The sequence below is a fragment of the Propioniciclava soli genome (genome assembly GCF_038502305.1).
GTDB lineage: Bacteria > Actinomycetota > Actinomycetes > Propionibacteriales > Propionibacteriaceae > Propioniciclava > Propioniciclava soli.
On sequence record NZ_CP115965.1, the window covers coordinates 1717251 to 1774921 of the forward strand.

General features: G+C 69.8%; 48 protein-coding genes (1 of these 48 only partly in view). 21 read left to right on the forward strand and 27 right to left on the reverse strand.

The genetic code is table 11. The features are described 5' to 3' along the window. Positions 1 to 10: 10 nt before the first annotated feature. Complete coding sequence (locus PCC79_RS07885; RefSeq protein ID WP_342373479.1) at positions 11 to 1138, reverse strand: MalY/PatB family protein; 1128 nt, start codon at positions 1136 to 1138, stop codon at positions 11 to 13. Positions 1139 to 1232: 94 nt separating this feature from the next. On the opposite strand from PCC79_RS07885, the gene PCC79_RS07890 reads away from it, so the two are divergent. Then, positions 1233 to 1856 (forward strand): L-threonylcarbamoyladenylate synthase, encoded by a 624-nt coding sequence (locus PCC79_RS07890; protein ID WP_342373480.1) that lies wholly within the window; start codon positions 1233 to 1235, stop codon positions 1854 to 1856. Positions 1857 to 1865: 9 nt separating this feature from the next. Here the strand turns inward: PCC79_RS07890 and PCC79_RS07895 are convergent, their stop codons facing one another. Both PCC79_RS07895 and ppk2 read right to left on the reverse strand, forming a co-directional pair. Next, complete coding sequence (locus PCC79_RS07895) at positions 1866 to 3227, reverse strand: hypothetical protein (RefSeq protein WP_342373481.1); 1362 nt, start codon at positions 3225 to 3227, stop codon at positions 1866 to 1868. A 114-nt stretch (positions 3228 to 3341) separates the two neighbouring features. Next, positions 3342 to 4184: a polyphosphate kinase 2 gene (gene ppk2, locus PCC79_RS07900; RefSeq protein WP_232547998.1), complete on the reverse strand. Its 843-nt coding sequence runs from the start codon at positions 4182 to 4184 to the stop codon at positions 3342 to 3344. 83 nt (positions 4185 to 4267) lie between these two features. On the opposite strand from ppk2, the gene PCC79_RS07905 reads away from it, so the two are divergent. After that, positions 4268 to 5029, forward strand: a complete 762-nt coding sequence (locus PCC79_RS07905; protein WP_342373482.1) for a type II CAAX endopeptidase family protein — start codon at positions 4268 to 4270, stop codon at positions 5027 to 5029. 4 nt (positions 5030 to 5033) lie between these two features. Here the strand turns inward: PCC79_RS07905 and PCC79_RS07910 are convergent, their stop codons facing one another. From PCC79_RS07910 to PCC79_RS07940, 7 genes are all read right to left on the reverse strand, one after another. Further along, positions 5034 to 5987, reverse strand: coding sequence for a PAC2 family protein (locus tag PCC79_RS07910; protein WP_232547996.1), 954 nt, complete (start codon positions 5985 to 5987; stop codon positions 5034 to 5036). Between the two features lie 102 nt (positions 5988 to 6089). Next, a complete protein-coding gene (locus PCC79_RS07915) occupies positions 6090 to 6998 on the reverse strand; it encodes a DoxX family protein (RefSeq protein WP_232547995.1) in 909 nt (302 codons plus the stop codon). Positions 6999 to 7082: 84 nt separating this feature from the next. Beyond that, positions 7083 to 8018, reverse strand: coding sequence for a transglutaminase family protein (locus PCC79_RS07920; RefSeq protein ID WP_232547994.1), 936 nt, complete (start codon positions 8016 to 8018; stop codon positions 7083 to 7085). Further along, the gene (locus tag PCC79_RS07925; RefSeq protein WP_232547993.1) at positions 8015 to 10603 is read right to left on the reverse strand and encodes a circularly permuted type 2 ATP-grasp protein; all 2589 of its coding nucleotides are present in this window, start codon (positions 10601 to 10603) and stop codon (positions 8015 to 8017) included. Before PCC79_RS07925 ends, PCC79_RS07920 begins: the two co-directional genes overlap by 4 nt. A gap of 44 nt (positions 10604 to 10647) precedes the next feature. Beyond that, the gene (locus PCC79_RS07930; protein ID WP_232547992.1) at positions 10648 to 14115 is read right to left on the reverse strand and encodes a DUF2126 domain-containing protein; all 3468 of its coding nucleotides are present in this window, start codon (positions 14113 to 14115) and stop codon (positions 10648 to 10650) included. A gap of 243 nt (positions 14116 to 14358) precedes the next feature. Continuing rightward, entirely contained in the window at positions 14359 to 17421 is a 3063-nt protein-coding gene (locus PCC79_RS07935) for a glycosyl hydrolase (RefSeq protein WP_342373483.1), read from the reverse strand. 296 nt (positions 17422 to 17717) lie between these two features. Continuing rightward, positions 17718 to 18539 (reverse strand): transglutaminase-like domain-containing protein, encoded by an 822-nt coding sequence (locus tag PCC79_RS07940; RefSeq protein WP_342373484.1) that lies wholly within the window; start codon positions 18537 to 18539, stop codon positions 17718 to 17720. 245 nt (positions 18540 to 18784) lie between these two features. Between PCC79_RS07940 and PCC79_RS07945 the strand changes: the two genes are divergently transcribed. Next, positions 18785 to 20080 carry an ABC transporter substrate-binding protein gene (locus PCC79_RS07945; RefSeq protein WP_232547989.1) on the forward strand — a complete coding sequence of 432 codons (1296 nt, stop codon included), beginning with the start codon at positions 18785 to 18787 and terminating at the stop codon, positions 20078 to 20080. Between the two features lie 293 nt (positions 20081 to 20373). Here PCC79_RS07945 and PCC79_RS07950 read toward each other — a convergent pair whose 3' ends face one another. Continuing rightward, the gene (locus tag PCC79_RS07950) at positions 20374 to 20526 is read right to left on the reverse strand and encodes a hypothetical protein (protein ID WP_342373485.1); all 153 of its coding nucleotides are present in this window, start codon (positions 20524 to 20526) and stop codon (positions 20374 to 20376) included. Positions 20527 to 20784: 258 nt separating this feature from the next. Here PCC79_RS07950 and PCC79_RS07955 point away from each other — a divergent pair, with 258 nt between their 5' ends. Both PCC79_RS07955 and PCC79_RS07960 read left to right on the forward strand, forming a co-directional pair. Next, positions 20785 to 21690, forward strand: a complete 906-nt coding sequence (locus PCC79_RS07955; protein WP_342373486.1) for an ABC transporter ATP-binding protein — start codon at positions 20785 to 20787, stop codon at positions 21688 to 21690. Beyond that, positions 21687 to 22502, forward strand: coding sequence for an ABC transporter permease (locus PCC79_RS07960; RefSeq protein WP_342373487.1), 816 nt, complete (start codon positions 21687 to 21689; stop codon positions 22500 to 22502). Before PCC79_RS07955 ends, PCC79_RS07960 begins: the two co-directional genes overlap by 4 nt. Positions 22503 to 22513: 11 nt before the next feature. On the opposite strand, the gene PCC79_RS07965 is transcribed toward PCC79_RS07960, so the two are convergent. Both PCC79_RS07965 and PCC79_RS07970 read right to left on the reverse strand, forming a co-directional pair. After that, positions 22514 to 23731 carry a glycosyltransferase gene (locus tag PCC79_RS07965; protein WP_342373488.1) on the reverse strand — a complete coding sequence of 406 codons (1218 nt, stop codon included), beginning with the start codon at positions 23729 to 23731 and terminating at the stop codon, positions 22514 to 22516. Further along, positions 23728 to 24957 (reverse strand): glycosyltransferase, encoded by a 1230-nt coding sequence (locus PCC79_RS07970; RefSeq protein WP_232547984.1) that lies wholly within the window; start codon positions 24955 to 24957, stop codon positions 23728 to 23730. The genes PCC79_RS07965 and PCC79_RS07970 overlap by 4 nt, the downstream gene beginning before the upstream one ends. Before the next feature lie 62 nt (positions 24958 to 25019). On the opposite strand from PCC79_RS07970, the gene PCC79_RS07975 reads away from it, so the two are divergent. The 4 genes from PCC79_RS07975 (at position 25020) to PCC79_RS07990 (ending at position 28275) form a co-directional block, all read left to right on the forward strand. Next, positions 25020 to 25664 (forward strand): hypothetical protein, encoded by a 645-nt coding sequence (locus PCC79_RS07975; RefSeq protein ID WP_342373489.1) that lies wholly within the window; start codon positions 25020 to 25022, stop codon positions 25662 to 25664. After that, complete coding sequence (locus PCC79_RS07980) at positions 25649 to 26263, forward strand: hypothetical protein (protein WP_342373490.1); 615 nt, start codon at positions 25649 to 25651, stop codon at positions 26261 to 26263. Before PCC79_RS07975 ends, PCC79_RS07980 begins: the two co-directional genes overlap by 16 nt. Positions 26264 to 26290: 27 nt before the next feature. Then, positions 26291 to 27892, forward strand: a complete 1602-nt coding sequence (locus PCC79_RS07985; protein ID WP_342373491.1) for an amidohydrolase — start codon at positions 26291 to 26293, stop codon at positions 27890 to 27892. 104 nt (positions 27893 to 27996) lie between these two features. Beyond that, positions 27997 to 28275, forward strand: coding sequence for a DUF6458 family protein (locus PCC79_RS07990; protein ID WP_342373492.1), 279 nt, complete (start codon positions 27997 to 27999; stop codon positions 28273 to 28275). A gap of 137 nt (positions 28276 to 28412) precedes the next feature. On the opposite strand, the gene PCC79_RS07995 is transcribed toward PCC79_RS07990, so the two are convergent. Together PCC79_RS07995 and PCC79_RS08000 are read right to left on the reverse strand one after the other, a co-directional pair. Beyond that, positions 28413 to 29753 (reverse strand): ferredoxin reductase family protein, encoded by a 1341-nt coding sequence (locus PCC79_RS07995; RefSeq protein WP_342373493.1) that lies wholly within the window; start codon positions 29751 to 29753, stop codon positions 28413 to 28415. Positions 29754 to 29900: 147 nt separating this feature from the next. Next, positions 29901 to 30470, reverse strand: coding sequence for an AAA family ATPase (locus PCC79_RS08000; protein ID WP_342373494.1), 570 nt, complete (start codon positions 30468 to 30470; stop codon positions 29901 to 29903). A 119-nt stretch (positions 30471 to 30589) separates the two neighbouring features. On the opposite strand from PCC79_RS08000, the gene PCC79_RS08005 reads away from it, so the two are divergent. Next, positions 30590 to 31537: a hypothetical protein gene (locus PCC79_RS08005; protein ID WP_342373495.1), complete on the forward strand. Its 948-nt coding sequence runs from the start codon at positions 30590 to 30592 to the stop codon at positions 31535 to 31537. A 181-nt stretch (positions 31538 to 31718) separates the two neighbouring features. On the opposite strand, the gene PCC79_RS08010 is transcribed toward PCC79_RS08005, so the two are convergent. From PCC79_RS08010 to PCC79_RS08045, 8 genes are all read right to left on the reverse strand, one after another. Further along, positions 31719 to 32813, reverse strand: coding sequence for a hypothetical protein (locus PCC79_RS08010; protein WP_342373496.1), 1095 nt, complete (start codon positions 32811 to 32813; stop codon positions 31719 to 31721). A gap of 13 nt (positions 32814 to 32826) precedes the next feature. Next, positions 32827 to 36042: a type I restriction endonuclease subunit R gene (locus tag PCC79_RS08015; RefSeq protein WP_342373497.1), complete on the reverse strand. Its 3216-nt coding sequence runs from the start codon at positions 36040 to 36042 to the stop codon at positions 32827 to 32829. Further along, positions 36039 to 37319 carry a restriction endonuclease subunit S gene (locus tag PCC79_RS08020; RefSeq protein ID WP_342373498.1) on the reverse strand — a complete coding sequence of 427 codons (1281 nt, stop codon included), beginning with the start codon at positions 37317 to 37319 and terminating at the stop codon, positions 36039 to 36041. The genes PCC79_RS08015 and PCC79_RS08020 overlap by 4 nt, the downstream gene beginning before the upstream one ends. After that, positions 37316 to 39271 carry a class I SAM-dependent DNA methyltransferase gene (locus PCC79_RS08025; RefSeq protein WP_342373499.1) on the reverse strand — a complete coding sequence of 652 codons (1956 nt, stop codon included), beginning with the start codon at positions 39269 to 39271 and terminating at the stop codon, positions 37316 to 37318. Before PCC79_RS08025 ends, PCC79_RS08020 begins: the two co-directional genes overlap by 4 nt. A 100-nt stretch (positions 39272 to 39371) precedes the next feature. Continuing rightward, a complete protein-coding gene (locus tag PCC79_RS08030) occupies positions 39372 to 40292 on the reverse strand; it encodes a helix-turn-helix domain-containing protein (protein WP_342373500.1) in 921 nt (306 codons plus the stop codon). 242 nt (positions 40293 to 40534) lie between these two features. Next, positions 40535 to 40714, reverse strand: a complete 180-nt coding sequence (locus PCC79_RS08035; RefSeq protein WP_342373501.1) for a hypothetical protein — start codon at positions 40712 to 40714, stop codon at positions 40535 to 40537. A gap of 883 nt (positions 40715 to 41597) precedes the next feature. Beyond that, positions 41598 to 42536, reverse strand: coding sequence for a hypothetical protein (locus tag PCC79_RS08040; RefSeq protein WP_342373502.1), 939 nt, complete (start codon positions 42534 to 42536; stop codon positions 41598 to 41600). A 74-nt stretch (positions 42537 to 42610) separates the two neighbouring features. After that, positions 42611 to 43165, reverse strand: coding sequence for a hypothetical protein (locus PCC79_RS08045; protein ID WP_342373606.1), 555 nt, complete (start codon positions 43163 to 43165; stop codon positions 42611 to 42613). Positions 43166 to 43184: 19 nt separating this feature from the next. Between PCC79_RS08045 and PCC79_RS08050 the strand changes: the two genes are divergently transcribed. The 8 genes from PCC79_RS08050 (at position 43185) to PCC79_RS08085 (ending at position 48816) form a co-directional block, all read left to right on the forward strand. Further along, complete coding sequence (locus PCC79_RS08050) at positions 43185 to 43865, forward strand: RNase H family protein (RefSeq protein ID WP_342373503.1); 681 nt, start codon at positions 43185 to 43187, stop codon at positions 43863 to 43865. A 27-nt stretch (positions 43866 to 43892) separates the two neighbouring features. Beyond that, entirely contained in the window at positions 43893 to 44042 is a 150-nt protein-coding gene (locus PCC79_RS08055) for a hypothetical protein (protein WP_342373504.1), read from the forward strand. 19 nt (positions 44043 to 44061) lie between these two features. Further along, positions 44062 to 44370 (forward strand): hypothetical protein, encoded by a 309-nt coding sequence (locus tag PCC79_RS08060; protein WP_342373505.1) that lies wholly within the window; start codon positions 44062 to 44064, stop codon positions 44368 to 44370. Positions 44371 to 44795: 425 nt separating this feature from the next. Continuing rightward, positions 44796 to 45494: a hypothetical protein gene (locus tag PCC79_RS08065; RefSeq protein ID WP_342373506.1), complete on the forward strand. Its 699-nt coding sequence runs from the start codon at positions 44796 to 44798 to the stop codon at positions 45492 to 45494. Between the two features lie 145 nt (positions 45495 to 45639). Beyond that, positions 45640 to 47064 (forward strand): ImmA/IrrE family metallo-endopeptidase, encoded by a 1425-nt coding sequence (locus PCC79_RS08070; protein ID WP_342373507.1) that lies wholly within the window; start codon positions 45640 to 45642, stop codon positions 47062 to 47064. Continuing rightward, positions 47061 to 47291 (forward strand): hypothetical protein, encoded by a 231-nt coding sequence (locus tag PCC79_RS08075; protein ID WP_342373508.1) that lies wholly within the window; start codon positions 47061 to 47063, stop codon positions 47289 to 47291. The genes PCC79_RS08070 and PCC79_RS08075 overlap by 4 nt, the downstream gene beginning before the upstream one ends. Then, complete coding sequence (locus tag PCC79_RS08080; RefSeq protein WP_342373509.1) at positions 47251 to 47814, forward strand: hypothetical protein; 564 nt, start codon at positions 47251 to 47253, stop codon at positions 47812 to 47814. The genes PCC79_RS08075 and PCC79_RS08080 overlap by 41 nt, the downstream gene beginning before the upstream one ends. A 243-nt stretch (positions 47815 to 48057) precedes the next feature. Further along, complete coding sequence (locus PCC79_RS08085) at positions 48058 to 48816, forward strand: DNA cytosine methyltransferase (RefSeq protein WP_342373510.1); 759 nt, start codon at positions 48058 to 48060, stop codon at positions 48814 to 48816. On the opposite strand, the gene PCC79_RS08090 is transcribed toward PCC79_RS08085, so the two are convergent. Beyond that, positions 48782 to 49679 (reverse strand): IS5 family transposase gene (locus PCC79_RS08090; protein ID WP_375539363.1). Its coding sequence is split into 2 segments (ribosomal slippage): positions 48782 to 49334 and positions 49333 to 49679, totalling 900 coding nucleotides; the frame shifts between segments, so codons are not numbered across the junction. The genes PCC79_RS08085 and PCC79_RS08090 overlap by 35 nt on opposite strands. A gap of 203 nt (positions 49680 to 49882) precedes the next feature. Next, a complete protein-coding gene (locus PCC79_RS08095) occupies positions 49883 to 50701 on the reverse strand; it encodes a hypothetical protein (protein WP_342373511.1) in 819 nt (272 codons plus the stop codon). Positions 50702 to 51295: 594 nt separating this feature from the next. Here PCC79_RS08095 and PCC79_RS08100 point away from each other — a divergent pair. Then, positions 51296 to 53143 carry a M48 family metallopeptidase gene (locus PCC79_RS08100; protein ID WP_342373512.1) on the forward strand — a complete coding sequence of 616 codons (1848 nt, stop codon included), beginning with the start codon at positions 51296 to 51298 and terminating at the stop codon, positions 53141 to 53143. Between the two features lie 425 nt (positions 53144 to 53568). On the opposite strand, the gene PCC79_RS08105 is transcribed toward PCC79_RS08100, so the two are convergent. Continuing rightward, positions 53569 to 54858: a Fic family protein gene (locus tag PCC79_RS08105; protein ID WP_342373513.1), complete on the reverse strand. Its 1290-nt coding sequence runs from the start codon at positions 54856 to 54858 to the stop codon at positions 53569 to 53571. A gap of 118 nt (positions 54859 to 54976) precedes the next feature. Next, complete coding sequence (locus tag PCC79_RS08110) at positions 54977 to 55900, reverse strand: DUF1206 domain-containing protein (protein ID WP_342373607.1); 924 nt, start codon at positions 55898 to 55900, stop codon at positions 54977 to 54979. Positions 55901 to 56199: 299 nt separating this feature from the next. Here PCC79_RS08110 and PCC79_RS08115 point away from each other — a divergent pair, with 299 nt between their 5' ends. Next, a complete protein-coding gene (locus PCC79_RS08115; RefSeq protein ID WP_342373514.1) occupies positions 56200 to 57396 on the forward strand; it encodes an Nramp family divalent metal transporter in 1197 nt (398 codons plus the stop codon). Next, positions 57396 to 57671, forward strand: partial view of a metal-dependent transcriptional regulator gene (locus PCC79_RS08120; RefSeq protein WP_342373515.1) — the 5' portion only. The gene runs 387 nt beyond the window's last position; only the first 276 of its 663 coding nucleotides appear in the window; it begins with the start codon at positions 57396 to 57398; its stop codon lies beyond the right edge, outside the window. Before PCC79_RS08115 ends, PCC79_RS08120 begins: the two co-directional genes overlap by 1 nt.

Consider the following 57671-nt stretch of genomic DNA (forward strand, 5'->3'; position numbering starts at 1 on the left):
CAGCGCGGAGTCAGGACAGGCTGGCCGCCATCCGCCGCACGCCTTCGGTGAGCATCTCCTCCGACGCCGCCAGGTTCATGCGCACGAACTGGCCGTAGGCCGGCCCGAAGTCCTCGCCGGCGTTCAGCGCGACCTTCCCGTGGGTCAGGAAGTGGTTGCGCGGGTGCGACAGGCCGAGTGCCGAGCAGTCGAGCCAGGCGAGATAGGTCGCCGGGCCGGGGACGTGGCGCACCTGCGGCAGGTGCTCGGCGAGGAGGTCGACCAGCAGCCGCTTGCGGGCGGCCACCTCGACCATCAGGTCGTCGACCCACCCCTGGGCGTGGGTGAGGGCCGCGGTGTGCGCGATCGTGGCCAGGTGCCCGGTGGACTGGTTGGCCAGGGGCGGCGCCTGAGCGAACACCTCCTCGGCCTGCGTGCCGCGGATCATGACGCCGCCCTTCAGCGCGGCGAGGTTCCAACCCTTGCCCGCCGAGAACGTCACCACGGCGTTCTGCGCCTGCGGCAGCGACAGGATCGGCACGAACGTCTGCCCGGGGTCGGTGAGCGGGGCGTGGATCTCGTCCACGATCAGCGTGACGCCGCGCTCGCCGCACAACTGCGCGAGCGCCGTCAGCTCCTCGGCGGTGTGGAGCGTGCCGGTCGGGTTGTGGGGGGAGCACAGCAGGTAGGCGGTCGGCCGGTCGGGCCCGTCGAGGGCGGCCTCGATGGCGGGCAGGTCGAGGCGGGCGTCCGCGGTCAGGGCCACCTCGGTGAGGTGACGCCGGTACCCGGTGACGACCTGCCAGAACGGGGGGTACACCGGGGGGTTGATGACGACGTGGTCGCCCTCGGCGGTCGAGCCCACGAGCAGCGCGAGCATGGTGTTCATCACGTCGCCGGAGCGCCGGATCTGCGCCGGCTCAGGACGCCAGCCCCACCGGTGCTCTGCCATGGCGGCGTAGGCCTCGGCGTACGCGGTGCCGTGCGGGTAGCCCGTGTCACCGCGGCGGATCGCCTCGGTCAGGGCGTCCACGACGGCCGGGTGCTGGTGGACGTCCATCTCCGCCACCCACATCGGCAACACGTCGGGCTCGAACGTGCGCCACTTCAGCGACGTCCGTTCGCGGAGTTCGGCCTCGGTCAGGGTGAGCAGCGCCATGCCCGGCATTCTTCCACGACCGGCGGGGTGCATCTTTGGCGCCCAGGCAGGCAGCGCCGCCGCGCCGTGGCCCGACCGTCGTAGGCTGACGGCCATGGCCCGCTACTTCGACGTGCACCCCGACAACCCGCAGCCGCGTGCGCTGACCCAGGTGGTCGCCATCCTGCGCGACGGAGGTCTCGTGGCCTACCCGACCGACTCGGGCTTCGCGCTCGGCTGCGTGCTCGGCAACCGGGACGGTCTCGACCGCATCCGCGCCATCCGTGACCTGGACCGGCACCACCACTTCACCCTGGTGTGCAGCACGTTCGCCCAGCTGGGCCAGTACGTCGAGATGGGCAACGACACGTTCCGCCTGCTGCGGGCGTACACGCCGGGGCCGTACACGTTCATTCTGAGGGCGACGCGGGAGGCTCCGAAGGCGATGCTGCAGGAGAAGCGGCGCACGGTGGGCGTCCGCATCCCCGAGCACGTCACCGCGCGGGCACTGCTGGACGCCCTGGGCGAGCCACTCATGTCGAGCAGCCTGATCCTGCCCGGGTCCGAGGACGCCGCCACCGACGGGTGGTCGGTCAACGACGAACTCGGCCACGCGCTCGACGCGGTGCTCGACTCCGGTGACGCCGGCCTGGGGCCGACGACGGTGGTGGACCTCACCGGGGACGCTGCCGAGGTGGTCCGGGTGGGGGTCGGCGACCCGGAACCCTTCGCGACCTGACCGGCGGGGTCAGAACCGCATCGGGTTGTAGCCCTGCTCGGCCATCGCGTACCAGGCCGTGGCGCCGACGTGCTGCACGCCGAAGTAGCCGAAGCCGAACCCGGAGTCGATCACGCTGGACGCCGCGACGACCCCGCCGCTGACCGGCTGCCCCCCGACGTGCTGGCCGAGGCCGAGGGATGTCTGGGCCACCCGCAGGTTGTCGAGCAGGGTGCGGGAGGTCTGCCGGTGTCGGTTGCCCGCCCGCGTGCGGGTGGCCAGGGCGAGCTGGGCGGACCCCTCGAACCACACGCCGTGCGGGTTGACCTGGATGCCGTTGTAGGACGCGGTGGAGCGCAGGCTGGCATCGGAGAAGGTCACGCCCGAGAGGCTGAGGCCATCCGGCAGCTGACTGTGTTCCTGCTCGGGGGAGTCGGTCGTCCCCAGCGCGTCGGTGGCCCAGCCGAGCGCATCGACGTAGCGGGGCTCGAGCAGGGTGAGCCAGCTCCACGTCTGCGGGTCGAGGGGGAGGACCGCGGTGTTGACCGTGGCGCCGTCGTTGGTGCCGGTGTAGAAGTACTGACCGGACCACATCTGGTCCACGAAGGCCCGTGCCCGCTCGGCCTGGCTGGCCCAGTCGCCCTGCTTGTCGATGCGCTGCAGCAGGGTGAAGAACGCCACGCAGTCGATGTTGTGCTCGGTGGATGCGTTGGTCTGGCGCTCGTTGCCGCCGTTCACGCCGAACGTGAAGCCGCCGAGGGCTCGCTCGTTGGTGGCGTTCTCCACGATCCACGTGGCGATGCGACGCGCGGCGTCGCGATAGCGGGCATCGCCGGTGGTGGCATACAGCCGGACGAGCGCGATGCCCGGCCAGGCCATGTCGCCGACCGCCGTGCCCAGGAAGCCGAACTGCCACCCGATGTTGGCGGTGCCGTCCGGCAGACGCAGCCCGTGCGGGTTCGGCGTCCCGTCGTAGAACGTGTAGGGGCCGACGTTGTAGCCCTGGCGCAACCGCCCGTCGGCGTGGGTCGGATCGTTGGCCTGGGCGAACACCAGGCCGTCGCCGATCGTGCGGGCGAGCCGGAAGTCGCCGACCGCCAGCGCGGCGCACACCGCCAGGGCGGCGTCGTAGACGAAGGCGGTGGAGAAGAGCCCGAGCTCATCGGCGTAGCTCTGGGGCAGGGTGGGGTTGCCGGCCTGGGGGTACGCGTCCGTCATGCGGCGGAGAAAGCCGCGCGCGGCGAGCACGCCCTCGCGCGCCTGCGGCTGGACGGCGGCGCGCGGGGACTGGCTGGCGGCGACGGCGGGCAGTGCCGGCACCAGGGTGCCGGCGGCGGCCAGGCCGCCGAGGGCGAGGGCGTGGCGGCGGGACAGGGGGAGGGAGGAAGACACCATGAACTCCTTTGTCGCGGTCTGGAAGCCACACTCTAGTGACCATGAGAGCGCTCTCACCAGACCCGGCGGGAAAATCGTGCGGGCAACCGGAAAGGCCCGGGTCGGGGGCCCTCAGTCGTCCTCGGGGTCGTCGTAGGAGGACGGCAGCTGCTCCTCGGTGAGGCTCTGCGCGTGGTGGGGCACCTCGAGCAGCAGGCTGCGGTCGGTGCGGACGTACCCGGTGCTCGGCGGACGCTCCGGCAGCTTCAGCGTGGGTCGTTCGACGTGGCTGTACGGGATCGAGTCGAGCAGGTGGTGGATCATGTTGAGCCGCGCGCTGCGCTTGTCCTCCGCCTCGACGACGTTCCACCGGGCGGGCTCGACATCGGTGTGCACGAACATCTCGTCCTTGGCGCGGCTGTAGTCCTCCCAGCGGGTGAGCGACTCGACGTCGGTGGGGGAGAGCTTCCAGCGCCGCATCGGGTCGTCCAGGCGGGAGCGGAAGCGCCGCTCCTGCTCGGCGTCGGAAACGCTGAACCAGTACTTGCGCAGCATGATCCCGTCGTCGATGAGCATGCGTTCGAAGATCGGGCACTGGCGCAGGAAGCGGATGTGCTCCGCCGCCGTGCAGTACCCCATCACCTTCTCGACACCGGCGCGGTTGTACCAGGAGCGGTCGAACAGCCGGATCTCCCCGGCGGCGGGCAGGTGCTCCACGTAGCGCTGGAAGTACCACTGCGTCCGCTGCCGTTCGGTGGGCGACGGCAGCGCGACGACGGAGGCGACGCGGGGGTTCAGGAACTCGGTGATCCGTTTGATCGCGCCGCCCTTGCCCGCGGCGTCCCGGCCCTCGAACAACACGACGATCCGTGCCCCGGACTGCTTCACCCACTCCTGCATCTCGACGAGTTCGCGCTGCAGGCGCGACAGCTCGGCCTCGTAGATCTTCTTGCCCAGCTTCGGAGTCTTGGCCATGGTTCATCCTGCCAGAGCGCACGCAACGCCCCGGGTCCCTTTTCCGGATGCATCTTGTTTCGATATCCGCAAGTGGTTACGTTGTGCTCATTAGTTTCCACGAGGTCCCGGGCAACCCCTCGCCCGTCGCGCCACCCCCCGCGCTCCCCCTACCGGCCGTCCTGGGCGTCCTCGCCCTGCGGCCCGTCCTCCTGGCCGTCAGCTGGCTGGTGCTCCTGCTCGCGGTCGGTGCCGCCGCCCTGCCGGGTGCGCTGCTGTGGCAGAACGTCGTCATCGTCGCGGTCGACCTCGTGTCGATCGCCGTGGTCGTGGCCCTGCTCCACCGTCACGGGCGCCGCGCGCGCGATCTCATCGCGCTGCGCGCCTCCGACTGGTGGCGCGCCCCGCTGACGTTCCTCATCGTGATGGTCGGCTTCGTGGCGGCCAGCTACGTGGGCAACCTCGTCGCCTACGCCGGCCCCCCGCCGGCCGACACCGAGGGTGGCTTCACGGTGCCGCTGTGGCTCGGCGTGTGGTCGCTGGCGCTGATGCCGCTGACCATCGGCGTGGCGGAGGAACTCGTGTACCGGGGCATCGGCCAAGGTGAGCTGACGCGCCGCTGGGGCCGGTGGGCCGGCTGGCTCGTCGCCGCCGCGTTCTTCGGTGTGCAGCACTTCTTCCTGACCCCACCCGATCCGCAGGCCTGGCTGGCCCGCTTCGTCACGACGTTCCTCGCCGGCCTCCTGTTCGGCGCCCTCTACTGGTGGCACCGCCGCCTGGCGCCCCTCATCATCGCCCACGTGCTGCTCGACGTGGTCGGGCTGGGCCTTCCGATGCTGTACGTCGCGCTGGCCGCCGGCGCCTGACCAGTCAGCCCGCCGTGTCGTCCTCGCTGGTGGGGTCGTCATCGCCGGGCTCGCCCAGGCCGGCCAGGAAGTCCTCGAACTTCGCGCCGATCTCCTCGGCGGTGGGAATCTCGTGGGCCCCGGGCAGCTCCTGCCCGGCCGGGGGCGCCGGGTTGAGCTTCTCGGTGAACGCGTCGAACTGGTGCTCCATCGCCTCGACCATCGCGGTCAGCTCCTCGCTCTGCGTGACCTGCGCGTCGATCTGTTGCCGCACGAGGGCGGACGCCAGGTCGAGCCCGTCGGCGGGCAGGCGCAACGAGGTGGCGTCCTGCAGCGCCTGGAGCACGGCCGCGGCCGCGGGCGGGAAGTCGTTGTCGGCGATGTAGTGGGGCACGTGGGCGAGCAGCCCGAGCACGGGGTGGCCCGCCTCACCCAGGCGCAGCGTCAGCACACCGGTGAAGGATGCGCTCAGGGTGAACGTGCCCAGGACGGGTTCGGTCGACACCAGCGCCGGGTCGCTCGCGTACTGCGTCACCACCACCGGGCGGGTGTGCGGGGCGGGCGCGGGCATGGTCTGCACCAGCACCGTGTGCTGCACGTCCAACTGGTCGACGAGGTGGTTCACCGCCGCGGCCATTCGCTCCCATTGCAACGACGGCTCGGGGCCGTTCAGCAGCAGGAAGTCGCGGCCGTCGGTGTCGGAGACCAGGTGCAGCGCGATCCGGTGCGGCGCGTAATCACTGAAGTGGTTCTTGTCGAACGTGATCGAGGGTCGGCGCGCCGCGTAGTCCATGAGCTGGTCGGCGTCGAAGGTGCCCAGCAGCCGGTTGGGCAGGTGCTGGAGCAGCTGCTCGTCGGTCTGCCGCTGGGTGTGCCCGGCGTCGGTGTAGCTGCCGAGGGTGACGATCATCGTGTCGGCGTGCACGGCACGCTGGTCGACGTGGGGCTCCCAGGCGAACAGGGTGGTCGGGTCGAGCATCTCGGGTTCCTCCTTCCCGAGCATCGTGCACGGGTCACCCGGGTCAACGCCGGGTGGGGGCTGTGCATTCCCTCGTGACCCGCCGTCTCCGGGGCCGATGCGTCAGCGAGCGGCCTTGGCGACCCGCTTGTCGGCGGTCCGCTCGCGGCGTCCGGTGGTGAGCCCATGGTCAACGGAGAACCGGCCCGCACCGGTGAAGAACAGCGGCAGGGCCAGCGCCGCGTACGCGAGCGCCGCCTCCCCGGAGAGCCCCCCGGTGGCCGGGTTCAGCACCGGCTCGGAGGCCAGCACCCAGAAGGCGTACACCGCACCCATCATGACCGCCTGCAGCAGCGCGCTCAGGCGCGTCATGGCGCCCACGGCGATCATGAGCGGCAGCAGGATCTGGCCCGCGACGATGGCGACCCCGATGATCTCGGGGGCCAGCGCGCCGATCGCGTTGCCCCGCAACGCCCCGGCGAACCCGCCGAAGTCCACCAGCTTGTGGATGCCGTGCAGCACCAGCGGGAGAGACAACAAGCGCAGGAGCAGCAAGCCGAAGTCCGTGCTCGGCTTGTTGTGGAGCCGCGCCATCTGCCAGCGCCAGGTGTCGCTGTCGTGCGGGTCGGTGTCGTCGGCGGCGGACGCCCCGGCGAGCCCGATCCCCGGGGTCGCGTAGGGCGCCGCGCCGGCGTCCGGGCCCCACGCCTGGGGTGCCGGCACCGCCACCGGTTCGCGCCGCGGCTGGAGCGGGTTCGCCGCAGGCTCGTCGTAGGTGGGCAGCTCGCGGGTCCGGTGCGCGTCGGACCAGTCGTCGTGGGGGACGACCGGAGGTTGCGTCGGCAGCTGCTGGGTCCGGTCGAAGTCGTAGGCCCGGGCACCGGAGAAGTCCTGCGTGCGGTCGGCGTCGGGGGAGTCGTGACGGGAGAAGTCCCGCGTCCGCTCCGCATCGGTGGTGTCGGGGCGCGCCGCGAACTCCTGCGTGCGCTCGGCGTCGTCCCCGCCGTCCCAGGGGCGGTCTGATGGCGTCATGGCTCCTCCTCGTGACGCTCCCACCCTAGAACAGCCGGACGCCGACGGCGCGGCCACCGCGCCGCCGCGGGGGCAGCGACGCGCTCAGCCGGTGGGGTCGGGGATCGGGATGACGTCCACGCCAACCTTCAGCGTGCTGCGCTTGCCCTCGGTGAAGATGACACCCTTCAACGGCGACACGTCGCGGAAGTCCCGGCCCCACGCCGTGGTGATGTAGCGGCTGTCGGCGAGGTGGTCGTTGGTCGGGTCGAGGTCGACCCAGCGGCCGCCGGGGATCATCACCGACGCCCAGGCGTGCGTCGCGTCCGAACCCGCCAGCTTCTGCTGCCCCGGGGGCGCATAGGTCTCGATGTACCCGCTCACGTAGCGGGCGGGGAGGCCCACGGCACGGAAGCAGCCGACGGCGAGGTGCGCAAAGTCCTGACACACCCCGGCCCTGCTCTCCAGAAGCTCCGGCAGGGTGGTCTTCACCGACGTCGCACCCTTGGAGTACGTGAAGTCGGTGTAGATGTCGTGGTACATCGCGCGGATCGCGTCACCCAGCCCGCGCTCGGGCCACAGCAGCGTCTGCGCGAAGGCGTGCACGGGCGGGGACAGCTCCACCAGCTCCGACGGCAGGGAGAAGATCGCACGCTCCAGCGGGTCGACCGTCTCGTCGGCCGCCACCGCGGCGGCCGCCTCCGCCACCGTCATCGCGTTGAGCCCGTCAAGGTCGACCCGGTCGAACTCGACCAGGACGGTGCTGCGCTTGGTCACCACCAGCGAGGTGTGCGGCGTCTGGATCTCCACGTAGTGGCTGTGGTTGCCGAACAGGTCGGTGTGCTCGTCGAGGACGTCCGGCTCGGGGGACACCGAGATCTCGTGGGTCAGGATGCGCTGGTAGGCCGTCTCGCGTGGGCGCAGGCACGCCCGACCGAACGAGCTCGTCACGTCCAGCTCGTAGGTGTACGCGGTCTCGTGGCGCACCTCGTAACGGTGCGGTGCGTAGTGGTCCGGCGCGTTGCGCTCGGGTGCGCTCATCCGTCCTCCCGGCTGAGTTCGGCCACGGCGAAGCTGCTCTGCGGAGCCTGCGTGGTGAAGTGCGTGGCGACGATGGCGTCCGACAACCCGCGCAGTCGGTCCTCCAGCTCCACGAGGGCGTCGACAAGGTCGAGCCGCAGCCCGGTGCTGGCCTCCTCGACCTCGATGTCACGGACGAAGCCGATGACCTCCCGAATGGACGCCGTGAGACGCGGGTCGGGCGCCTGGGCGAGATCCTCGCGGAGCCGCTCGAGCTGGAACACCACCGATCGCGGGTTGGTCGCGTCGGCGAGCAGCAGGTCGAGGGCCGCCGCCACGGGGCGGGCCGAGCCGACGCCGGCCGCCATGCGGCGCCGGTAGGTGATCAGCGAGTCGCCCACCCGCAGCACGGACTCCACGACCATGGGCTCCACCACCGGCGTCGCGGTGAGGGCGATCGTGTTGCGCAGCAGGCGGACGGTGGTCTGGGCACGCTCGACCCGGCGGCCGGCGTCCAGGAACGCCCACGTGGGGTCGCGCACCAGGCTCTCGGCCACGAGCCCCGAGAGGGCGAGCGTGGAGTCGAGCGTCCGCAGGGCCACGAGCTGGATCGGGACGTCCCCACCCTCGGCGCGGGCGTCGTCGATGGCCCGCTGCAACCGTGAGAGCACGCTGGAGGTGTCGAGGCTCAGCAGCTCGCGGACGTCGGTCGCCGCGCTCACGGCGCGCACCACGCTGTTGGCCACGGTGCCCGGCACGTAGCTGTCGAGCAGCAGCGCTGCCAGGTGCGGGAGCGGGTTGGCGAGCCGCTCCTCGCTGCCTGGCCCGGTGAAGCCGGGCCGCACCGTGGTGACCTCCGTGACGGACGTCAGCATGGCCCGCATGGCGGTGTGCCCGGGGGTGTGGGGGTGACGCGCGTGGTCCTCCACCATGTTGTCGGAGACCAGCAGCATGCGGGCGACGAACTCGGCGCGCTCGGCGTAGCGGCCCATCCAGAACAGGTTGTCGGCGGAGCGGGGGGTCAGGCCGGGCAGTTCGGCGTCCGACGGGATCGCGCGGGTGCGGACGCGGAGGTCGAGGTCGACGCGCGGAGCCTGCGTCCCGTCGGCCTCCAGCACCCAGACGTCCTTGCTCGTCGCACCCGACTGGTTGGTGACGATGTAGGCGTCCGGCTCGCTCGCGACGCGCGCCAGGCCGCCGGGCATGAAGTGGTAGGAGTCACCGAGGGCGACACCGAACGTCCGCAGCACCACGTTGCGCGGCTCGAGCCCGACCTGGGTGACGACCGGGGCGGTGGCGGGGGTGAGGGGTTCCTGCGCCGTCCAGGCCCACGGCTCGTCCTCGATGCGGGCGCGCAAGGCATCCAGCTCGGCGGCGCTCATGAGCCAGCCGGGTGCCGGCGCCGCCGTGAAGGCACGCGCGATCGGCTTGATGATGAGCCGGCCCAGGTTCGCCAGGACGTGGCGGCGCGATTCCGGGTCACCGCACCACCAGGTGGTCGGTTGCGGCAGCAGCAGCTCCTCGCCGAGCAGGGCGCGGCACGCGTCGGCGAGGAACGGGAGCAGCCCGGGGTTCTCGATGACGCCGGCGCGCAGCGGGTTGACGATGCTGACCACCCCGCGCCGCGCTGCGGCGACCAGGCCGGGGACGCCGAGGCGCGACTGGGGGAGCAGATCCAGGGAGTCCGACCATGCGGGGTCGACGCGGCGCAGCACCACGTCCACCGCCTCCAACCGGCCGGTCGTCCGCAGCCAGAGCCGCCCGCCACGCATCAGCAGGTCGTCGGACTGGGCGAGCGGGTGACCGAGCAGGATGGACAGCAGCCCCTGGTCGTAGCTGGTCTCGCTGCCGGGCCCCGGCGTGAGGAGGACGACGCGGGGGACGTCGTCGACGTCGGGCGGGGCGGCGTTCAGCAGCGCCGCCTGCATGACGTCGAACCAGCCGCGGAGGCGCCGCAGGTTCGTCTGGCGGTGCACCGTCTCGAGGGTCCGCGCGATGATGCGGCGGTTCGCCATCGCGTACCCCGCCCCGGACGGGGCCTGGGTGCGGTCGCCGACCACGGTCCACGACCCGTCGGCGGTGCGCGTCAGGTCGGTGGCGGTCATCGGGAGCTTGTGCACCCCCGGCAGCGCGACACCGTGCGCGGGCACCAACAGGCCGGGGTGGCCCGCGACGACCGCGGCGGGGATGACCCCGGTACGCAGCAGGCGGCGCGGACCGATCAGGTCCGCCATGACGGCGTTCAACAGCCGGGCACGCTGCTCCAGCCCCGCCTCCAGCCGCATCCACTCGGGGCTGTCGATGACCAACGGCAGCGGGTCGAGCAGCCACGGCCGGGGGGGCCGGTTCGGGGCGGTGCCGCCATAGGTGATGCCATCGTCGGAGATCAGTCGCTCCACCGTGCGGCGCCGCGTCTGCAGCCCGATGGTGCCGAAGCGACCCAGGGCGTCCACGATGGCCTCGGACCCGGGCCTCACCTCCCCGTCGGCGAGGAGTTCGTCCTGACCGCGGGGGGTGCCGAGGGGGAGGGAGGGGTTGGGGTGGGTGAGACGCTCGGCGTAGCCCTCCAGGAGCGCGTTGCCGGCCTCCATGCGTTCGGCTGTCATGAGGCGGCCCACCCTAGCGGGTGCGGGGGATGCATCGCGAGCCGTCAGTGACGGCCGCGGTCGAAGCGTCGCAGGTCCAGCGTTGCCGGGTACTCCCCGGTGGTGCCCGCCAGCAGGCTCGACGCCGATGGCCACGCGTCCATGTCCACCGCCCCGGTCGTCTGCTCCGGTACGAAGCGGCTGTTGCGTCGCGACTCGGCCTCGGCGGCGTTCACGGGGTAGCGGTCGTAGGACCGCCCACCGGGGTGCACCACGTGGTAGGTGAAGCCGCCCAGGGACTGGCCGTTCCAGGTGTCCACGAGGTCGAACCGCAACGGGCTGTGGATGCCGATCGACGGGTGGAGTGCCGAGGGCGGGGCCCAGGCGCGGAAGCGGACGCCCCCGACGCGCGCCGCCGGCGACGCGGCGACCCCCACCCCCCAGGTGCCGCCCGGGTTGGCGAGCGGCACCGGCACGCCGTTCACCGTGAGGACGTGGCGGCCCTCCACCAGGCCGGTGGCCGCCACCTGCACCCGCTCCACCGAGGAGTCGACGTAGCGCGAGGTGCCCGAGAGCGTGACCTCCTCGCCGAGCACGTGCCACGGCTCCAGCGCGCCCCGCAGCTCGAGATGGACGCCGTCGGCGTCCGTCTCACCCACGCGCGGGAAGCGGAACTCCAGGAACGGCGCGAACCACGCGACGTCGAACGTCTCGCCGATCAGGGGCTCCAGGTGGGCGTTGAGGTCGTCGACCACCGCGCACAGGTCGGCGGTCGCGAAGGCGGGCAGCAGGAACCGGTCGTGCAGGCGGGTGCCCCAGCGGACGAGCGGCTTGCGATACGGCTCGTGCCAAAAGCGCAGCACGAGCGCGCGGACCAGCAGTGCCTGCACCAGCGACATCCGCTCGTGCGGGGGCATCTCGAAGCCGCGCATCTCCAGCAGGCCGAGCTTGCCGCCCGGGCGGTCGCCGGAGTAGAGCTTGTCGATGCAGAACTCCGCCCGGTGCGTGTTGCCCGTCACGTCGGTGAGCAGGTGGCGCAGCAGCCGGTCGGTCAGCCACACCTGCGAGGTGCGCTGCCGTTCGATGCGCTCCTCGGGGTCCTCGTCCCACACCTGGTCGGCCCGGATGGCGGACTCCACGTCGTGGTTGACCGCCGGGTCGTTCTGCATCGCCTCCAGCTCGGCGAACGCGATCTCGAGTTCGTAGAGATACTCGTGCCGCCCCTCGTCCACGCGCGGCGCCTGGCTCGTCGGGCCGATGAAGCGCCCCGAGAACACATAGCTCAACGCGGGGTGGTGCTGCCAGAACGTGAGCATCGACTGGAGCAGGTCCGGACGCCGCAGCAGCGGCGAGTCGAACCGCGTCGCGCCACCGAGCGTGATGTGGTTGCCGCCGCCGGTGCCGGTGTGGGTGCCGTCGAGGTCGAACTTCTCGGTGGCCAGCCCGGAGCGCCGGGCGTCGTCGTACAGGGTGGTGGTCAGCTCCTCCAGCTCGGCCCAGGAGCGCGTCGGGTGCACGTTGACCTCGATCACGCCGGGGTCGGGCGTCACCGACATCGTCGTGAGGCGGTCGTCACCGGGCAGGGGGTAGCCCTCGAGGACGACCGGGACGCCCGCCTCTGCGGCCGCGCCCTCGACGGCCGCGACGAGGCGCACGGCGTCATCCAGCGCGTCGAGGGGCGGCAGGAACACGAACAGGTGCCCCTCGCGGGCCTCGACGGCGACCGCGGTGCGGGGCGCGGTGGAGACCGGCAGCTCGCGCGCGGCGGGGGCCGCGGCGGCCGGATCGCCGGCCGGCAGCGGGGAGTCGGGATCGGCGTTGTGGGTGACGTCGGGCTGGTCACCCCACGCCAGCGCGTTCAGGGGCAGACGCAGGCCGAGCGGTGAGGTGCCCGGCATGAGGAACAGGGCGCGACGGCGCGGCCGCCACCGCGTCGTCCCCCAGCCCCCCTCGGGGTGGGCGAACAGCGGCATGACCCAGCCCGCCGGACGCCCGGCGGCGGCGTCCAGCTCGGCGGCGAGCCCGGCCCGGCCGGCCTCGGTGGTCAAGGCGTCGTCGTCGGGCGCCGGATCGTCGGGCCGGTCACCGTAGGGTTGGCGCGCCTCGGCGAGGACGGCGTCGATCGGATCCTCGAACGCCGGGGTGACGAACTCCTCGCCCACCCCCAGCCGCGATGCGAGCGCGGTGGTGAACGCGCTCACGGTGGCGTCGGCGTCCGCCGTGTCGGCGGGCAGCACCGCGGGCCCCCACGGGTCGGCCAGGAGGGCCTGGTCCTGCCACAGCGGGACGCCGTCCGCGCGCCAGGCGAGCGCCATCTGCCACCGGGGCAGCGGCTCACCGGGGTACCACTTGCCCTGGCCGTGCTGGGTGAGCCCACCGCGGGCCCACCGCTCGCGCAGCCGGTCGGCCAGGCGTGTGGCGAGCTCACGCTTCTCCGGGCCGTCGGCCGCGGTCTCCCACTGGGGGGTGGAGGTGTCCCCGGCGGAGACGAACGTCGGCTCCCCGCCCATGGTCAGGCGGACGTCGGCGTCGGTCAGGGCGGCGTCGATCGCGGTGCCGAGGGCCCGCGCGGCCTCCCACTGGTCGTCGGTGTAGGGCTTGGTGACGCGCACGTCCTCGTGGATGCGCGTGACGGTGTTCTCGAACGCGAACTGGACGCCGACCACCCCGGTCGAGCCCTCGATGGGCGCCGAGCTGGACGGGTGGGGCGTCGCCGAGAGGGGGATGTGACCCTCGCCGGCGAACAGGCCGCTCGTGGCGTCCAGGCCGATCCAGCCGGCCCCGGGCACGTACACCTCGGCCCAGGCGTGCAGGTCGGTGAAGTCCTCACTCGGCCCGGCGGGGCCGTCGACGGGCGTGAGGTCGGCCGTGAGCTGCACGAGATAGCCCGAGACGAACCGGGCAGCGAGGCCGTAGCGGCGCAGCACCGAGACGAGCAGCCACGCGCTGTCGCGGCACGAGCCCAGGGCCTTGGCGAGGGTCTCCGCCGGCGTCTGGACGCCCGTCTCGAGACGGACGGTGTAGGCGATGTCCTGCTGGATCGCCGTGTTGACCGCGACCAGGAAGTCCACGATGCGCGTGTCGCCGGCCGTCACCCCCAGCGGGGCGATGCGGCGCTCGATCCAGGCGTCGACCTCGTCTTCCTCGGCGGACGCCTCACCCCCGGCCGGGACCGGGCGGAGATAGGGCGCCAGGTCCTCGCGCAGCGCGTCGGGGTAGGTGAAGGGGAAGTTCTCCGCGTACTCCTCGACGAAGAAGTCGAACGGGTTGATGACCGTCATGTCGGCCACCAGGTCGACCGTGATCGAGAGGTGGTCGGCCGGCTCGGGGAACACCAGGCGCGCGATGTAGTTGCCGAACGGGTCCTGCTGCCAGTTGAGGAAGTGGGTCGGCGGCGACACGGTCAACGAGTAGGCCTCGATCGGCGTCCGGCTGTGGGGTGCCGGTCGCAGGCGCACGGTGTGCGGATTGATGTTGACCTCGTGGTCGAACGTGTACTGGGTCGAATGGTGCAGCGCCACGCGAATCGTCACGGCCGACAGCCTAACGGGCCGGACCGACGATCCGGCCCGCGCCCTGTTACGGGTGTGTGACCGATCCCCGGCCGCCGCCTCGCTCCCCGGGCGCAGCGCGGCTCCCCGGCCGCAGCGCGGCTCTCCCGCCGAGGTCACCTCCCTCCTCCGCCGTAGCGGGGCTCTCCGTGCACGGAGAGCCCCGCGGTGGCAGGGGAGCGCAGTGGTTCCGGGGCCGGGTCCGGTGCCAGGGGCCGGGGTGAGTCAGCCCCGGAACGTCAGCGTGTCGACGGCGACGAACGCACCCGGTTGCCCGGAGTCGAAGGTCACGTAGACCCGCTGGCGACCGGTGAGGCCCGGGGCATTGAACGGAATGTCGCGCCACGACCCCCAGCCGCCGGTGTTGCCGACCGCCATGGAGCCGACCGGTGCTGCGGTCGGGCTCCCGACGCGCACCTGCACCAGCCCGGAGACCCCGCCCGGGGCGCCCGAGGCCACGCGGGCCACGACGTCACGCGACGTGCCGGCGCCGAACTCGACGTCGAACGCCAGCCACGCCCCCGTGGCGAGGGGGCCGGTGGTGCGCCCCTGCCAGGTGACGCCCGCGTGCGCCACCGCCGCCGTGGCGGCGATGGGGCTGAACGCGTCCACCGGGGTCGCCGGCGGAGCGGTGGGCGCCGGCGACGTGGGGGTCGGTGTGGCGGTCGGCACCGGCGTGGGTGCGGCGGTCGGTGCGGGGCTTGCCACCCGCCCGCGGAACTGCCCGGACGCGAGCCGCGCGAAGGGAGCCGGTTGGCCGGAGGTGAACGTGACCGTCACATCCCGGACGCCGGTGAGTGAGGCGTCCACGTTCAGCGGAATCGAGCGCCACGCGTCCCAGCCGCCCGTGTTGCCGACCGCCAGGCTGCCCAGCACCCGGCCGGTCGCCCCACCGTCACGGATCTCGACGAGCCCGGACGCCCCACCCTCGGCTCCCGAGGCGAGCCGCAGCACGGCGTCGGTGTACCCGCCCGAGCCGAAATCGAGCCGGAACGTCACCCAGTCGTTGTGACGCGCGCGGGCCGTGCCCGCGGCATCCGTTGCCAGGGAGGACGCCGTCGCGGTGTTCGCTGCGAACCCCGCGTAGGGGTCACCGGCCCGCGCCGGCACCGTGGGGGTGGGTGAGGGGGCGGGGGGTGTCGACGTCGGCACGGGGGTCGGCGTCGGAATCGGCGTGGGCGTCGGAATCGGCGTGGGCGTCGGGACAGGGGAGGGCGGCGATCCGGCCCGCCGCGCGTCGTCCCGCGCGCGTCCGGAGGCGACCACGGCGTAGAGGTAGGAGCGCGTGTTGCCGTTGTCGATGTCAGCATCGCTCAGCCGCGCCGCCAGGGCGGTCGCCCGCTGACGATCGGCGAGGGAGAGCAGCATGATGTTCCAGTCGATGAGATGGCTGCGGCCGCTCACTTGGGGGTTCTGGGCGAGCACGGCGTCGAAGGCCTCGGTGATGACGTCGCGTCCGAGGGCGCTCATCGGGGCGAACTGCGTGGGCCCCATCGGTATGACCTGGATGCCGAGGATGTCGCTGGCATCTGCGCTGAACCACGTGCCGTAGTCGGTCTTGCCGGCGAACATCATCGAGACGATGGTCTTGTCGAAGGCGCCGGTGCGGTAGGGCGTGAACCAGTAGGCGGACGCCGTGGCCATCTCGGTGCTCAGCATCCAGGTGGCCTGCTGGCTGAGCGCGGCGTCGCCGGACGCGCGGGCCCAGAAGTCGAGGCCGGCCCAGGCGTTGACGGCCTCGGAGGTCGACTCCTGGTCGTTCCCGTCGAACCCGCCGCCGGTGCCGTTCGCCCATGAGTGGCCGCGCCAGTCGTCGAAGGAGCGGCGCTTGATGGTGGTGGCGGTGTCGGTCGGGCTTGCGATGTCGGCGACGAGCGCGTCGGCGACGGGGGCGTAGCGGGTCACCAGCGCGGGGTCGTCCAGCCCGAGGACGCCGGCGGCGTAGAGGAAATAGCCGTAGTGGAAGTGGTGGTCGTTGACATTGTCCCCCGAGCCGAAGCTGTCCTTGTGCCCGACCACGGTCCGCAGCGTCGCGTCGTAGGTGAAGCACTTCTCCTGCACCGTCGCGCAGCGCTGCGGGTCGAGCCACAGGTCGAGCTGGCCCACCACGGCGTCCTTGATGGCGGCTGCCTCCGTGGTCAGCCCGAGCTGGACGGCGAGACGGTGGACGTTGACCGCCCGATAGAGCTCCTTGCCGCCGAAGTAGGTGTCGTTGGCCACGAAGTGGGTGACTTTCGGCAGGTCGGCCCGCACCAGGGCGGCCAGCTCGGTGCGTTGGGCCGCACTCAGCCCCGAGAGGTCGACGTCGCGCTGGCTGGTGTGGGCGGGCACGGAGAAGGTGAACGTGGTGCCGCGCACGGCGGAGGCCCACCCGTTCGGGTTCTCCCAGCGGCCGGTCAGCGTGGTCAGTCCATAGTTCTGGTGCGGCATCTGGGTGAACACGGTGGGCCGGCCGCCCTCGGTGGTGAGGGAGAACGTGGTGGACGCCTGCCCTCCCGCGACGGCGTGGCTCACCCGCGTCCCGGTGACGCGGACGGCGCCGGCCACCAGCGCCGCGATGTCGGCCGCGGTGGCGTCCCGCGGCTCAGCAAAGACATGGACGAGCCCACCCTGGGGCAGCGTCAACCCCCCGGCGGCGGCGCGGCTGGCCTGCCCGGCAACGACGTGCAGCACCTGGCCCGTGGGGGCCTGCCACGTCCAGTGCCCCGCACCAGCCGGGGTGAGCGCGCGGTTCGTACCGAGCGTCTGGGCCGACGCGGCGCGGTACTGCACGTAGGGCCACCCCTCGACGGCGGTCAGCGTGCCGACGGCGCTCGCCCCGGCGAACCAGGTGAGGTCGGCGCTGATGTCGTCGAGGCGGGTGAGTCGGTAGTCGGTGGCGCCGGCCGGCGCCAGCGTGAGGGCCTGGTTCTCCGAGCCGAGCGGATCGCCGTTGCGCACCCAGCTCGCGATGACCGCCTTGTCCCCCCACGTCCACACCTCGGGCAGGGCGACGCCGAAGGTGGTGGGTTGGGCGCGGAACGCCAGACCGCCGCCCACCCAGGTCGGGGCGAAGAGGCCGTCCTTGTTGAACACGGCCCCGCTGATCCAGGAGTTGGTGGGCGGCAGGATGCCCGGGCCGAGGCGGGGCGCGTCCGCCCCGCGGTAGAGGGTCGGGTGAACGGGCAACACCCGTGCCGGTTCGGTGGCGGCCGTGGCGGACGGGACGAACCCGACCAGCGTGGCCGCGGAGACGGCGAGGGTGACCAGTCCGGTCGCGAGGCGGTGGGGGGCGGTGGGGGCTGACATGGCGGGGGAGGTCCTTCCGGCGACTCTGGGGGAGGCGGGCAATGAGAGCGCTCTCATTTCCTCGCGTGACCAGAAGGTTAATAGACGGAGGCCGCCTTGGGAAGCTCGAGACGACCAATAAACCAAGTCACAGCCATATTGGTGTGGCCAACTCGACCAATATGACCCGTACGGCTTTTCACCATCACGGAGCCGGGAAAGGCCCGAGGAGGCGGGCCCGGAGGACCGGGCGCGAAACGACCCCGCCCCTGGCGGCAGGGGCGGGGTCGCGCGGTGTGGAGCCCGGCGCGTCCGGGTCAGGGGGCGGTCGAGCCCAGGTACACCACCGCGTCCGGATCCTCGGTCGGCAGACCCTCGTGGCGCACGCACATGACCTGCACGTCGCCGAACTCCACCTGACCGGACTGCACGGTGAGGAAGGCGGTGTCGGACGCGTCGCGCCCGTTCACGATGCGCACCAAGGACTGCCGCGGCGCCATGCGCGTGGAGTCGACCACCTGCCAGCGCCCCTCGTGGGCCACCTCGGCGACGGCGTGGAAGTCCATTGGGTCGAGCCCGGGCGCGTAGACAGCCACCAGCCGCGCGGGGAAACCGCACGCGCGCGTCATCGCGATGGTGAGGTGCGCGAAGTCGCGGCACACCCCCTGCTGGGCGAGGTAGGTGTCGACCGCCCCGTCGGTGGGAGCGCTGCTGCCCGACACGTAGAACAGGTTGTCGTGCACCCAGTCTGCGATCGCGTTGATCTGCTCCTGGCCCTCCAGACCGGCGAACCGCTTGGACGCGATGATGCCGAGTTTGTCCGACTCGGCGTAGCGCGACGGGCGGCGGAACTCGATCTCCTCGATGCCGGACACGGGCTCCGCCGACGCCGAGCCGTCCGTGGTGGCCCGGTAGTCGAAGGTGATCGGGCCGGCGGGGATCTTCGCCACGTGGAGGCGTCCACCGTCGGGCGCGGCCACCTCGCTGAGGTCGATGGGCTCACCACCGACCGTCAACGCGAGCACCTCGTTGGTGACGATCGGGCCGTGGGCGACGGCCACGGCGAAGACCAGTTCGGCCGGGGTCTCGGCCTTGGCCTCGATGTGGACGTTGACGTCGGTGCCCGTCTGCTCGGTCATGGTGGCTCCTGTCCGCTGGTGAGGCCCGGGGAGGTCGGGGACCCCACGCTAGCCCCCGCCTCCCCGGCCACCGCGGGGGCGTCACTGGGTGGACGCCCCACGCGGCCCCGGGATGCGTGACGCCCGGCCTCAGAGACGCGGTCACCGCGACGTCGTGGTGGCTGTCCGAACGGGCCGTGGGAACCTACGATGACGCCGGGGGCCGGGTGCCTCCGGTCACGTGGACCATCAACGAGGAGAAACACATGGACAGGCGAACGTTCCTTGGTCTGGGTGCGGGCGCGGGCGCTGCCCTCGCACTCGCGGGCTGTGGGCAGGGTGGCGCGGCCACCACAGGCGGGGACCCCGAGAGCGCATCGCTGCGCTTCTGCTGGTGGGGCAACGACACCCGCAACCAGCTGACCAACGAGGCCATCGCGGCATACCAGGCGGCCCACAGCGGGGTCAGCATCGCACCCGAACCGGGCGAGTGGAGTGGTTACTGGGACAAGCTGGCCACCCAGTTCGCGGCCAGCGACGCCCCCGACATCATTCAGATGGACGAGAAGTACCTTGCCGAGTACGGCCAGCGCGGCGGCCTGCTCGATCTGGAAGGCGCCGGCGTGGACGTGTCGGGCTTCGCGCCCGGCACGGCGGACACCGGACGCCTCGAGAGTGGCCTGTTCGGGATCAACGCGGGCGTCAACGCCCCCGTGCTGGTGGCGAACCCCACGCTGTTCGCCGAGGCCGGCGTCGCCCTGCCGGACGACACCACCTGGACGTGGGAGGAGTTCATGGCGCTGTCGGAGCAACTCACCCAGGGCATCGGGCGATCGGGGGTCTACGGCGCGGGCAACCTGTTCAGCCAGGACGGCCTGTTCAAGGCCTACGCCCGCCAGCGTGGCGGACAGCAGTGGACCGCCGACGGGCAGATGGGCTGGGAGCCCGCGATGCTGGAGGACTTCTGGCAGATGCTCCTGGACATGCAGGCGGCCGGGTCGATCCAGTCGCCGGCCGAGCTGGCTGAGGAGGACGCCAAGCCGTTGGACCAGACCGCCATCGCGACCGGCAACGTGGCGATGACGTACCTGTGGTCCAACCAGATCAAGGCCCTCGACAACGCCTCCGGGGTCGACATGGCCCTGTTGCGGCCCCCGAGCGTGGACGGGTCGTCGGAGGGGTGGCTCTGGTACAAGGCGTCGATGTACTGGTCGGCGTCCTCGCGGACCTCGAACCCAGCCGCGGTGGCCGCGTTCATCGACTGGTTGGCGAACTCGACCGAGTGCGCCCAGATCCTCACCGCCGAGCGGGGCCTGCCGCCGAACCTGGCGGCGCGCGAGGCCATCGCCCCCGACCTGCCGGCCTCGGACGCCAAGGTGGCCGAGTTCCTGAGCTCGATCGAGCCGGAGGTGGAGGACGCCGGCGGCATCACCCCGGTCGGTGGCAGTACCTTCCAGCAGATCCTGCTGCGCAAGAGCCAGGACGTGCTCTTCGAGCGGGCCTCCATCGCCGACGCCGTCGCGTCGCTGCGCACGGAGGTTGAAGCCGCGCTGCAGCAGTGACCCTGCTGAGGTGGGCACTCCGTCCCTGTGGCGGTGGCGTCCCTGTGGCGGTGGCGTCCCTGCGGCCCGTGGGGCGTCCGCCGAAACCACCTCGCTCCCCGCGCGAGGCGGCGCTCTCCTTGCCACGAGAGCGCCGCTATGGCCGGGGAGCGAAGTGGTTTGCCGGGGGAGCAGCGCTACGGCAGGGGAGCAGCGCTGCGGCAGGGGAGCGAAGTCGTCCTCGAAAGGACACCGTCCTTGAGCTGACACCGTGCCGCCGAGGGGGGATTCGGCGGCACGGAGTCACCCCAAGGTCACGACGACGGCGCGACGGGAGGCTCGACGAACGAGCGGTGCAGCACGAACAGCGTGACGCCGGCCACGAGCAGCAGCATTCCCTGGGCGCTCCCGGAGGCCATGCTTCCCAGTCCGACCAGGGCGATCACCACGGCGACGACCAGGAGCATCACAGGGTGATGTCCTTGCGGCGGGGGGCTCTGGGCGTCGTCGTGCATGGAGCCAAAACTATGGGCGGCCCCCCCACCTCTTCAATGTCATCATCACGCGAGTTTTTCGAAGTTCAGTTTGCGGTGGCGTTTCGGGTGGAGCGCCGCCTCGGGCGCTTCGGCGCCAGACGTCACCACCCCCGCTGAACGGGTCAGGACGCACCCGCGTGGCCCCGACAGGTACCGTGGCCACGCCGGCCGGATGAGAGGAGCACGCCCATGCAGGGTGCCGCGCGCGCCGACGCGCCGCTGCAGCTGGACGGGGTGGGCCGCCGCTTCGGCGATCACTGGGCGGTGCGGGACGCCTCGCTGACGATCACGCCGGGGGAGTCGGTCGCCCTGCTCGGCCCGAACGGCGCCGGCAAGTCGACCCTGGTGGCGTTGGCCTGCGGACTGCGCCGGCCCACACAGGGGGACGTCCGGCTGTTCGGACGCGACCCGCGCCGAGCCAGTGCCCGCCGGTGGCTCGGGGTGGTGCCGCAGGCCAACGCCCTGCCGGAGATGCTGCGCGTCGGTGAGGTGGTGGAGCTGGTGGCCCGCCACCACCGCGACCCCGTGCCCACCGCCGAACTCCTGGACGGCATCGACCTCGCCGGCGCCCGCCGCACGTTCTGCGGCGCACTGTCGGGTGGCCAGCGCCGCCGCGTCATGGTGGCCCTCGCGCTGGTGGGGCGCCCCCGGCTGCTGGTGCTCGACGAACCCACGACCGGTATGGACGCCGAGTCCCGCGAAGCGCTGTGGCAGCGCCTCGCCGACCACCACGCCGCGGGCGGGGCGATGCTCCTCACGAGCCACCACGTCGAGGAGGCCGAGCGTCTGTGCCGCACCGCCATCGTGCTGCGACGCGGCACAGTGGCCGAACGTGGGCCCATCGCGGCGTTGAAGCAGCGCTACGGCACCGCCACCGTGACCCTCGACACCCCCGTGCGGCCCGAGCGTCTCGGCGACCTGGCCGCCGTCCGCCACGCGGGGGCGCTGGGTCCCGGGCGGGTCGAGCTCGTCACCTCGGACGCCGACGAAACCGTCCGCGCGCTCGTGGGGGCCGGGGTCGAGTTCGCGCACCTGCAGATCAACCGGGCGAGCCTGACCGACGTCGTCGCCACACTCGGATCGGAGGAGTCGTGAGCTCGCATCCCCCCACGACGCAGGTCGCACCGGAGGGCGTGAGCCCCCTCACCCTGGTGGCCGCGCACACCGCCGCGCACCTGCGCGAGCTGGGCCGCGTCCCCGCCGCCCTCATCGCCAACACGCTCTACCCCGTGGCGGCCTTCGTGTTGTTCATCGTGCCGCAGCGCACGATCGCGGCCGATCCGGTGCAGTCGCTGGTGGCCACCGGCCAACTCGCCGTGCTCGGAGCCCTGTCCGGGTTCGTGTTCGGGTACGGAATCGCCGTGGCGGAGGAGCGCGCCAACCCGTGGAGCCAGTACGTCCGGACGCTGCCCGTGCCCGCCTCCGCGGCCGTCGGGTCGCGCTTCGTGGTCGCCGCGGTGCTCGTGGCCGCCAGCCTGGTGCCGCTCGGGCTTGCGGCCTTCACGCTCTCGGCCGCGGGGCAGCCGTTCTGGGCCGGTGACCTCGGCTGGTGGCGGATCCCGGCCGCCGGGGTGACGACCTTGGTGGGCGGCCTGCCGTTCCTGGCCCTGGCCGTCGGCATTGCGTTCTCGGTCGCGCCGCGCACCGCCCTGGCGCTGGCGCAGGTGGTCGTCTTTCCGCTCGGGCTCGTCGGCGGGCTGATCTTCCCACCCGGGTTGCTGCCGGGTTGGCTCGACACCGTCTCCCTGCTCACCCCGGCACGCGCCGCCCGGGACGCGACCGTGGCTGTCCTCACCGACGGCACCGTCGCGTGGTGGACGCCGCTCGTCTGGCTGGTCTGTCTGGTCGCGACCGGCGCGTTCGCCGTCGCGGCCCAACGCCGCGACGAGGGGCGCCGCTTCCGCTGAGCCACGTGGTGTCAGTGCCGGCTGACCAGCCGGTCCAGCGCGTCCACCGCGCGGCCGACGCCGTCCTCGGCCCGGAGCTGGCGCCCGAGCGCGGCCGCCGCGGCGTCGTGGCCACCCGCGGCCAAGCGCTGGAGACCCCGCGCCAGCGAGCGGACCCCGAGGCGTCCGAGCGGCACCGGTCGCGGCCCGGCCCCCAGCGCCCGAACCCGCGCGCCGTAGTACGGCTGGTCTCCCAGCAGGGGCGTCACGAACGTGGGGAGTCCCGCGGTCAGCATGGTCGCGGTGGTGCCCGCGCCGCCGTGGTGCACGACCGCGCGCACCCGACCCACGACGTCGGCATGGTCGGCCGCGCCGATCACCCGAACCCGGTCGGATCGTGGGCCGGTCGACGCGCCGGGGTGCTGCCACAGCACGTCGACGCCGGCGCGGTCGGCCGCGGCCACCACCAGCTCGCCCTCGCGGGCGACGTCGGTGCCCGGGCTGCTGCCGAAGGTCACGAGCAGCGGGCGGGTTCCCGCGCCGTCGCTCACCCGGGCGTCCGGCGCCGCGGCCCAGAACCCCGTCTGAATCACCCGGCCCGGCCACTCAGCGGCCGGCGGGCACACCGCCGGGCTGGTCGCCATCAGCACGGGCAGGGACGCCAGCGCCACGCGCGCGGGGCCGGGGGGTCGCCGCCCGGTGACCCGGGCGAATTCACCGGCCAGGGCGCTCGTGAAGCCGCTCGACATGCCCCACAGCAGCCCGCTGAGCGCCCGGTTGGCCGGGCCGTCGCCGAGGCGTCCGGCCGCCATGAGGGTGGCCCGGTGGTCACCGGCGGGCAGCAGGGGTGCGAACAGCGCCAGCGCGGCGGGGTGGCCGTCGCGCTGCAGCAGGGCCGCAACGCCCGCCCCCACCGTGCCGGCCACGACCACCGCGTCCGGCGTCACGGCCGCGGCGAGGGCCCGGGCCAGCCCCGGGGCGGCGCGACGCAGGGCCATCCGCTGGGCGACGTACAGCGCCAGCGGCTGCGACAGCGCGAGCCGCAGCGCGGCGCGTCCCCGGGGCCACAGGGTGCCCTCCGGGGTGCCGGGCAGGGGCGCGTGGCGCAACCCGGCGTCGGTCACCAGGGCGCGGTGGGACGCGAACGCCGTCACCGTCACGTCGTCCCCCCGGGCCGCGAGCCGCCGGCCCAGGGCCAGGAACGGCTGCAGGTCGCCGCGCGTGCCGACGCTCACCAGGACGTACTTCACCGGATCAGATCCTCCAACAGGGTGATCGCGAGCTGCCCCGAGTCGTACCGCGCGAACTCCTCCTGCAGAACCGCGGCGCGTGTGGCGTACTGCGGGTCCTCGAGCACCCGGCGCACCGCCCGCCTCACCGCGCGCGCACTCGGGCGCGAGGTTCCCAACCGGACGCCGGCGCCCGACCAGGCGACACGCGCCCCGATGTCGGACTTCTCCTCCGTGACACCCGCCTGCACGACGGGGACGCCGTGCGCGAGAGCCATCGTCACCCCGGTGAAACCGCCGTTGGTCAGGAGCACGGAGGCATGGGGCAGGGCCTGCTCGTAGGGCACGTAGGCGGCGGTCACGCCCGGCGGGGCCTCCGACGGGCGGGAGGTGAGCACCAGGACGTCGACGTCCAGCCGCGCGAGCGCCCGAAGCGCGGGGCGGATCAGCTCGCGTGGATCGTCGCGCAGCGTCCCCTGGGTGATCACGGCCAACCGACGCCGTCCGGCCACCAGCTCCGCCCAACCGGGCGGCGGCTCGAACGGCTCGGGCCGGAACGGCTGGATGGCTCCGATGAAGTGGACGTGCGCCGGCAGGTGCGCCCGCGGGTACTCGAATCCGGGCACCGCCGCGTGGAGGTGCAGGTGCGGTGACTGGTTGGCCTGGAGCACCGGGCCACGTTGGGGCGGCAGGCCGGCGTCCGCCCTCGCGCGGTCGTAGGAGCGCCGGGCGGGTCGCATGCCCCGACGGACCACGCCGGACACGACGCGGTTGCGCCGCAGGTGGCGGGGTTCCGTGCGAAAGGGCAGGCCGGAACCGAACGGCGGGGTGTCGGCCTCGGCGTACATCAGCGGGCCGTCCCCGAAGGACGCCCACGGCAGCCCGGCGGCCTCGGCGGCCAGGCCGGCGCCGAAGCACAGGCTCTCGGTGAACAGGGCGTCGGGGCGTTCGGAGTGGATGAGGGACGTCAGGTCGGACGCCCGCGCCGCGGCGTCGCCGATGAAGTAGGAGCGGAAGGCGTCGAGCACGTCCAGGGGTGTGTTGAGCTGGTCGAGGCCCCGGGTCGTCGGCTGGGTGGCGCGCCGGAAGGGCCGGAACTCCGCGCCGGTGCGGGCGACGTCGCGGGCGAAGGCGTCCCCGGCGTACCAGACGACGCGGTGGCCGGCGGCGGTCAGCCCGGCGGCGAACGTCTGGGCGTTCCACGTGTGCGCGGGCACCGGCGTGGTGGCGAACAGGAACGTGGCCATGTCCTTGACCCTACGCGGACGCCGACGGGGCATGATGGGGTCAACCGAGGGGAAGGCGGGCCGTGGACCCGATCATGGTGCTGTGGGCCGCGTTGGGGCTGGGCGCGGCCGGCGCGGCGATCTGGGGTGGCCTGCGCATCGCCCATGCCCGCCAGTTCACCGGCCGCGGGTGGACGTTCGAGCGCAACCCTGGTGAGCAGCCCGTCTTCGGGCTCAACCATCCGCCCTTCGGTCGCGACCTCGGCCGCCGCGTGGGCGAGGTGGTGCGCGGCACGGTCGAGGGGGTGGCGTTCACGGCGGTGGCCTACGAGACCGACCGGGAGCGGGTCACCGGGTACGCCGTCATCGTGGCGCTGCCGCGCTCGCTGCCGCCGCTGGTCGTCGGCTCGCCGGACGCGCTCCCCAGCCGCCTCGCCGGCGCCCCCGTCCCCGCACCCGCGGGTCGGGCGGCGTGGGCGTCCGATCCGGCGTGGGCGAGCGTCGCGCTGCCCATCCTGGCGCCGACCCTCGCGGCGCTGACCGCCGAGCGCGGTGCCGCCCTCAGCGTGGACGGCGCGGCGCTCGTGGGTCTCGGGTGCCCCCGCGACGCGGACGCCCTGGCCGCGTTCGTGCCCCAGCTCGGCCGGGCGGCTGCCGCGCTGGTGGAGGCCACGCCGGGTGCCGCGGGGGCGGCGGTTTCACCGGGCCTCCGGTGCCCCGCGAGCTGAGCTTCACCGACCACCCGAGCTGGATCTACCGGGCCCGCGACGACGCCAAGCTGGCCGCGGTGCGTGCCACCGGGGGCGGCTTCGACCACGAGGCGCACGACGTCGTCATCGCCCCCGACCCGGAGCTCGGGGCCATCGCCCTGCGACACACGTGGCGGACCAGGCGGACCGTCACCGAGACCGGCCCCGACGGCAAGATGCAGACCCGCACGGTCGTCGACGACCACGAGGAACACCTGTGCGAGCTGGTGCTCGGCTTCCCCTTCGTCGATCTCACGGTGAACACCCGCGGCGACTGGGGGCGGGGTCGCGTCCGGTTCGAGTCGGAGGACTTCAACCGCGAGTTCACCGTGCGCTGCGCGGACGGCCGGTTCGCGAGCGCCGTGTTCCACCCCCGCCAGATGGAGTACCTGCAGCGACGACGGCCCGCGGCGTTCCAGGTGATCGGCGACCGGTTCGAGGTCGAGCACGACGGCGACGTCGCCACGGTCGAGGCCTGGCTGTCGTTCGCCCGCGGCTTCTTCGGCCGGGTCCCCGGGTTCGTGTGGAAGGACCTCGGCGTCGAGCCCCCCTCGTTCGTGCAGCGGTGGTTGGCCTGAGCCGGCGCGACCGGGGACGATGGGGGCATGACGACGTTCACCCACGCGCGGCTGTTCACCGGACTCCTGGCCGACCCGACGGTCGACCCTGAGGCCCTGTGCGCCTTCACCGTGGCGGACGGACGCATCACCTGGGTGGGGCCGGTCGGGGACGTGCCGGCGGAGGCGGCGGCGTCCGACGACGTGATCGACCTCGGGGGAGCGCGCGTGCTGCCCGGGATGCTCGACGTGCACACCCATCCGCTGTTCATGGCGCTGCTCGCGGATGCGACCAACCTGTTGCCCCCGACCTGCCGGTCGAAGGCCGACGTCCTCGCCGCGCTGCGCGCCCACCCGGGGTGGGGCGCGGGGCCGGACGCCTGGGTGTCCGGTTTCGGCTACAACGAGGACGCCTACCCCGACGGCGGGCCCACGCGCGTCGACCTGGACGCGCTCACCAGCACCCAGCCGGTGCTGCTGCGCCGCGCCGACGGCCACAACGCGCTGGTGAACTCGGTCGCGCTGGCCCGGGCGGGCCTGGACGACGCGAGCCCCGACCCCGCCGGCGGACGCCTCGGGCGCGACGCCGACGGCCACCTCGACGGCCGTCTCATCGAGAGCGCGGCGGTCGACCTGGTGGCCAGGCACCAACCGGCGCCCACCGCGTCCGACCTGGCGGACCGGTTGGTCGCGCTGAACGACCACTTCCTCGGCTTCGGGCTGGTGGCGCTCGACGACCTGCTCGCGACGTTCGTCGACGATCCGCTGACGGTGTACCGGCTGGCCGTGGAGCGCGGCTTCCTGCCGCAGGTCGCGGTGTTCTTCGGGTGGGATCCGGACGCGATGCCCCCGGTGACGGACGCCGACCGCACCGGCCAGATTCGCATCGGCGGGGTCAAGGTCTTCATGGACGGGGCCTACTCCTCCCGGACGGCCTGGGTGGAGGAGTGCTACCCGGGCAGCCACGACCACGGCCTGGCCACGGCGACGGACGACGACCTTCGGGCCGCGGCCGACTGGGCGCGCGCGAACGGCGTCCAGTGCCGCATCCACGTGATGGGGGATCGGGGCATCACGCACCTGCTGGACCTCTTCGCCGACGCCACGCCGTGGCTGGCCGAGCGGCCCTCGATCGTGTTCGAGCACTGCACGCTCGTGACGCCCGCCATGCTCGCGCGGATCGCCGCCGCGCGCATGCGGTTCGGGCTCGTGACGCACACGATCTTCTTCTTCGCCGAGTGTGAGTCCTACCGGGCCAACCTGAACCCGAGCGCCGCCGAGCACGCCTACCCGCTGCGACGCCTGCTGGATGCCGGCGCGACCGTCGCGCTGGCGTCCGACTCGCCGGCCACGACCTGGGTGGACTGCGACAACCCGTTCACCTCCATCCGCGCGGCGGTCGACCGGCGGACGTGGGACGGCTCGGCGTTCACCCCGTCCCAGGCGATCGGCGTCGGCGAGGCGCTCGAGCTGTACACCGGCCGCGCCGCCCAGATCACGCAGCTGCGGGGCGTCGGACGCCTCGCGCCCGGCTACGACGCCTCGTTCGTGGTGCTGGACGCCGACCCGTTCGCCGTACCCACGGATGCACTCGGCGACCTCCGGATCCAGCAGACCTGGCTGCGGGGGGAGCTGGTTCACGGAGCCTGACGGGGCGGCGTGTCACCCGCGCGCGTTCTGGGTGAAGGCTCAACCACCCGTTACAGTGAAGCGACCGGAGGTCGCCGGGACCTCCAGCCCGAAAGGCAAGAACCATGCGCGTCGCGAACATCGGCGGCCCGATCACCCTGGCCGTGATCGGTGCCATCTTGTACTTCGCCCTGTCCGACAGGATCGAGGGCGTCGACACGGCCATGATCGGTCTCATCCTCATGGTCGCTGCGGCGATCTGGCTGGTGGTCGGTCTCCTCGTGAACCGCCCCCGCACGCGCGTCACGAGCGAGCGCACCGACGTGCAGGGCACCGGCGGCGTCGCGGGCGGGCAGGCCAACAACCAGGTCGTCGAGCGCGAGGTGCGCCAGGACGAGGTCTGACCGGTCTCGCCTGTCGATTTCGCCAGACACCAGACACCAGCAGGGCCCCGGGAAGCGCGTGCCGGGGCCCTGCTGCATGCTGGGCTCGATCCCGCTGCGCGCTGATCCTGCTGCGCCCTGATCCTGCTGCGTGCCGATCAGGTGGCGAACAGCTCGTGGCTCACCTGGTCGTCGGGGACGCCGGCCTCGAGCAGTTCCTCCTCCAGCGAGGTGATCATCGGCGGGGGACCGCAGAGCAGATACTGGTAGTCCGTGATGTCCCGGGGCAGGTTCCGCTCCAGCACGTCGACGTCCACCAGACCGGTCTCGCCGTCGAAGTCCGGCTCGTCGTTCAACACGTGGACGACCTGGACGTGCTCGAGGGCGTCCAGCTCGTCGCGGTAGGAGATCTCGTCGAACGTCTCGTTGGCGTAGAAGACGTGCACCTCGCGGTTCTGCCGCCGCTCGGCGTCCTGCCAGAGGCGGCGAAACGGCGTGATGCCGATGCCGCCGGCGATCACGACGAGGGGGAGATCGGCCTCCCGCGCCGGGCGCGTGAACACGCCGTACGGGCCGTCAATGATAAAGAGGTCACCCTCCTGGGCCTTCTGGAGTGCGGCCGTCTGGTCGCCCTCCTGCTTGGCGGTGATGCCGAGGCGCTTCCGCTCCTCGTCGTAGGTTGAGACGGTGTAGGGGTGCGAGTTCTCCGCCAGGTTGTGGCGCAGGTAGATGAACTGCCCCGGCGCGGGCACGATGCGGCGGTGCACGGCGTCCATCGTGATCTCGGTGGTGGAGTCGGCCACCGTCCGGGTGGTGGCCACGCGGTAGCGCGCGCTGAACAGGCCCAGCTTGTGCAGGATGCGGTGGACGAACAGGGCCGCGATGATGCCGGTGAAGAACCACCAGTAGTACTGCAGGAAGGTGCCCTGGATCGTCGGGCCGAGCAGGAAGCTGTGGATGAACAGGAACGGCGGCACGACGTAGGCCGACATGTGGGTGTAGAGCCACGGGTAGAAGCCCAGGCGGCCGCGGAACCACACGCTCGTCACGACGACGAACGCGATGACGGCCAGCGTGACCATGCCGAGCAGCACGAGCTGGGAGAAGCTGTCACCCAGGTCCAGGGCGTAGATGTTCTGCCCGCGCGTCCCGAGGTAGTAGAGGCCGATGAAGATGGGGTGGAGCAGGATGATCGGGACGCCCCACTGCCCGAGTGTCTTGTGAAGTTCGACGATCCACGTGAGATCGGGGAAGAACGACGACAGGGCCCCGCGGAAGCCCAGGATGAACTGCCAGATGAGCAGCATGCTGCCGACGAACGCGCCCGTCTTGGCCAAGTACTTGTAGACGTTGACCAGCAGGGGAGCGTCGTCGGGGGAGACGAACACCAGCGGGAGCAGCGACGTCACAGCGATCAGCGCGATGAGGACGCCCTTGGCCCGACTGATCTTGCGGCCTTCGATCGTGTCTTGGGCATGCCACATGCTCAATCGGGTCATGGGAGCCACTCTAATCGGCTCTGACAGCGGCGTCTTTCCTGACCACCCCGGTGTTGGCTCGGGGAGCGCAGACACGTCCCGGGCTGGGAGATGTCTCTCGGCGACGGGCTGCACAGGCCGGTGGGACGAGGGCGAGAGGCAGCGCTGTCAGGTCACCTGGTCGAGCCAGGCGAGCACCCGGGCGGCACAGTCGTGGGCCGACAGGTCGGTGGTCTCGAGCACGAGGTGCCGATGGCGGGCGAGGAGGTCGGCGGCGGCGTGCGTGTCGTCGGCTGACGTCATCGCCCACTGGCCTTCCATGTCGCGCACGTTCGCGTCCGACCAATCCAGATCGCGCTTGGACGCCTTGTGCGCCAGCCGAGCCTCGGTTCGGTTGCGGGCAAGACGGGTGTCCAGGTCCGCCCGGAGTTCGACGAAGGCGACGTCACCGTCAAAGATCTCGACGTAGGACGCCATGACGGCATGGTCGTCCTCGCTGTCGAGGGCCCAGACGACCGTGAACACGAGATCAATCCCGTGCACGGCCGCCTCCTCCAGGACCCGCCGCCGGAACTCGCTGTTGAGCGTGTTGAACGGCGGCGTCCCGAACCCGAAGGTCTCGAGCAGGGGCTCGATCGTCATGTGGTTGTGGAACAGCCGGAAGCGACCAGACTCGGCCAGCGCGCGGCCAACCGTCATCTTCCCCACGGCCGGCGGGCCGAACACCACGAGCAGCATGGACCGATCCTGGCACGGCCAGCAGGCAAGACGTGGCCCCGGCCGCGGAGATGGTCATGCTGAGATCATGGTCATCGACGCCACTATGGAACTCCGAGATGTTGAGAAACTCATGGCGCATGAGGGACCTTCAGCGCAACCTGTCGCTCTATCTCGCGAGCCACGGATGGGAGTCCCCCCGTGATCCGGGCGCTGCGGGGCGGCTGTGGGACCACGAGGCGACCGACCTGTCTGTCGCAGTGCCCCATGAGGTTCAGGTGGGCTCCCTTGACTGGCGCTCGATCACGACACGTCTAGCTGAGGTGGAGCGAGTCACGGTCGATGAGGTCATCGCAGACATCATGCTCATGTCGACCGATGTGGCCAACCTGCGCGTCGCCAATGACTTGGTGATTACAGACACCATCCCGTACGGAGCGGGAACGGCGACGATGCAGGGCGCGTGGCGGATATTCCGGTGCTGCGCAACAACGTCGGTGAAGGTCCGGGTGCAGATCAGGGGCAACTACAGCAAGGACGCCGACGAGATCGCAGGAACGGCCCGGATGGCTCACACGAAGCGGGGGTCGTTCATCATCCCGCTCCTGCTGCCAGTGAGTGAGCCGGTGCCGATTGATGAGGGGCTGGTCGATACCGCACCACCCGAGCCGGTCGAGCGCCGAGTCATGCGAACCTTCGCAGAAGCGCTCACGAAGGTCCACGAGGTGGTCGTCGTGCCTGAGCGCGAGCCCAGGCCGGGCGATGCCCTGAGCCTCATCTTCGCCGGGGTCAGCGCCGAGCTCGCGACGGCGCTGCACCACGTCCTCTCTGACGAGGTTGTGGCTGAGTTCGGGGCGGTGTTCCAGTGGGCTCCCATGGCAGGGCCGCAGCCCGAGAACCTCGGCGGGGTGTCCATCCCGGCTGCTGCCGCACCCCGTGTTGAGGCCGTCGAAAGGTGCTCCGTGAGGCCACCTCGGAAGCCAGCGTCGAGATTCTCACCGGACCTATCGTGGCTGCCGCCCGCGACCCCGAGCAGGGAGGCGCCGTCACCATCGACACCTTCCGGAAGTCACGCAGCACACACGTGAGTGTCCGGATGACTATCGATCAGCGCTTCGATGATGCTCTGGACTGGATGAAGCGGTGAACGACCGTCGCTCTGGAGGGCAAAATCAGCCATCAGGGCAACGTTCTGATGAGTGACCGGCCTAACGGCGTGGAGCCGCTGAGTGCGAGACAACTCGTCGCTGATGAGTGACCCTCACCAACTCAGGCGCATAGTTCCTTGGCGCGGTAGTTCCTGCCGAGTCGGTCCGCATAGCCGATCAGGCTCGTGACGAGCATCAGCACTTGGACGCAGTTGCGTTTGCTGTACTGCCTCTTTGAAGCGCCATGCACGCTGGCATGCCGGGAGAACGTGTAGGGAACCGCGTCTCCCTTGTCCTTCCAGAACTGCTCGTGCGCATTCCAGATGGGGAGCCAAACGTACGCCTCGCGCAACCCCATCCCCTCAATGATCTCTGGCACTTCCTTGCTGCCGGGCCGGCGATTGGTGATCTTTCGGCGCTGCTCCTGGTCTGGGTAGAACTCCATGATCATGGTGTCGAGGACTAGGGTGAAGATCGCTTGGGCAGAAGCGAAGTGGCCCCCACCTACTGCGCCCAGACCATCGCGGACGAAGTGAACCGCCGTCGCGACCATAGGGTCATCGCAACGGTCGATGACGGTGGTGCAGTCCTGGACGATGGCGTCGAACCGGTCGCTCAGCACCTGCCGTCTAGCCGCGCGGGTGGACGCACGCACGAGCCTGGCCCCGATGGAGGCACGAGGTACGAGGTACAGCGGGATACCTTCTGACTTTACGAAGTCGTGGACCTCCATCATGGTGATCTTGTCGCTCGCTGAACGCAAATTCGGTGGAAGTCGCCTGTTCAGACCGTCGAAGAGGCCAGGATCGATAAGCGGCTTCAGGTTGATCCGAAGGCCCGCGAGGAGCGCCTCGTACTGAGCGCCCGTCCCCACGGTGAACGCCTGGACGCTGTCGAATACGCCGGACGCGGCCAAGCCCCGCTGGAGGTTCTGGGAGGCGGGAGCGAGCACGGCCGTGAAGTTGGTGGCCACTACCCGCTGGAGACTTTCCAGGTGTGGCGCCAGGACTCCAGAGAAGTCGAGGTTGGGTATGATCCCTCGGAAGTCGAACGAGGGCATGAAACTTGCCGCATAGTTCCTGCCCCGTCCAAGGACTTGGGATGAGGCCGCATCGCTTCCGGGTTCTGGCCAACCGGACCCGTCACGGACTGGCTCTTCGGAAGCGGCGTGCTCTTCGCGCTCGTCGTCGGCTGGCGCGTCGTCAGGCTCGGTCATCAGACCGCCCAGTTCATGCTCGGGCTTCCCCGGCCTTCACCTGTTCGTGGCTGGCGTGCTGATCGACCTCTACCGAGATCGTCTCGCTTGGGAAGGCGTAGTCCACTGTGGCGAGGTACTTCCGGTAGCCGAGCATCTCTAGCAGGACTGATAGTGAGTGGTGGTTCTGGTCCTTCAGCAGCGCGGTGGTGAAGTCTGCGTTGTTCTGCGCCATGTCGATCACGGTGGTAAGAAAGGCTGCGACGACGCCGGGGTCGGAGTTGAAGTCCTGGTCCGAGTTGGCCTTGGCCTTCGCTACCAGATTGGTGTTCTCCTTGGTCTTGCGCAGGGTGAGTTCGAGTTGCTGCACTGCGTCATCGGCGGTGAGTCCGCTGTCCGCGAAGAGGCTGTTGATGGCGTCGATGATCTCGTCCCACTGCGCTTGGTCCCGCTCTCTCGCCTGAGCCGTGCCCATCTCGACCAGAGGCGTCAGTGGCGTTGCCTCGCACTTGGCGAGGTCGAGAGTCTGAGCACCCTTGTTGTCGATCTTGAAGCGTGAAAGGGCGATGTCGGCCACGCGCACCTTCACGCCCGACTGCTCATCACTCAGACGCTTGCCCAGGAGCCGGTAGTAGATCGCCCGCTGCTCCATCTCGACGCCGTAGGGGACGATCTGGGACAGGAAGTCGTACGCCTTGACGTAGTTGGACAGGTCGGAGCGGAAGCCCTCCAATCGCTGGACTTCCTCGTCGTCCTCGTCCTCGCGTGCTTGACGCAGGGCGGCAACGAAGCGCTTTGCCCCCGGGTCGATGGCCCCAGCGAGCATGCCGTGCAGGCCCTTGGTCAGGGCGTCGCTAGCCTCAGCCATCTCCTCCTCGTAATAGACGCGAGCCAGGCCCACGGCGTCCAACTTGGCTGCGATCCGGTTCACGAGGTCGGGGTCCGTGGTCTCGGTGAGTTCGGCTCCCTCGTAGTACGGCAGAAACGCCGCGAGGATGTCCTCACCGGAGTTCACGAAGTCGAGCACGTACACCTGGTCCTTGCCCGCCCACGTGCGGTTCAGTCGGGAGAGGGTCTGCACGGCCATCACTCCGTCGAGGCGCTTGTCGACGTACATCGCGCACAGCAGCGGCTGGTCGAAGCCGACCTGGTACTTGTTGGCGACGATCATCACCTGATAGTTCGGGCCGTGGAAGGCGTCCGCGAGGCTCTTGCCCTTGGTTCCGCTGTTGACGCTGGCCTCGGTGTACTCACCGACCCCCAGGAGGTCATCGGGTGCGATGTCGTGGTCATCGTTGCTGACGGTGACCTTGCCCGAGAAGGCGACCAGGGCGTGCACGTCGGTGTAGCCACGCTTGCCGACATAACGCTCGACAGCGTTGTAGTAGCGAAGGGCGGCCTTGCGCGAGGACGTGACGATCATCGCCTTGGCCGCGCCACCGAGCATGTGCGCCACATTGTCTCGGAAGTGCTCCACGATCAGTGCCACCTTCTGGCTGATGTTGTGCTCGTGGAGTTGCACCCACTTGACCGCAGCCTTGCGCGCGGCCTCCTTGTCGACCGACTTGATATCGTCGTCCTTGGTCTTCAGGGCGAGTTCGTAGGCGACCTTGTACTCGGTGAAGTTCTGGAGCACGTCGAGGATGAAGCCCTCCTCGATGGCTTGGCGCATCGTGTAGCGGTGGAAGGGCTCTGGCTTGGGGTTGCCCTCGTCGTCCAGCACATCGCGGTTGGGGGTCCCGAACAGTTCGAGTGTCTTCGACTTCGGCGTCGCCGTGAACGCCAGATAGGTGACGTTCGGGGTCTCTGCCCGCTGGCCCAGTTCTGCGGCCAGGACGGCCTCGGTGTCCACCTCGCCGCCGTCAGCCAACGACTCCTGCTCCTCGGGACTCAGGACAGCCTTCAACTTCGACGCAGCCATGCCGGTCTGGGAGGAGTGTGCCTCGTCCGCGATGACCGCGTAGTGACCACCCTTCGACTCGGCCTGCTGGCGCAGGTACTGGAGGGCAAAGGGAGCGGTTTGGATCGTCACGACGATGATCGGGGTACGCATGGCCAGCGCCTCGGCCAGTTCCTTCGATTTGGACGCGCCTGCGCCGTCAATGGAGACGACTTGGGTGCCTCGCGGGTCCAACTGACGCATGGCATCGGTCATTTGCTTGTCGAGCACGTTCCGGTCGGTCACGACGATCACCGAGTCGAAGACCTTCTTGTTGTCTGCATCGTGCAGGGCTGCGAGCCGGAACGAGGTCCACACGATGGTGTCGGTCTTGCCGGAGCCAGCCGAATGCTCGATCAGGTAGCGGTCCCCGACACCGTGATCCTTGACGTGGCCGACGATCTTCTCCACGGCAGAGAGTTGGTGGAACCGGGGGAAGCGCAGCGAGACGGAGGTCTCCTGCTTGCCCGTGACCGGGTTGGGCTTCTCCTCCTTCCGCGTGACCAGGTACTTGGTCAGGATCGTCAGGAACATGTCCTTGTCGAGGATGTCGGCCCAGAAGTATTCGGTGCGGGCACCCTTCGGGTTCAGGGGATTGCCCTTGCCGCCGTCATCGCCCCTGTTGAACGGCAAGAACGTCGTCTTCTGCCCGTCCAACTTCGTCGTCATCGAGACCTCGTTGTCGGTGACCACGAAGTGCACCAACGTCCGCTTGCCCCACGCCAGCAGCGTCTCCTTGCCGTCCGCGCCGGGGTTGCGGTCATTCTTGTACTGCACCTGCCCCCCGGTGACCGACTGGGTGAACTCGGTCTTCAACTCGATGGTCGCCACCGGCAGGCCGTTGAGGAAGAGCACCAGGTCGATGGACTTCTTTGCATCCGTCACGGAGTAGTGCACCTGCCGCACCACGCGCAGCCGGTTGTGCTGGTAGTCCTCGACCGTCTTCGGATTCAGCGTCTCAGTGGGCTTGGGTTGAGCCATCAGGAAGCGAGACCCGATGCGCCGGAACCCCTTGCGCAGGATGTTGAGCGTGCCCCCGCCGCTCTCCACGGGCTGGTTGAGCGCCGTGGCGAGTGCATCGAGGATGCCGTCGCGGGCCTTCATCTCCTGTGTGGAGTCCATGCCCGGCTTGATGAACTTCGCCAGTTCGTCACTCTGCGTGGCCTCCAGCCAGGCGAACACGTCCTCGGGGAACAGGGCACGCTTCTTGTCGTAGCGGGTGTTGCTGCCCTCCTCGTAGAGCCAACCCTTCGAGTGGAGGAGCGCGACGGCCTCGTTTTCCATCGCCAGTTCCTTGTGCGCCTCGGTCACGACGCCTCCTTCTCGGTCGTCGGGTCGCTCCGCTCGACGCCGGTCTCAGGGTTAATCCTGCCGGTCACAGCAGCGGTGATGAGTGCGTCGCGCCGCTCGCGGAGTAGATGCGATACATCCATTGCAGCCGCAACGAGTGCATCCGTGTGCGCGGTCGCTGCGTCTGCCTGGGCGGCCAGGGAGCGCTGGACTGGCGTGGGCGGCATTGGCACTCGGAAGGCGGCGAGGGCCTCACAGGTGAGGGCTCCCTTGGTGGCTCCATTCGCGTCGCTGATCCTGCGCAACTCGTCATAGGCCGTTCGCAGCAATAACGTCAGGAAGCGCGAGTCCCAGTAGGTGTTGTCTGGAATGATCGCGGCAACATGCTGATTGATCGTCGCGTGAAGACGCACTTCGGTTGCCTTGCCGCGCGTTTTCCCCTGTCCGGTCAAACCGATGAGGACGGAGCCGACCGGCACCTTGGGGAGATGGCATTCTGTTAGCGCGATCTGAGTAACGAACTGGTCAGCAACAGTCACAGTGTCTTGGTTCACCACCGAACTATTCAGCCAAGGGAAGTCGCCTCCCCAGTAGTCTTCACGCTCCCTCCGGGGCGTGGAGCCGTTTGTGATCTTGGCATGCCTCCTCAACTTTGGGGCATCCCACTCGACAGACCCAAACCATCTGTCGCTGCCGTCGGCTGGTTTGGCGACCTGCGGTAGCAGGACGGCAGCGAGGGCTGCTGTCCGACGTTCTTCCAACGACGCGATCATTGCCTCATTCGCTTCGATCATGGCGTCGATCTGCGCAGTCTCACGATCGAGGAAGTCAGCGATGGCCTCCTGTCCCTGACGGGACAGCAAAGGGACCCGGAATGCCTTCACCCAGTCCGTGGGAACGCGTAGAAGGTTGCCCACCCCTTCAACGACCGTCTCTCCCTCAGAGATGAATCGTCGGCTCTGCCCCAGATAGGCCATGTAGCGAGCACTCGATCTCGCGGTCTCGCGCAAGATGTGCACCTCAGTGCTGGCAGCACCTAGTGACGTGTCGATGGTGGCAACGGTCGCCCGACCAGCCTGGAAGGTCGGAGTCACCTTGGGTAACAACACGTCGCCCTTCCGAAAACGGGTGTAACCGTTTGCCACGCTTTCGACCTCAGCGCGGCGGGTAAAATCGGCTTGCCCTCGTGGCCAAACGCACTCCAAAGGCACGAAGGTCACCTCACCAGTCGCCCGTGCGAACTCAGGGGTGAGCGGATTGACACGAACCAACCTTCGCAACTGCACATCAGCCCTCACGCCTTCACCTCCGCGAAAAGGGCCTGCACGCGAGCGATGGCTGCCTGTACGTCGGCGTCGATCTCTGAGAGCGGTCGCGGTGGGATGTACTTGTAGAACGCTCGGGTGAAGGGAATCTCGTAGCCGATCTTGGTCTTGGACTCGTCCACCCAGGCGTCGGGAGCCCAGGGGAGCACCTCACGCTCCACATAGGCGTCCACATCCTCGGTGAGCGCGACGTTCTCGGTGTCGCGCAACCCCGAGTCGGCCTCGATCTTGCCGCGCGGCGTCTTGACGATCTCTCCCTCGGGGGAGGACTCCGCGAACGCGGCGACGACCGCCTTGCGGACGGCTGGCTTCAGCGCCACATCATGCGCACCAAGCGCTGGGCCGAGCACCTTCTCGAAGTCCGCTTGGCTCTTCCATGTCCGATGCTTCTCCAGCGTGTCCAGCGCCTTCCTTAGGTCGTGGCGGTGGTCCTTATCGAGGGCAGCAACCGCCTTGGCCTCCATGACCTGCTCAATCTTGTCAGCGTCAACGGAGAAGACCACGCGCAGCGGCTGTTCGACGGTGATGGTGCGGTAGCCGAAGTCGGCGGTGTTGAAGACCTTCGAGACCTCGGGGTCAGCGTCGGTGAACTCGCCGTAGAGCCCCACGATGGTCGAGATGTTGGCGGGGGAGAGCATCCGTCGCTTGGCACCGATGGACTTGCGCATCTTCACCCACTGCGCGGTGGCGTCGATCAACTGGACCTTGCCCTGGCGCTCCTCGGGCTTGTTGTTGTCCAGCACCCAGATGTAGGTCGCGATGCCGGTGTTGTAGAACATGTCGGTCGGCAGGCCCACGATCGCGTCCACCAGGTCGTTCTCCAGAAGCCAGCGCCTGATCTCCGAGGGCCCCGAGCCAGCCGCCCCGGTGAACAGGGCCGAGCCGTTGAGGACGATGGCTCCACGCGCGCCGCCTTGGGAGGCGGGGCGCATCTTGGAGACCAGGTGCTGAAGAAACAGCATTGCGCCGTCGCCCACGCTGGGAAGCCCCGCAGCGAATCGTCCGTCGTCGCCGTCTCGCTCCCGCTCGGCCCTGACCGACTTCTCCTGCACCTTCCACTCCTGCCCGAACGGAGGGTTGGACAGGCAGTAGGTGAACGTGCGCCCCTCGTGGCCGTCCTTCAGCAGGGTGTCCCCGAAGAAGATGTTCTGGGCATCCTGCCGCTTGATGATCAGATCGGCCTTGGCCATGGCGTAGGAAAGGGCATTGAACTCCTGCCCGAACAGGTTCAGGGTCGCGCCGCTGCCGTGATTCTGGAGCCACTCGTGGGCCTCCGAGAGCATCCCTCCGGTCCCGCAGGTGGGGTCGTAGACCTGACGGATGGCGTGCGGGTCGGACAGGTCGTCCTCGTCCGGGGCGAAGAGCAGGCTCACCATGAGGCGGACCACCTCGCGGGGGGTGAAGTAGTCACCCGCCACGTCCTTGGACGCCTCCATGAAGCGCCGGATCAGTTCCTCGAACACATCGCCCATCTCGGCGTTGCTCACCCGGTCGGGGTGCACGTCGAGGGCGGCGAAGCGTTTGACGATCTCAGGCAGCCGATCTCGGTCGTCCAGGTCGCGGATGATCTTGGGCATGTCGAAGCGCTCGAAGACCTCGAACACGTCCGGGTCGAAGCCCTCAATCATGGCCTGGAGGTTGGCCGCGAGGTTCGCCGGGTCGCCCAGGTTCTTCAGGCTGAACGTTGAGGTGTTGTAGAACGTCTGGCCCGAGGCCCGCCGCAACATCTCCTGTCGCACCAGCGCCGGGCTGTTCTCGTACTTCGCCGCCGCATCGAGCACCGCTGCCTTGGTCGGAGCCAGGACGGAGTCCAGTCGGGCGAGCACCGTGAACGGGAGGATCACCGTGCCGTACTCCTTGGGCCGGTACGGGCCACGGAGGAGGTCCGCGATGGACCAGATGAAGTTCGGGTCGGGCTTGGTCACGCTTCAACTTCCTTGCAGTCGGTCTTCTGATCGTATTGGGCCAGGTGAGTCCAACCCGCCAGGCTGGGCCGAGGGACCGGGTTCCGCTCGGTCGGCGTGCTCATTGGATGAAGTCACTGAGGGCAGCCAGCGAGCGCTGGCGGCGGACCTCAGCCTTGGACGGGGTGGCAAGGGCCTTGCGGGCGAGATGAGCCCTGTAGCGGGTGTGACCCTCGGCCAGCAGATCAGGGACGCTCATCGGGTACGAGGGCTCTGGTCCCTGCCTCGCGGCCTTCTGTACCCACTCCTCGATCTGCCGGGGACTGCGAAAGCCCTCGGAGTCCCACATGCCCAACCCGATGAGGACCGAGCGCGGGGAGTAGCCCGCTCGGAGGGCTGACCGAATGCCCGGCAGGAGAGCCTCAGACTTGACCACAGGAGTCCCGGCTTCCGTCATCGCCTCGCAGTAGGCAGCGAGAACAGACTGGGCCACCTCGGGGCCTCCTGGGGAGGGGGTTGAGGTCGCGTCTCTGGCCGGGAGCGCCACTGCTTCGCCCCCGCCCTTGCTTCCCGTAGAAGTTCTCCCGAAAGAACCCCCCGAACCGTCTGCGGAGTCCGATGACTCAGACTCCTCCGATTCCGTAGATGCTGACTCGTCGGACTTCGATGACTCAGACTCTTCGGAGTCCCTAGAGCCTTCGGATTCCGTAGAGTCTGCGGAGCCCGTAGACGCAGAGACCCACCCTCCCTGTGCGGCCTCCCAGCCCTCTGGCACGATCACCCGCACCCTGTTCTTGGCCTTGCCAACGCCGGGCCGGTACTCGATGAAGCCAAGTTCGTGCAACTCCTTCAGGACGAGCCCGATTGTTGACTGGGGTACGCCGCTGAAGCGGGAGAGCAGGGCTGCCGCCGACTGGGCCTCCAGCCGCTGCCAACGCAGCAGGTGACCCATCACCGCCATCAGGACGCGGTACTGGCGAGCAGTCAGTTGCGCCTGACAAGCGTGATGCGAGATCAACGCCTGCACCTTCAAGGCGTCCACCAGCCCCATGGCACGGTCTGCGCGTGGGGCAGGCAGCGTGGCGGTCTCCTCGTAGGCCCGCCAGCCGTCCTCACGGTGCTTCCACCGCCCCTGCGGCTGCTTGCCGCGAGTTGGGGAGCCCGACACGCCAGCGCTCGACTTGTTCGCCTGGTCGGGTCCAGGTGCTATCGTCATGAATGTCCTCCTTACGGACTTCCACGAAGCGCCCCTCGCCGCGAAACGAATGGGGCGCTTCGTCCTTGTTACTGGGCCTTCGCCCTCGCTGCTTCCTCACGTCGATGCTGCTTCTCCCAGCGGTTCACCCCGTCTTCGATGAGGGTCTCGATCTGCGAGGAGATCGAGCGTCGCTGGGCACCTGCCATCTCGGCGAGCCGGTCGTAGATGTCCGGCTCCATGGCGACGGTGCGCTTCACCTTGTTCACGAATGCAGAACGGCTGCGAGCCATTTGTCCACCTCCAAGTCGATGAGAAGAAGTTTGCTCCGCTCATAGCCATGACCTCTCTCGGTCGAAGGCATTTCTCTCGTTTGATGAAGGTGCTACATAGTTCTTGGCCTAGGTCGATGGTCTGGAACGTGTGGTTCATCTGTGTCTCGGGATTCGTTTCACGCTTGGGCGTGTCTCGGTCGGCTATAGCCAGCCCAGGGGAGTGGTGAGCCGCCCTAGACTGTGGGACAGAGAGACCGACGAGACCGGAAGGCCGGCCACCCATCCCATGCCCGTCACCCGAGAAGCCGTCCCGTGGCGCATCTACCTACTGATCGACCCGACCACGGGGCCGAGCAACCACGCCTTGGGGACGATCTTCTACGTGGGGCTGCGGCACGAACTTCCGCAACCCGTGGACCTCCGCGAGGCGAATGAGCCTGAGTCCCTCCCCGAGGGCGAGACCCCGGCTCGTGAGCGACTGGCACACCTCAACCACGAAGGGGTGCGCGTGATCGTAGAGGTCGTGCCGGAGCAAGGCTGGTCGAACGCTGACTCGGGCCACCTCGCACGCACGGTCGGCACGCTTTGCGCCTGCTTGCACCCTGCGCCGCTGAACGAGCGACTGAAGAGCGTCCGCTGGCCTGCTCAACTCGTACAGACTGTGGAGGCGGCAGAGGTCGTGCCACTGCCCGAGGAAGGGGCCATCCTCAGGACACACACCGGGCCAACTCCCATTGCCCAGTTGCCAGTCCTGGACGAGCAGACACTCTTCGAAGAGAGCCTCGCCGAGATCGAGGGGAGCACCGCCCCCAAGACGGTGGCCAAGGTTCTGAGGGAAGGTGGACCGCTGCCGTTGCTGCTGGTCGCGGATGGAAGATCAGGGCGCGGCGTGATCCCGGGTGGCTTCGTGTTCGGCGTGTGGGTGGCCGAGGCCATCGAGACGATCAACGATGGCGAGACCCAGTGGAGCGTGGTGCTCCATGACGATCCCGAGATGGTGGGTGCGTTGCGTCGTCGCTACCGACACCAGCGGGTGAGCCTGGACGACCTCAATGCGCTGAAACTGCGCAAAGCCTGACCAGTACCGCAGCACGTTCCACCGATCCTCGGGCACCCCGCCGAGCCATCGGGCGTCTCGCACAACGTCCTGGAGGGCCAGCACCGTGTCCCAGACCCGGGCGAGGGCACGCCAGTTCTCGGCATCCTCAGCGTCGGGAAGGATCGACCGCACCTCCCGCTCGACCATGGCCCGCTTCCAGCGGGCCGGAGACTCACGGAGGATCGCGTCGAGGAACGAGGTCCGCGACAGCAACCGGGCGATCTTGACGGTCTCCGGGTAGACCAGCAGGCCAGGGGAGGGGCGACCAACCCGTGAGGCCCGCTCCTCCAGGACGGCCTTGGAGATGCCGACCGTCGCGCACTCTTCAGCGAGGAGCAGCAGTGGGGAGTCCACGACTACTCCTCGGGGCGTGAGCCGCCCGCGCCAGTGCCGCTCGGCCACGAGCGCCTCCCCGAAGTTGGCGAGATCAGTTTGCTCGTCGTCCTGGGTCCAGCGCTTGTGCTTCAGGCAGACCCAACCCCGATCCCACACTCGGCCCGTGCCGTCTTCGAGATGGGGCATGCACCTGTCACAGAGAGGTCGGCTGATGACCCAGTTCCCGGCGACGACCTGGGGCTCGGTGAAGGCGCGCTCGTGCAGTCCGCCCAGAGCACGCCACGCCTTTGCCCGCTCGGGGTCTCGGGGCGAGCGGCTGGTCACGGCTCCTTGACGCCGAAGGATGGCGTCGATGTCCTTGACGCTGGTGCCGTTGTTCATGGCGTGACGGGGTGCCCAGGAGGTGACGACCTTACCGTGGCCTAGGCGTGTTCGGAAAGGGAGAGGCTCCAGCCTCACATTGCCCTCTTCCCCCGTGCGACGGACCCCTTGGCCGAGGCTGTACTCCGCGCCCTCGTCACGCGCTCAGCCTCCGCGTGGGCGTCGATCTTGATGCCATCCAGCACATCCCGGTCGATGTTCTCCGTCCCCGAGGAGATCGCAGCCCGGGCAGCACCCGCGAGCAGTGCACGCACGCTCCCGACCGCGCCCGAGGTCCGGTCCCAGATGTACGAACCCTCTTCGCGCAGACCCCCCGGCTTCTGCTTCAGCAGGGGCAGGTCGTGCTCCCACGAGTCGAGGAAGAGCAGCCACGGATCAGACTCGTCATTGGGCTTGGGTCGGGCATAGCCGAGCATGTCGTGGGAGCGCCTACGTCCATCGAGTTGGAGCCCCATCTCACCCTGGAAGAGTTCGGCCCGGTCGAGGTCGATGCCCGCGATGACGAAGGTCGCGTCGATCTCGTCGGTGAACATCTTCATGGTCGTTGCGGCCTCCATGCCCGCCTGTCTGTTGGAGCGGATGTTGTGCACCTCGTCCAGAATGACCAGCCTGGTGCTAGCCCGCTCCATGGTCTCCACCACCGCGCGCTTGATCGCCGTCCTGGACGCCTTCTGCGGACTCGTTGAGGAGGCACATGGCCTATCCGAACCCCTCACCGTCGTCGTCCCCACCTCGCTGGCCCAGAACCTCGCCGCATGCGGCTTCGCCGACCCCCAGATCATCATCGGAGCCAAGACAGGGCCGAACTACCTGAGCGAGACCCACCAGCTCGCCGACGCCTGGCGTGACCAGCAACCCGCCACAACCCGCGAGCGGGTTCTCGTCGTGGCCACCGACGCATCGGTCGGTTTGCGCACCGGCTCAGCCGCGATCGCTTGCATCAGCCAGGACGGCAGGACCAGGGAACTACGCCTCAGCCGCCGCCACGACGTCACCCTCTGTGAACTGCGAGCCATCCTGCTGGCCGTGGAGACCTACCACGGCGCACTCCATATCCAGTCCGACTCACTCACCGCGGTCACGTTGCTGACCAGCGGCAAGGTCGACCCTAAGGCTCGCCGCTACGCATCACTGCTCGCTCGGATCGAAGCCGCATCGGCTGGACGCACCGTCACCTATGAGTGGGTCCGTGGCCACAACGGTCACCCCCTGAACGAGGCCGCCAACCGGCTCGCCATCGCCACCCGCCGCGGTGCCGAACTGCACCTGCCACCCGGGATCCGACGCAAGGTCCGCACGCAGATCACCGCCGACCTCGCATGCGCCTGACACACCTCATGAAGGGACAACCACCCCATGCCTGACACCAGCCGCCTGCTCGACGTGTGCGACGACTGCGGCCGCCCTGCTCCCTCTGCGCTGTGTGACCGCTGTGCAGACCGCTACGAAACCAACCTGCTGGCCGATCTCGTGCAGCGGTCACGCCCGGACACCTGTTCTGAGTGACGAAAGGAGGGACCCGACGATGACCACCGGTTCCATCAAGGACATTGAGAACGACGACACCTTCTGGTTCATCATCTGCGGCTTCTTCGCCTTCCCCGCCCTCGCGGTCGGCGCCGGCCAGCTGTGGGCCCAGGGATCTGACTGGCTGGTCGAGCACCACATCCTGGTCCCGGAGAGCGCCTCACCGATGGTGTCGATCCCCGCGATGGGCGGAGCTGGGCTTGATCTTGCTCGCCTCAGCATTGCGGCCGGTTTGGTCGTGCTGCTCGGCGTCCTCACTGCGCTCAGCGTGCAGTCCATCGCTCGCCGGCGGGAATCGATCCAGTGAGCAAGGTCACCTACGGCGAACGAGAGGCCCGCGCCCAGGAGCTGGCCGTGCATTTGGCGTGGAACGGCGCGTGCCGTGAGGATCGCCAGCTGTGGGGGGTGGCTGAACGTGACCACGCATCCGCTACCACGAAGTGGACGGCCCGCGTTGCTGCAGCACCGGCCGTGGAGCTGTGTGCCGGGTGCCCTGTGCTGACTGTGTGTGCCAACTGGGCTGAGACCGACCGCTACACCGGCTTGGCCGCGGGTACGGCGTTGATCGATGGCAAGAGGCGCCCCACCGAGTGGCCCCGGAATCATCGCCACGGACAGGTGGCTCAGAGTGACGGTGCCCTCGCCAGCTGAGTTGGGGGGTGACAGTCGCACTCGCTGTGGGGGGTTCCGTCCCTAGCGTCGTGGGCAAGAACCATAGGACGGACACCCCCCATGAACTTCATCCCCGACGACCACCTCGACCTGATCGTCACCGCCGCGCTCGAGTGGAAGGTCTTGGTCGGCCCTCCGGCCGCGGCCCTCTCCATGCCTGGCTCCCTGACCTCGCTGGACGGTACTCGAGCAGGGACCCTCATCCGTCAGATGAACACGATCGTCCAGTGCCTTGGCTCGCCGGCGGAGTACACCTATCGTCCGGTGCCGGGGCCCTTGATCCCTGTCGAAGTCATCAAGGCGTGCCACGCCGCGATCCACACCTGCAGCCGGGCCCCCTACTGGGAAACATCGGTCGCCCACACACTCCTCACCAAGACGGCATGGGCGGCCGCAGTGCGCGTTCCCGGCTACGCCGAAGCTCCATGGATCTGGACACGCTCCCGCACCTCCCAAACCCTCGCGATCGCCGAGACCTGGCGGTCCGAACCCCTGGCCGTCAACTGGTCCAAGACCCACAGCATCGAACCGGAGACCTGGGCCAGCGCGGCAGCCGTGCTGGTCACCGAAGAAGCACTCCCCGCGGTCAGCGGCCTGCTGGCTGCCGGCCAACTGGCCGCTCGCCCGAACGTCTTCGCGATCTTGCCGGATCCCCACCTGGACCCCGCCCTGTGGGGTGGCGTCGCTGACCATGTCCTCATCTGGCCGGATTGCCGTCCCTGGCTCGATGTGCAACTCGGCGCGGCCTGGAGGCCCTGAACCTGCTCTGTCCTGGGCGGTCACGGACAGGTGCCCTCGAAGCACCTTGTCTGGCCATGAGAACACGAATGATCTGGGCCTCCCCAGCCTTGCAGCCTCCGAGCCCTCACATGACCGCCCTTGCACGGATAGACCGGGTCGAACCGTGAGCGAGCACGACATCTGGGTCAACGACTACACGACGTCCTCGGGCGTCCAGGTTGCCGGCCACTATCGACGCCGGCGTTCAGGAACCGCGGTGCTCGAACCGGCCGAGCCGGCAGCGTTGACTGCCGGCGGCTCGATCGAGTCGCCGGCGGCCGTCCACACTTCTGGTGCCCCGAACCGGACCGCAGGGTCGCACATTGCGCCTGCCTCGCCAGAGGATTCCCTCAAGGCTGCGGAGGCCCGCTACAACGCCGCACGGGTGGCCGTGGGGGTGGCGGCGTTGCGCCAGCGGCACGGTGCCCACGAGCAGAGCCTTCAAGCGGCACTCCGGGAACGTGCAGAAGCCAAGCAGGCGCTCGACACCCTGCACCGAGACCCGCACCCCTCCGCGACCGGGGATTCCCACGAGCTCGCGGCCGGCGAGGACGTCGACGATGCGGCGGCACAGGACCGGTGCTCCAACTGCGGCCAGTACCAAGGCAACGATCACAGGTGCCCGACGCCTGCGGGACTCCCGGCTGCCGCGTACGGCGACTTGAAGGGGGACGCCCGGGTCCACGCGATGGTCGCTGACCTCGAGCAGTCGGTGAAGTCGATCATGGAGTCGGGACAGCTGACCAGGTGGCTCAACGCGATGGCCTCCAACGGGCTGCAGCGCTGGAGCCCCAACAACCGGCTGCTGGCGGCCATGCAGATGCTGCAGCGCGGCAAGGACCTGGGCAACCTCCACATGATGGGGTTCAGGCAGTGGGAGGCCCAGGGCCGCAAGGTCAGCAAGGGCGCCAAGGCGGTCTGGATCCTCGCGCCGATCACACGGAAGGTCGTCGACGAGGCCGACGACGGCACCGAGGTGGAGCGCCACCGCGTTGTCGGGTTCAAGAGCATCCCCGTCTTCGACATCTCCGATACTCACGGCGACCCCCTCCCGCCCTCGCCAGCCGGTCACCAGACCGGCACCGTGGCTCCAGGCACCCTCGAGGGGCTTCGCGACCGCGTCGGAACAGCCGGTTACTCCTACGAAGAGACCGAGATCCCCGGCTTCAACCGTGCTGCGGGGACGGGTACCTACGGGTACACCGAGCCGGCCACCAAGCGGATCGTCGTTGACGCCCGCCAGACCTCCACGGAGAAGGCATCGACTCTCGCCCACGAACTCGCTCACGTCCACTGCGGACACGTCGACAATCTCAACGAGTACCGCCAGCACCGAGGCCGCATGGAAACCGAGGCCGAAATGACCGCCTACCTGGTCAATCGATCGCGCGGTATGACCGCGACGGACGCCGCATCCTTCACCCCTGGCTACATCGCCGGCTGGTCCAAGGGCGACCCCAAGGTGATGCACGCCGCAATAGACACAGCGGTCCGTGCCTACAACAAAATCATGGAGGGCTCATGGCCCGAAGGGAGCAAGCAACCGTGAATACACGCCACATCGCCGAGGTGACCGATCCACTCACCGACGCCGTCGTCGTCCTGACCGCGGGCACGTCCGCCGAGCTCGAGCAGCTGGTCGACCACCATCTGTCCAGCACGTTCCCCGAACCATCCGAAGATCTCCTCGATGTCACAGGCGTCCACCTGTTCTCGGTGAACGAAAGGACGCCCGATGACCACGAACCCCACCCCCGCAATCCTGACGCTGGCTGACCTGGTCAGTCGTCTGGACGGAATCGACCCCGACTCGTTGACCTACCAGCGCTCCCGCGGCTGGGTCATCGGATTCACCTCTTGCCAGGACTTCGAGGTCGCCGTGACCGCCTTCCCTGGCCAACGCGCCGACCGGGTCGACTACAACTTGGTGGCTAAGAGGTTCCTCGTGGCCGGGAACCACGACTTCGAGCTGAACCACCCGTGCCACGCACAGTTGCCCTGCTGGATGCACGTGACACTGGCCGACGTCGCCCGCCGGCATGCGGAGGGCTACCTGGACCTGACCCGTCCAGCTGACCGTGAACTGCTGCGTGCGCTCACCGAGGTTGTCGACGTCGCCCCACTGCCCGCTGCAGCCCGACTTGCTGAGGTCTACCGGACTGCTCTGCATCCCACCCTGACGAACTGCTCCGCTATCAGCACTGCGCTGGTGACCGGTCTCCGTCTCGAACCCGACTCCACACGTCATCAGGACCTGGTCGCGATCCTCACCACGGCCGGCGAGAAGGAGGCCTCCTGATGCGCACGTGGATCTGGGTCGGGGTGATCCTTGTCTGCTGGGATGGAGTCCGTCGATGAGAGTGATTGACCTGGACCTCGAGCGGCGGCGGCGCCGGCGCGGCTCCCGTCCGGCGGGCCCCTGTGGGGCCTGTGGGCGCCCCAGCGTCGCCGGCCTATGCCCGGCTTGCCTGACCGCGTACGGGGCCCTGTGCGGCGATTCCGCTTGGGACCACGAAGCCTGTGGTTTGGAAGGGACTCAAGGATGAAAACCGCCCAGCACCGGCCCGCCGTCAAGCGGCGTCGTTTCCGCCACGACGACCTGGTCGCGGTCGATCTGTTCGCCGGGTTCGGGGGGCTCACCGAAGGGGTCCGCCGAGCCGGGTTCACCACGATCATGGCCGCCAATCACAACCGCTACAAGGTCGAGGTCCACAAGGCCAACCACCCCTACGCCGAACACTGGATCGCGGACCTGGTCGACCCCACCTCGGCGGACTACCACTCAGCACGCGACCCTCCCGCCGCGGACCTGCTCGTCGCCGGTGTCTCCTGCGTCAACCACTCCCAGGCCAACAGCAAGCGCGCCTACGAACAGCAGGCCGACCTGTTCAGTTTGGAGGACCCCGACTATGAAGCGGCGGTGACGCGCTCCGAACGTGACCGGGCCACCGCCAACTGCGTTCTGCACTACGCCGACCAGCACCGGCCGCGGATGATCCTCATCGAGTGCACGACCGAGCTCACGTCGTGGGGCAAGGCGATCCCCGGCAAGCGGAAGGTCGGTGACGGCTCGACCTACCGCTGGTGGCTCAACCAGTTCGACAAGCTCGGCCAGCACTTCGCCCGCTTCTCGGCCGTGCAGCAGGACCTTTACCGCCGTTCGTGGAACGAGGACCAACGGGTAAACAGTGCAACAGTATTCGCCTGTGGGGAGGCGCCCGGCGAAGCCGAGCACCATGGCTTGTTAGCCCCACTATTGGCCCCCACTAGGGCGTGTCTCGTAACCGTTGGAGCCATCTGATGATCGCGTTCAGGACCGCGGCCCCGCGGTAGACGATGCCGAGTTTGTCGTAGCGGGTGGCGAACCCGCGCCATTGCTTGCCGTGGTTGAACGAGCGTTCGACGTGGTTGCGGTTCTTGTAGTCGACCGGGTCGAAGGCGGGAGGTCTGCCTCCGCTGCTGCCGCGGCGTTTCCGGTTCGCGATCTGGTCGGCCGGTTCAGGGATGGTGGTGGTGATCCCTCGCGAGCGCAGCAGCGAGCGGTGCCCGCGGGCGGAGTAGGCCTTGTCGCCCCGCAACCGGTCCGGGGTGGTGCGGGGCCGACCCGGTCCGATCCGGGGCACCGACAGGTGGTCCAGCAGGACCGGCAGCATCGGCGAGTCACCGGACTGGCCGGCTGACACGACCACGACCATCGGGGCACCGCGGCCGTCGACGAGGTGGTGGATCTTGCTGGTCAACCCGCCCCGGGAACGCCCGATGCCGTGGTCAGACGGTTCCAGTCGCAGATTGTTGTAGTTCGGTGGCGCCCCCTGTGTCCCGGGGCAGGTTGGTGCCGTGCTGGTGCGCCCGGTTGATCGTGGAGTCCACGTTCACCGACCAGTCGATCCGCCCGGCCGCGTCCGCCTGGGCCATCAGCATGGCGTGGATCTTGTCCCAGGTGCCGTCCTCGCTCCACGCTCGGTGCCGGGCCCACACGGTCTGCCACGCCCCGAACTCGGCGGGCAGGTCCCGCCACGGGCTCCCCGTGCGGTAGCGCCACACGATGCCCTCCACCACCAGCCGGTGATCCGCCCACGGCCGGCCACCCCTGGCACCGGCTCGGGGCATCAACGGCGCCAACCGAGCCCAGTCCTCATCGGTCAACACCGGCATCCGACTCACGGGACCTCACCCTGCCCGAGAAGCCCCTGCAGGGTAACGAGACACGCCCTAGACCCCGGCCACATCAACAGCATGACCACGGGTACTACAGCCGACTCGTCTGGCGAGTGGTCCGGTTCCTCGCCTGAGGCTGAGCGCCGCCCCCATCGAGATGCGCCTCGGTTGTGGCTTGAGGATGTGTCTGCTGGCAGATGCGGCTCGACTCAGACATCGACTACACGTGCCAGTTCGTTCTCGATGGCCCGCCATCCCGACGACACGGTGGTTCCATAGCGTCGGCTGAGGCCTCCGATAGTGGCGAGGTGTGCCCAACGTCGTTCTGTGACCACCACATCGCAGTAGGGGATCGCAACGGACAGCGCCCACAGATCCGTCCAGTCGTGCTGCTCCCAGGGGAGGTTGGCGTCCCTGTGCTTCAGGAAGCGGAGGGTTGACCAAGTGTTAGCAGAAGGAACGGCATCTACCAGATCGCGCATCGCCTTCGCGCTGAGAGGACCCCAGTTGCCGTACCGAAGGTGAACGGGTGGTGGCACGCCGGCTTCGATGCAGGCGTCCTCGACATACTCGCGCAGGGACGCGTACTCCTCAGCAAGGATGATGTCCTTTAGCTCTGCGGCCTGGAGGGGATGGGCACGAAGCCACTCACGTACTGCCAGCTCACGCCTCAGTTCCACCGACCCGTAGCGGTGCTCGGGTGTGCGATCCAGTCCCCACTCGACTTCAAGGAGCGCCTTGATGCCCGCGAGCTGAAACCACTCCCACCCCGGGTGAGCCTGCAGTTCGCTCCACCCGGGTGGAGGCTCGACCGGCGAGCCTTCGGGTACTGAACCGTCGCGCGAGGCCGTGCTCTCGACGAAACGAAATCTGCCCTCCGGCCGTCCGAAAGCATGCGCCGCCCCGCGGCCGACAAGATCGCTCGACGTGAGCCCGGCACTCTCACCTCCGGCCCAACCCCGAACTAGTACTTGGGCCTCGCGAGTACGAACGACGTGCGCGGACGGGATCGAGGCGTAGCCGGTCACGTCACGCATTAGCCGAGCTACGCGTTCCCGGGAGGGAGTGTCGCGCCTATGCCACAACTCTAGGTAGTGGGCGGGGGAAAGTGGTACGACGAGATGTCCGGCATCGACCGCCCGGAGCAGGCGATCTCGAATTCTCACCCAAGTGGGAGCAGCGTTCAGGCAACCGCGAGCCATGTCGACCCAGACGTTCATGTCTAGGTACAGAACCCGCGGGATGAGAGCGCGCGCACTCTGCTGTTCCCCAGGCGCTTGAGACGTCTGCACATCGTCAATGCTGACACCCGCGCTGACGAAACTGCCATGGCACTCGTCTACGAACCCGGCTCCGGGTCCGTTAGCGGTTATCGGGTCTGCTGCACGGGGAGGTGACTCCTGATCTGGCTTGCCGTTCCGGCGTGGCCCCCGGCAGGGCCCCCGGCGTGACGAATCGAGCGCCGGTGAGGCGCAGTTCGGCGTCCGCGATCGGGGCGAGCATGCCGAAGGCCCGCGGTAGCGCACGCCAGGAACTGGTCGTGGTGAGGAGAGGCAGAGGAGCCCACGCTGCGGGTCCGAGGAGTTTGACGCCAGGTCTCGTCGTGATTGAACCTTTCGCTCGTGAATCGTCGCTGGGCGCCCGTTGCGGTGCTGTGGTTGTTCCCCTTGGTCGCCGTGGCGCTGCTCGTGGGGGTCGTCCTCGCCGTGGTCGCCCTCGGCGCGCAGATCTTCGGCGGGTACGCGACGCGGGCGCTGCTCCAGTGGACGGCCGTCCCCTTGGCCGTCGCCATCGGGATCGGCGCCTGGCGGGCCCTGCGGATCAAGCCCGAGCCGGCCGAGGGCATCGAGCTCACTCCCGCGGAGCATCCCGCCCTGTGGGCAGAGGTGAATCGACTGGCCGCGGTCGCCCAGACCGACCCGCCGGAGCGCATCGTCGTCGTCGCCGAGGTGAACGCGTCCGTCGCGGAGGTCGCCGGACGTCGTGAGCTCGAGCTCGGCCTGCCTCTGGTGGCCACCTTCACCATCGGGCAGTTGCGCGCCATACTCGCCCACGAACTCGGCCAGCACGCCGGCGGCGACACCGCTGCGGGTGCGCGTGAGCTGCGTCGCGTCGCGTTCCTGGCGTACGTGCGGGCGAACGCCGACGTCCTGTGGCGCTGGTTCTTCACGGCGTACCTGCATCTCTACGCACTGGCTGCCGGGCCGTCCTCGCGCGCGGCCGAGCTCCGCGCCGACGCGTTGTCGGCGGCGGTGGCGGGCCCACGCGTCGCCGCCGAGTCGCTGCGCGCCCTGCGCCGCGCCGATGTCGCGTGGGAGCACACCTTCGACGCATACGTCCCCCTCTTCGAGCTGTCAGGACGCCGTGCGTCGCTCGGTGAGGCCATGCGCCGGATCATCGAGGCCAACCGCGGCGATGTCGACGAAGCCGTGGACGCTCTCATCGCCGAGGAGTCCTCGGCGGCCGCGGACACGCACCCGCCCCTGCGCGAACGCATCGCCCGGTTCCAGGCGCGGATCGCGACCGATCCCTTCCAGCCGGAGGATCCGGCCGCCGACCGGCCCGCCACCGAGCTCTTCACCGGAGGGACCGCCTGGCTGGACGTCGCCGAGGGCGAGCTCCTCGCGCAGGACCGGCCCCTCGTCGGCTGGGACGCCTTGATCGCGGCCGGGATGCGCGGCGCCGTGGACGTCGAGGCCGAAGAGCTGGGCGCGAGCATCCGCAGGCTCGGCCTCGGCGACGGCGGCCTGGACAGCGTGCTCCGCCTGATCGATGATTCGTCCGAGGGTGGCGTGGTGGCCCGGGTGGGCGGTGACGATCCGGACGCCCGTGAGACCACGATCGAGTTGGTGGCGAGCCCCCTCCTCAGCGCCCTGATGGACGCCGGTGCCGCGCGCGTCGAGCCGTCCTGGAGCCGCCCGGCCGAGTTCGTCGCCCCCGACGGTGCTCCGCTCGGTCTGGAGGAGCGGCTCAGCGACGCGATCGACCGGACCGACAGCGCGGAGCTGCGAAGCTGGCTCGCCGAGCGGGGCGTCGACGTCGGGAGCGCGCGTGTGGCGTCCGGAGCCAGCCCGGAGCGGTGGCTGGCTGCGATGAGTCACATGAAAGGTCCCTGGGACGGCCGGCGCGACGTGCATCTGTGGTCGTCGGGCATCCTCGCCCTTCCCCCGCTCGACAAGGCGACGGTGAAGGCGAACAAGGATCAGATCTCGGAGAAGCATCAGCACCCGCGCCTGTATCAGGCGGTCGGCGCGGGGCCCGTGGCCGGAAGGTCGTTGCCCGAGGCGCTGTGGTGGGACGCGTCCCGCATCACCGGCGGCGACGTGAATGGTCGGCTCAAGCTGGCGGTCCGCTTCGATCTCGACGACGCCGAGCCGCTGCACCTGACCGGCACGCTGGAAACCGCGACGATCGACTCGCCGGACGACGTGGCCGCCGCGATGCTGTACCTGATGGCCCCGAAGGGCTGACCCGTCCCGTAGCGGCGTGGTGGGCATCCGGGTGCGGCCTGCGTCCGCCTCCTAGCACCACTCACCCGGACGCCAACACAGTAGGTCATTGATCCGGTATTCGGGAGGCTGAAGTCCACTAGCGCGCGCACGTCCCTTGAATTGACCATGTGTACCCCCGGACCGATTGCGACGATCCTGGGCCGCCTGCGGGGGGCAAACCCGGACGCCGCTCTGCACTGGGAGGGCCGAGGTTACCGGGGTGTATCCCCGTGGCGCGCGACCGGTGTTCTGGTTGGCGCGGATGCTCGAAGCCGGAGCCTCAGTTCATCGCCCGCCGGATCGTCGTGAACGCGGCCGAGGACGTGGGCATGGGGTGCCGCCGCGTCTTGGCCATCCCCCGCAGGAGCGAGAAGGCGGCTGGCCGGGTGCAGGGCGCGTGGCTCCTACGTTCGGTCGGTTCTCGCCGGAACGGGCCGGATGGGTGGGCTGGTGCGTGTGTCGAACCGGGTACTGGCGAGGCGGCGTTCCGCCCCGGTGATCAGGTCGAGCACGTCGAACGCCTGGTAGTAGCGCACGCCTCGACGCCCGTGCACCGCGAGAACGTTGCCGTCGACGAGCTCGGCGAGGGCGCGGTCGGCGGCAACGTGCGAGACGCCGTAGATGCGTTGGACCGTGGTGCTCGTCAGCACGGGCGTGGCGGGCAGGTCGCGCAGGATCAGCGCGGTGGCCGAGTCGCTCCGCACGCCCCGCACCTTCCCCTGCCGCGCCCGCGAGGCGGCGAGGCGTTCCTCCCATTCGGTGCGCAAGGAGACGAGGTCGACGGCGAGGCGTGCGGCCTGTTCTGCCGCGGTGCTCACCGCCGACACGAACACCTCGATCCAGGCGGCGCGCGCGGCGTGAGCCGGGGCCGAATCGACGGCGTCCGAGTGTCGGTAGGAGGTCAGGCCGCGAACATAGTCCTCGCGCAAGGTGGACAGCACCAGGCTCACGGGCAGGACGGCCTCGGGGGTCAGCCCGCGGCGGGTGAGCACGGTGTGGATGAGGGCGCGGCCGACGCGGCCGTTGCCGTCGGTGAACGGATGGATGGTCTCGAACTGGGCGTGCACGAGGGCGGCCTGGACGATGGGGGAGTGGCTCGCGCCGTTGAGGTAGGCGACGAGGTCGTTCATGGACGACGCGACGCGCTGGGGTGCCGGAGGCACGAAGTCGGCGTCCAGCGGGTGGTGGTTCGACCCCCCGATCCAGTTCTGCACCGAGCGAACCCCGTGGTGGTGCGGTTCGTCGGGGAGCAACGCCGCATGAAGATCGATCACGTGACCCAGCGTCACCGCCGGCGTGGAGGCCAGGGTCGTCCGGGCGTCCTGCAGCACGGTCATGTTGTTGGCGACCAGCCGTGCCTGGGCGGAGACGTCGGGCACGGACTCGTGGGTCCCGAGTTCGGCCAATGCGACCCCCTGCACTCCGGGGGCGATGCCCTCGATGCGGGACGAAGCGATCGCCTCCGAGCGCAGCAGGAAGCGGGCGATGCCCGCCAGGTCCCGGGCATCGCCGGCGAGGGTGCGGACTGCCTGCTCAGCTGTGGCCACGGTCGCGTCGACGCCGGGGGGAAGGAGGAGCGGGGTCTCCTGAAGCTGGTCGGGCACGTAGGCGAGGTAGGCACCGGATCGCCGATCGCGACGCGGCAGGCCGGACTCGATCGTCGACGTCCAGTAGTCCTCATCCCACGTGGCCACGGGTTCCCCTTGTCGTTACTCCCACTCGCGGTGGATGTAACTATAGTTCATTATCGTTACATGCGGGCCGCCGGGGCGTAACGATAGCGAGGAGGCGCATCCGGGTTGCCGCGGTGCGTCAGAGCTGTTCGTAGCGGCCGCGCAGGGCGCAGAACGCGCCGTAGGCGATGAGGCCCACGCCGACCGCGCCCACGGCCCAGGGGCCGAGCGGCGTCCCCATCAGGGCGTGCAGAGCGGCGTCGGTTCCGCCGGCCTGGCTCGGGTCGACGCGCACGGACGCGACGATCAGCAGGATGCCGACGACCAGCAGCGCGACCCCCTTGGCCAGGTAGCCGACCACGCCGAGCGTCCGGACGGCCGTCCCCGCCGTGCCTGACGGGATCGACATGTGCTTCTCGAAGCTGCGCATGACCCCCATGACGCCGAAGGCGATGCCGCCGGCGACGACGCCGGCCCCGACGATGCCGAGCACGATCGGGCCTCCGGGGAGCGCCAGCTCGTCGCCGCTCGCCTTCTGCGCGGAGGCGTCCCCGCTGGAGGACCGCCCGCTCAGCGCGATGCCGGCGGCGCCGAAGCCCAGCACCGCGAACACCACGGCCTTGCCGAAGCGCCCGACGCGGCGTCCCCACTTCTTGGCCTGCTCCTTCGCGTCGCCCTCGCCGTGCTCGAGGAACCCGTCCAGCACGTTCCAGAGCGCGAGCCCCCACAGCGCGACCGCGAGCACCCACAGCACGACGTTGCCGAGCGGGGCCTGCGCGATCTGCGCCATGGCGCCGGACTGGTCGCCCTGGCCCTCCCCGCCGGTCGCGATCGCCAGCGCGATCACGCCGATGAGCACGTGCACGGCGCCGTTGGCGACGAAGCCGGCGCGGGCGATGCGCGCAGCGGTCCGCTGCGGCTCGCCTGGTGCGCGGTGCGCTTCGCCCCGTCCTTCGCGTCGCCGAATGCCTCGCTCGCTGCCATGGGTGCCCTCGCCTTCTGCTCTTCCGCCGACCGCGTCCCCGACGCCCGTGGCGTCAGGTTCGTTCGATTCGTCGCGGATCGTGCGCCGCTCGGCGTCACACGACCAGCGTTATGAGTTGCGTCACCTTACCCCTCCGCAGCGCGGTCTCGCGGGGGCTGGTGGCGCCGGCCCGTTGGGTCGGTGCTGAATCTCCTGTTGCCCGACGGGGGCTCTTCGGCCCTCCGTGGATCGGGCATCGCTGCTTGTCGAACCCGGTGGAGGGGCCGAGGTGTGTGACCCGGAGCAAAAGTTCAGGTACCTTAACTTCTGTGGATAACCGGCTGCTCGCCGCTCGAGCGGAGGCGCCTTCGTCACCGCCGGCGCGGAGGCGCGCGGGCGTGCGCTCGTGGCTGTGGGGGCCCGCATTCGTGGCCGCCATCGCCTACGTCGACCCCGGCAACGTCGCCGCCAACCTCACCGCCGGTGCCCGCTACGGCTACCTGCTCGTGTGGGTGCTCGTCGGCGCCAACGTCATGGCGCTGCTGGTGCAGTACCTCTCGGCCAAGACCGGGCTCGTCACCGGGGCGAGCCTGCCCGAGCTCCTCGGACGCCGCCTGCGCCGCGGGCCCCGCATCGCCTACTGGTTGCAGGCCGAGCTCGTCGCCGCCGCGACCGACCTCGCCGAGGTGCTCGGCGGCGCGATCGCGCTGCAGATCCTGTTCGGGCTGCCACTGGTGTGGGGCGGGCTGATCGTCGGCGGGGTCTCGATGCTGCTGCTGATGGTGCAGTCGCGCCGCGGGCAGCGTCCGTTCGAGTTCGTGGTGATGGGGCTGCTGCTCGTCATCACCGTCGGGTTCATGGCCGGGCTGTTCGTCAGCGACGTGTCCTGGCCGGACGCGGCGTCCGGGCTGGTGCCGCGGTTCGCGGGCACCGAGTCCGTGCTGCTCGCCGCCAGCATGCTCGGCGCCACCGTGATGCCGCACGCCATCTACGTCCACTCGGCGCTGGCCCGCGACCGGCACGGCCACCGTCCCGCCGAGCTGCCGCGCCTGCTGCGCGCCACCCGCTGGGACGTCGTGGCGTCCATGCTGCTCGCCGGCGCGGTCAACGTGGCGATGCTGCTGCTGGCGGCGTCCAGCCTGCAGGGCATGGGCGGCACCGACTCGATCGAGGGCGCCCACTCCGCGATCAGCGGCACGCTGGGGCCGGTGATCGGGACGCTGTTCGCCGTCGGGCTGCTGGCGTCCGGGCTGGCGTCCACCTCGGTCGGCTGCTACGCCGGGGCGACCATCATGTCCGGGCTGCTGAAGGTGCGCGTTCCGATGCTCGCGCGTCGCGCGATCACGCTGATCCCGGCGCTGGCGATCCTGGCCACCGGTGTGAACCCGACGTGGGCGCTCGTGCTGAGCCAGGTGGTGCTGAGCCTCGGCATCCCGTTCGCGCTCGCGCCGCTGGTGCGGCTCAGCAGCGACCCCGAGCTGATGGGCGGCTACGCCAACCCGCCGGCGCTGCGCATCGTGGCGTGGATCGTCGTGGGGCTGGTCGTGCTGCTCAACCTGGCCCTGATCACGCTGACGCTCACCGGGGGTGGCTGATGGAGGCCGACGAACTCACCCCCGTCATGCAGGACTACCTCAAGGTGATCTGGTCGGCGGTCGAGTGGGGCGACCCGCCCATCACCACGACCGGGCTCGCCGACCGCTTCGGCACGTCGCGCGCCAACGTCTCCGACGTGATGCGCCGCCTCCAGGCCCACGGCCTGGTCGACTACGAGCCGTACCGTCCCGTCGCGCTCACCGCGCTGGGGGAGCGGCTCGCGCTCGCCATGGTGCGGCGCCACCGCCTCATCGAGTGCTTCCTCGCCGACGTG

What these genes read in the sequence shown, in the direction of transcription:
- PCC79_RS07885 (WP_342373479.1), bottom strand. Translation starts at nt 1,138, where the DNA reads ATGGCGCTGCTCACCCTGACCGAGGCCGAACTCCGCGAACGGACGTCG.
- PCC79_RS07890 (WP_342373480.1), top strand. Translation starts at nt 1,233, where the DNA reads ATGGCCCGCTACTTCGACGTGCACCCCGACAACCCGCAGCCGCGTGCG.
- ppk2 (WP_232547998.1), bottom strand. Translation starts at nt 4,184, where the DNA reads ATGGCCAAGACTCCGAAGCTGGGCAAGAAGATCTACGAGGCCGAGCTG.
- PCC79_RS07910 (WP_232547996.1), bottom strand. Translation starts at nt 5,987, where the DNA reads ATGCTCGACCCGACCACCCTGTTCGCCTGGGAGCCCCACGTCGACCAG.
- PCC79_RS07915 (WP_232547995.1), bottom strand. Translation starts at nt 6,998, where the DNA reads ATGACGCCATCAGACCGCCCCTGGGACGGCGGGGACGACGCCGAGCGC.
- PCC79_RS07920 (WP_232547994.1), bottom strand. Translation starts at nt 8,018, where the DNA reads ATGAGCGCACCCGAGCGCAACGCGCCGGACCACTACGCACCGCACCGT.
- PCC79_RS07925 (WP_232547993.1), bottom strand. Translation starts at nt 10,603, where the DNA reads ATGACAGCCGAACGCATGGAGGCCGGCAACGCGCTCCTGGAGGGCTAC.
- PCC79_RS07935 (WP_342373483.1), bottom strand. Translation starts at nt 17,421, where the DNA reads ATGTCAGCCCCCACCGCCCCCCACCGCCTCGCGACCGGACTGGTCACC.
- PCC79_RS07940 (WP_342373484.1), bottom strand. Translation starts at nt 18,539, where the DNA reads ATGACCGAGCAGACGGGCACCGACGTCAACGTCCACATCGAGGCCAAG.
- PCC79_RS07945 (WP_232547989.1), top strand. Translation starts at nt 18,785, where the DNA reads ATGGACAGGCGAACGTTCCTTGGTCTGGGTGCGGGCGCGGGCGCTGCC.
- PCC79_RS07950 (WP_342373485.1), bottom strand. Translation starts at nt 20,526, where the DNA reads ATGCTCCTGGTCGTCGCCGTGGTGATCGCCCTGGTCGGACTGGGAAGC.
- PCC79_RS07955 (WP_342373486.1), top strand. Translation starts at nt 20,785, where the DNA reads ATGCAGGGTGCCGCGCGCGCCGACGCGCCGCTGCAGCTGGACGGGGTG.
- PCC79_RS07970 (WP_232547984.1), bottom strand. Translation starts at nt 24,957, where the DNA reads ATGGCCACGTTCCTGTTCGCCACCACGCCGGTGCCCGCGCACACGTGG.
- PCC79_RS07985 (WP_342373491.1), top strand. Translation starts at nt 26,291, where the DNA reads ATGACGACGTTCACCCACGCGCGGCTGTTCACCGGACTCCTGGCCGAC.
- PCC79_RS07990 (WP_342373492.1), top strand. Translation starts at nt 27,997, where the DNA reads ATGCGCGTCGCGAACATCGGCGGCCCGATCACCCTGGCCGTGATCGGT.
- PCC79_RS07995 (WP_342373493.1), bottom strand. Translation starts at nt 29,753, where the DNA reads ATGACCCGATTGAGCATGTGGCATGCCCAAGACACGATCGAAGGCCGC.
- PCC79_RS08000 (WP_342373494.1), bottom strand. Translation starts at nt 30,470, where the DNA reads ATGCTGCTCGTGGTGTTCGGCCCGCCGGCCGTGGGGAAGATGACGGTT.
- PCC79_RS08005 (WP_342373495.1), top strand. Translation starts at nt 30,590, where the DNA reads ATGAGGGACCTTCAGCGCAACCTGTCGCTCTATCTCGCGAGCCACGGA.
- PCC79_RS08010 (WP_342373496.1), bottom strand. Translation starts at nt 32,813, where the DNA reads ATGACCGAGCCTGACGACGCGCCAGCCGACGACGAGCGCGAAGAGCAC.
- PCC79_RS08040 (WP_342373502.1), bottom strand. Translation starts at nt 42,536, where the DNA reads ATGAACAACGGCACCAGCGTCAAGGACATCGACGCCATCCTTCGGCGT.
- PCC79_RS08045 (WP_342373606.1), bottom strand. Translation starts at nt 43,165, where the DNA reads ATGGAGCGGGCTAGCACCAGGCTGGTCATTCTGGACGAGGTGCACAAC.
- PCC79_RS08055 (WP_342373504.1), top strand. Translation starts at nt 43,893, where the DNA reads ATGCCTGACACCAGCCGCCTGCTCGACGTGTGCGACGACTGCGGCCGC.
- PCC79_RS08060 (WP_342373505.1), top strand. Translation starts at nt 44,062, where the DNA reads ATGACCACCGGTTCCATCAAGGACATTGAGAACGACGACACCTTCTGG.
- PCC79_RS08065 (WP_342373506.1), top strand. Translation starts at nt 44,796, where the DNA reads ATGAACTTCATCCCCGACGACCACCTCGACCTGATCGTCACCGCCGCG.
- PCC79_RS08080 (WP_342373509.1), top strand. Translation starts at nt 47,251, where the DNA reads ATGACCACGAACCCCACCCCCGCAATCCTGACGCTGGCTGACCTGGTC.
- PCC79_RS08085 (WP_342373510.1), top strand. Translation starts at nt 48,058, where the DNA reads ATGAAAACCGCCCAGCACCGGCCCGCCGTCAAGCGGCGTCGTTTCCGC.